Annotated in this window: 58 protein-coding genes and 1 pseudogene (2 of these 59 cut by a window edge); 27 read left to right on the forward strand and 32 right to left on the reverse strand. The window is 62.7% G+C overall.

Going from position 1 to position 56,120, the window contains the following annotated elements; genetic code table 11:
• From ACKAMS_RS16185 to ACKAMS_RS16205, 5 genes are all read right to left on the reverse strand, one after another.
• Nucleotides 1–617 carry the start of a hypothetical protein gene (locus ACKAMS_RS16185; protein ID WP_408989245.1) on the reverse strand. The gene continues 637 nt to the left of window position 1, outside the view, so only the first 617 of its 1,254 coding nucleotides appear in the window; it begins with the start codon at nt 615–617; the stop codon falls past the left edge of the window.
• A gap of 34 nt (nt 618–651) precedes the next feature.
• Nucleotides 652–2,676: an ArnT family glycosyltransferase gene (locus ACKAMS_RS16190; RefSeq protein WP_408989246.1), complete on the reverse strand. Its 2,025-nt coding sequence runs from the start codon at nt 2,674–2,676 to the stop codon at nt 652–654.
• A gap of 93 nt (nt 2,677–2,769) precedes the next feature.
• Complete coding sequence (locus ACKAMS_RS16195; protein ID WP_041815026.1) at nt 2,770–3,282, reverse strand: GNAT family N-acetyltransferase; 513 nt, start codon at nt 3,280–3,282, stop codon at nt 2,770–2,772.
• A gap of 122 nt (nt 3,283–3,404) precedes the next feature.
• Nucleotides 3,405–4,709, reverse strand: a complete 1,305-nt coding sequence (locus tag ACKAMS_RS16200) for a DUF222 domain-containing protein (protein ID WP_408989247.1) — start codon at nt 4,707–4,709, stop codon at nt 3,405–3,407.
• 48 nt (nt 4,710–4,757) lie between these two features.
• The gene (locus ACKAMS_RS16205; RefSeq protein WP_408989248.1) at nt 4,758–5,651 is read right to left on the reverse strand and encodes a dihydrodipicolinate synthase family protein; all 894 of its coding nucleotides are present in this window, start codon (nt 5,649–5,651) and stop codon (nt 4,758–4,760) included.
• 71 nt (nt 5,652–5,722) lie between these two features.
• Here ACKAMS_RS16205 and ACKAMS_RS16210 point away from each other — a divergent pair, with 71 nt between their 5' ends.
• Complete coding sequence (locus ACKAMS_RS16210) at nt 5,723–6,631, forward strand: LysR family transcriptional regulator (RefSeq protein ID WP_020908025.1); 909 nt, start codon at nt 5,723–5,725, stop codon at nt 6,629–6,631.
• 6 nt (nt 6,632–6,637) lie between these two features.
• Here ACKAMS_RS16210 and nadC read toward each other — a convergent pair whose 3' ends face one another.
• From nadC to nadA, 3 genes are read right to left on the reverse strand one after another with little or no spacing between them, the layout of a single operon-like run.
• A complete protein-coding gene (gene nadC / locus ACKAMS_RS16215) occupies nt 6,638–7,510 on the reverse strand; it encodes a carboxylating nicotinate-nucleotide diphosphorylase (RefSeq protein ID WP_182263064.1) in 873 nt (290 codons plus the stop codon).
• On the reverse strand, nt 7,510–9,081 hold the full coding sequence (locus tag ACKAMS_RS16220; RefSeq protein WP_408989249.1) for an L-aspartate oxidase: 1,572 nt from the start codon (nt 9,079–9,081) through the stop codon (nt 7,510–7,512). The genes nadC and ACKAMS_RS16220 overlap by 1 nt, the downstream gene beginning before the upstream one ends.
• Nucleotides 9,078–10,115, reverse strand: a complete 1,038-nt coding sequence (gene nadA, locus ACKAMS_RS16225; protein ID WP_408989250.1) for a quinolinate synthase NadA — start codon at nt 10,113–10,115, stop codon at nt 9,078–9,080. The genes ACKAMS_RS16220 and nadA overlap by 4 nt, the downstream gene beginning before the upstream one ends.
• A gap of 102 nt (nt 10,116–10,217) precedes the next feature.
• Here nadA and ACKAMS_RS16230 point away from each other — a divergent pair, with 102 nt between their 5' ends.
• Nucleotides 10,218–10,946 carry an NUDIX hydrolase gene (locus ACKAMS_RS16230; RefSeq protein ID WP_408989251.1) on the forward strand — a complete coding sequence of 243 codons (729 nt, stop codon included), beginning with the start codon at nt 10,218–10,220 and terminating at the stop codon, nt 10,944–10,946.
• 14 nt (nt 10,947–10,960) lie between these two features.
• Here the strand turns inward: ACKAMS_RS16230 and ACKAMS_RS16235 are convergent, their stop codons facing one another.
• Together ACKAMS_RS16235 and ACKAMS_RS16240 are read right to left on the reverse strand one after the other, a co-directional pair.
• Nucleotides 10,961–11,293 (reverse strand): SDR family NAD(P)-dependent oxidoreductase, encoded by a 333-nt coding sequence (locus ACKAMS_RS16235; protein ID WP_069146885.1) that lies wholly within the window; start codon nt 11,291–11,293, stop codon nt 10,961–10,963.
• 110 nt (nt 11,294–11,403) lie between these two features.
• On the reverse strand, nt 11,404–12,006 hold the full coding sequence (locus ACKAMS_RS16240) for a TetR/AcrR family transcriptional regulator (RefSeq protein WP_046378680.1): 603 nt from the start codon (nt 12,004–12,006) through the stop codon (nt 11,404–11,406).
• Between the two features lie 83 nt (nt 12,007–12,089).
• On the opposite strand from ACKAMS_RS16240, the gene ACKAMS_RS16245 reads away from it, so the two are divergent.
• Entirely contained in the window at nt 12,090–12,920 is an 831-nt protein-coding gene (locus ACKAMS_RS16245) for an SDR family oxidoreductase (protein WP_020908030.1), read from the forward strand.
• Nucleotides 12,921–12,965: 45 nt separating this feature from the next.
• Here the strand turns inward: ACKAMS_RS16245 and ACKAMS_RS16250 are convergent, their stop codons facing one another.
• Genes ACKAMS_RS16250 through bioB form a run of 3 tightly spaced genes read right to left on the reverse strand, consistent with a single transcriptional unit; the run spans nt 12,966 to nt 14,802 of the window.
• Nucleotides 12,966–13,556, reverse strand: coding sequence for a DUF2567 domain-containing protein (locus ACKAMS_RS16250; protein ID WP_408989252.1), 591 nt, complete (start codon nt 13,554–13,556; stop codon nt 12,966–12,968).
• Nucleotides 13,557–13,567: 11 nt separating this feature from the next.
• Nucleotides 13,568–13,792 (reverse strand): hypothetical protein, encoded by a 225-nt coding sequence (locus ACKAMS_RS16255; protein ID WP_019748812.1) that lies wholly within the window; start codon nt 13,790–13,792, stop codon nt 13,568–13,570.
• Entirely contained in the window at nt 13,789–14,802 is a 1,014-nt protein-coding gene (gene bioB / locus ACKAMS_RS16260) for a biotin synthase BioB (RefSeq protein ID WP_024487821.1), read from the reverse strand. The genes ACKAMS_RS16255 and bioB overlap by 4 nt, the downstream gene beginning before the upstream one ends.
• Nucleotides 14,803–14,966: 164 nt before the next feature.
• On the opposite strand from bioB, the gene ACKAMS_RS16265 reads away from it, so the two are divergent.
• Nucleotides 14,967–15,623, forward strand: coding sequence for a TetR/AcrR family transcriptional regulator C-terminal domain-containing protein (locus ACKAMS_RS16265; RefSeq protein WP_080910807.1), 657 nt, complete (start codon nt 14,967–14,969; stop codon nt 15,621–15,623).
• Here ACKAMS_RS16265 and ACKAMS_RS16270 read toward each other — a convergent pair.
• Both ACKAMS_RS16270 and ACKAMS_RS16275 read right to left on the reverse strand, forming a co-directional pair.
• On the reverse strand, nt 15,609–15,929 hold the full coding sequence (locus ACKAMS_RS16270; RefSeq protein ID WP_408989253.1) for an AzlD domain-containing protein: 321 nt from the start codon (nt 15,927–15,929) through the stop codon (nt 15,609–15,611). The two genes, ACKAMS_RS16265 and ACKAMS_RS16270, sit on opposite strands and share 15 nt — an antisense overlap.
• Complete coding sequence (locus ACKAMS_RS16275; RefSeq protein WP_408989254.1) at nt 15,926–16,621, reverse strand: AzlC family ABC transporter permease; 696 nt, start codon at nt 16,619–16,621, stop codon at nt 15,926–15,928. Before ACKAMS_RS16275 ends, ACKAMS_RS16270 begins: the two co-directional genes overlap by 4 nt.
• A gap of 64 nt (nt 16,622–16,685) precedes the next feature.
• On the opposite strand from ACKAMS_RS16275, the gene ACKAMS_RS16280 reads away from it, so the two are divergent.
• From ACKAMS_RS16280 to ACKAMS_RS16290, 3 genes are all read left to right on the forward strand, one after another.
• Nucleotides 16,686–17,258 (forward strand): helix-turn-helix domain-containing protein, encoded by a 573-nt coding sequence (locus ACKAMS_RS16280; protein ID WP_021344529.1) that lies wholly within the window; start codon nt 16,686–16,688, stop codon nt 17,256–17,258.
• A gap of 101 nt (nt 17,259–17,359) precedes the next feature.
• A complete protein-coding gene (locus ACKAMS_RS16285) occupies nt 17,360–17,773 on the forward strand; it encodes a VOC family protein (protein ID WP_021344530.1) in 414 nt (137 codons plus the stop codon).
• A gap of 29 nt (nt 17,774–17,802) precedes the next feature.
• The gene (locus ACKAMS_RS16290) at nt 17,803–18,177 is read left to right on the forward strand and encodes a VOC family protein (RefSeq protein ID WP_172932062.1); all 375 of its coding nucleotides are present in this window, start codon (nt 17,803–17,805) and stop codon (nt 18,175–18,177) included.
• A 5-nt stretch (nt 18,178–18,182) separates the two neighbouring features.
• Here ACKAMS_RS16290 and ACKAMS_RS16295 read toward each other — a convergent pair whose 3' ends face one another.
• On the reverse strand, nt 18,183–18,347 hold the full coding sequence (locus ACKAMS_RS16295) for a hypothetical protein (protein ID WP_019748819.1): 165 nt from the start codon (nt 18,345–18,347) through the stop codon (nt 18,183–18,185).
• A 288-nt stretch (nt 18,348–18,635) separates the two neighbouring features.
• Here ACKAMS_RS16295 and ACKAMS_RS16300 point away from each other — a divergent pair, with 288 nt between their 5' ends.
• From ACKAMS_RS16300 to ACKAMS_RS16330, 7 genes and pseudogenes are all read left to right on the forward strand, one after another.
• Nucleotides 18,636–18,764 (forward strand): hypothetical protein, encoded by a 129-nt coding sequence (locus ACKAMS_RS16300; protein ID WP_021333694.1) that lies wholly within the window; start codon nt 18,636–18,638, stop codon nt 18,762–18,764.
• A complete protein-coding gene (locus ACKAMS_RS16305) occupies nt 18,748–19,251 on the forward strand; it encodes a tail fiber domain-containing protein (RefSeq protein WP_408989255.1) in 504 nt (167 codons plus the stop codon). The genes ACKAMS_RS16300 and ACKAMS_RS16305 overlap by 17 nt, the downstream gene beginning before the upstream one ends.
• A gap of 10 nt (nt 19,252–19,261) precedes the next feature.
• Nucleotides 19,262–21,235: a helix-turn-helix domain-containing protein gene (locus ACKAMS_RS16310; RefSeq protein WP_408989256.1), complete on the forward strand. Its 1,974-nt coding sequence runs from the start codon at nt 19,262–19,264 to the stop codon at nt 21,233–21,235.
• A 102-nt stretch (nt 21,236–21,337) separates the two neighbouring features.
• Nucleotides 21,338–22,630 (forward strand): annotated as a pseudogene (locus ACKAMS_RS16315) (hydroxymethylglutaryl-CoA reductase, degradative); the annotation flags it as partial.
• A 5-nt stretch (nt 22,631–22,635) separates the two neighbouring features.
• On the forward strand, nt 22,636–23,604 hold the full coding sequence (locus ACKAMS_RS16320) for a hydroxymethylglutaryl-CoA lyase (protein WP_080910802.1): 969 nt from the start codon (nt 22,636–22,638) through the stop codon (nt 23,602–23,604).
• A 61-nt stretch (nt 23,605–23,665) separates the two neighbouring features.
• Nucleotides 23,666–24,172, forward strand: coding sequence for a hypothetical protein (locus tag ACKAMS_RS16325; protein ID WP_060938925.1), 507 nt, complete (start codon nt 23,666–23,668; stop codon nt 24,170–24,172).
• Nucleotides 24,169–25,551 (forward strand): tripartite tricarboxylate transporter permease, encoded by a 1,383-nt coding sequence (locus ACKAMS_RS16330; protein WP_003941745.1) that lies wholly within the window; start codon nt 24,169–24,171, stop codon nt 25,549–25,551. The genes ACKAMS_RS16325 and ACKAMS_RS16330 overlap by 4 nt, the downstream gene beginning before the upstream one ends.
• Nucleotides 25,552–25,610: 59 nt before the next feature.
• On the opposite strand, the gene ACKAMS_RS16335 is transcribed toward ACKAMS_RS16330, so the two are convergent.
• The 3 genes from ACKAMS_RS16335 to ACKAMS_RS16345 all read right to left on the reverse strand — a co-directional run bounded on the left by ACKAMS_RS16335 (nt 25,611) and on the right by ACKAMS_RS16345 (nt 28,929).
• Nucleotides 25,611–27,023, reverse strand: a complete 1,413-nt coding sequence (locus ACKAMS_RS16335; RefSeq protein WP_408989257.1) for a diguanylate cyclase — start codon at nt 27,021–27,023, stop codon at nt 25,611–25,613.
• Between the two features lie 80 nt (nt 27,024–27,103).
• Nucleotides 27,104–27,787, reverse strand: coding sequence for a dethiobiotin synthase (gene bioD / locus ACKAMS_RS16340; RefSeq protein WP_408989258.1), 684 nt, complete (start codon nt 27,785–27,787; stop codon nt 27,104–27,106).
• Nucleotides 27,784–28,929, reverse strand: a complete 1,146-nt coding sequence (locus ACKAMS_RS16345) for an 8-amino-7-oxononanoate synthase (protein WP_019748828.1) — start codon at nt 28,927–28,929, stop codon at nt 27,784–27,786. Before ACKAMS_RS16345 ends, bioD begins: the two co-directional genes overlap by 4 nt.
• Before the next feature lie 38 nt (nt 28,930–28,967).
• Between ACKAMS_RS16345 and ACKAMS_RS16350 the strand changes: the two genes are divergently transcribed.
• From ACKAMS_RS16350 to ACKAMS_RS16370, 5 genes are all read left to right on the forward strand, one after another.
• Nucleotides 28,968–30,260 (forward strand): adenosylmethionine--8-amino-7-oxononanoate transaminase, encoded by a 1,293-nt coding sequence (locus ACKAMS_RS16350; protein WP_020908047.1) that lies wholly within the window; start codon nt 28,968–28,970, stop codon nt 30,258–30,260.
• Nucleotides 30,261–30,317: 57 nt separating this feature from the next.
• Nucleotides 30,318–32,657 carry a glycogen debranching protein GlgX gene (gene glgX, locus ACKAMS_RS16355; protein WP_020908048.1) on the forward strand — a complete coding sequence of 780 codons (2,340 nt, stop codon included), beginning with the start codon at nt 30,318–30,320 and terminating at the stop codon, nt 32,655–32,657.
• A gap of 13 nt (nt 32,658–32,670) precedes the next feature.
• A complete protein-coding gene (treY, locus tag ACKAMS_RS16360; protein WP_070386476.1) occupies nt 32,671–35,028 on the forward strand; it encodes a malto-oligosyltrehalose synthase in 2,358 nt (785 codons plus the stop codon).
• A 94-nt stretch (nt 35,029–35,122) separates the two neighbouring features.
• Nucleotides 35,123–35,935 (forward strand): mycofactocin-coupled SDR family oxidoreductase, encoded by an 813-nt coding sequence (locus ACKAMS_RS16365; protein ID WP_046378692.1) that lies wholly within the window; start codon nt 35,123–35,125, stop codon nt 35,933–35,935.
• A gap of 66 nt (nt 35,936–36,001) precedes the next feature.
• Nucleotides 36,002–36,931, forward strand: a complete 930-nt coding sequence (locus ACKAMS_RS16370; protein ID WP_046378693.1) for an NADP-dependent oxidoreductase — start codon at nt 36,002–36,004, stop codon at nt 36,929–36,931.
• A gap of 6 nt (nt 36,932–36,937) precedes the next feature.
• Here ACKAMS_RS16370 and ACKAMS_RS16375 read toward each other — a convergent pair whose 3' ends face one another.
• Nucleotides 36,938–37,357, reverse strand: coding sequence for a PaaI family thioesterase (locus ACKAMS_RS16375; RefSeq protein WP_020908051.1), 420 nt, complete (start codon nt 37,355–37,357; stop codon nt 36,938–36,940).
• Between the two features lie 55 nt (nt 37,358–37,412).
• On the opposite strand from ACKAMS_RS16375, the gene ACKAMS_RS16380 reads away from it, so the two are divergent.
• Complete coding sequence (locus tag ACKAMS_RS16380; RefSeq protein WP_019748835.1) at nt 37,413–38,006, forward strand: TetR/AcrR family transcriptional regulator; 594 nt, start codon at nt 37,413–37,415, stop codon at nt 38,004–38,006.
• 34 nt (nt 38,007–38,040) lie between these two features.
• Here ACKAMS_RS16380 and ACKAMS_RS16385 read toward each other — a convergent pair whose 3' ends face one another.
• Entirely contained in the window at nt 38,041–38,937 is an 897-nt protein-coding gene (locus ACKAMS_RS16385) for a DMT family transporter (RefSeq protein ID WP_133727483.1), read from the reverse strand.
• Nucleotides 38,938–39,020: 83 nt separating this feature from the next.
• On the opposite strand from ACKAMS_RS16385, the gene ACKAMS_RS16390 reads away from it, so the two are divergent.
• Nucleotides 39,021–39,911: a LysR family transcriptional regulator gene (locus ACKAMS_RS16390; RefSeq protein WP_097387289.1), complete on the forward strand. Its 891-nt coding sequence runs from the start codon at nt 39,021–39,023 to the stop codon at nt 39,909–39,911.
• Nucleotide 39,912: 1 nt separating this feature from the next.
• Here the strand turns inward: ACKAMS_RS16390 and ACKAMS_RS16395 are convergent, their stop codons facing one another.
• Genes ACKAMS_RS16395 through ACKAMS_RS16405 form a run of 3 tightly spaced genes read right to left on the reverse strand, consistent with a single transcriptional unit; the run spans nt 39,913 to nt 41,202 of the window.
• Nucleotides 39,913–40,269, reverse strand: coding sequence for a PLD nuclease N-terminal domain-containing protein (locus ACKAMS_RS16395; RefSeq protein ID WP_019748838.1), 357 nt, complete (start codon nt 40,267–40,269; stop codon nt 39,913–39,915).
• Nucleotides 40,270–40,326: 57 nt separating this feature from the next.
• Complete coding sequence (locus ACKAMS_RS16400) at nt 40,327–40,950, reverse strand: TetR/AcrR family transcriptional regulator (protein ID WP_019748839.1); 624 nt, start codon at nt 40,948–40,950, stop codon at nt 40,327–40,329.
• A 57-nt stretch (nt 40,951–41,007) separates the two neighbouring features.
• A complete protein-coding gene (locus tag ACKAMS_RS16405) occupies nt 41,008–41,202 on the reverse strand; it encodes a DUF1918 domain-containing protein (RefSeq protein ID WP_003941743.1) in 195 nt (64 codons plus the stop codon).
• A 178-nt stretch (nt 41,203–41,380) separates the two neighbouring features.
• Between ACKAMS_RS16405 and ACKAMS_RS16410 the strand changes: the two genes are divergently transcribed.
• From ACKAMS_RS16410 to ACKAMS_RS16420, 3 genes are read left to right on the forward strand one after another with little or no spacing between them, the layout of a single operon-like run.
• The gene (locus tag ACKAMS_RS16410) at nt 41,381–43,393 is read left to right on the forward strand and encodes an MFS transporter (RefSeq protein WP_024487828.1); all 2,013 of its coding nucleotides are present in this window, start codon (nt 41,381–41,383) and stop codon (nt 43,391–43,393) included.
• Nucleotides 43,394–43,433: 40 nt separating this feature from the next.
• Nucleotides 43,434–44,024 carry a TetR/AcrR family transcriptional regulator gene (locus ACKAMS_RS16415; protein ID WP_019748842.1) on the forward strand — a complete coding sequence of 197 codons (591 nt, stop codon included), beginning with the start codon at nt 43,434–43,436 and terminating at the stop codon, nt 44,022–44,024.
• Nucleotides 44,021–44,152, forward strand: a complete 132-nt coding sequence (locus tag ACKAMS_RS16420; protein WP_007733137.1) for a hypothetical protein — start codon at nt 44,021–44,023, stop codon at nt 44,150–44,152. The genes ACKAMS_RS16415 and ACKAMS_RS16420 overlap by 4 nt, the downstream gene beginning before the upstream one ends.
• A gap of 21 nt (nt 44,153–44,173) precedes the next feature.
• Here the strand turns inward: ACKAMS_RS16420 and ACKAMS_RS16425 are convergent, their stop codons facing one another.
• The 4 genes from ACKAMS_RS16425 to ACKAMS_RS16440 form a co-directional block, all read right to left on the reverse strand.
• A complete protein-coding gene (locus ACKAMS_RS16425) occupies nt 44,174–44,587 on the reverse strand; it encodes an arsenate reductase ArsC (protein WP_021333708.1) in 414 nt (137 codons plus the stop codon).
• Nucleotides 44,584–45,687 (reverse strand): ACR3 family arsenite efflux transporter, encoded by a 1,104-nt coding sequence (gene arsB, locus ACKAMS_RS16430; RefSeq protein ID WP_020969838.1) that lies wholly within the window; start codon nt 45,685–45,687, stop codon nt 44,584–44,586. Before arsB ends, ACKAMS_RS16425 begins: the two co-directional genes overlap by 4 nt.
• On the reverse strand, nt 45,684–46,070 hold the full coding sequence (locus ACKAMS_RS16435; protein ID WP_020969839.1) for a helix-turn-helix transcriptional regulator: 387 nt from the start codon (nt 46,068–46,070) through the stop codon (nt 45,684–45,686). Before ACKAMS_RS16435 ends, arsB begins: the two co-directional genes overlap by 4 nt.
• Before the next feature lie 64 nt (nt 46,071–46,134).
• Entirely contained in the window at nt 46,135–47,019 is an 885-nt protein-coding gene (locus ACKAMS_RS16440; RefSeq protein ID WP_408989259.1) for a helix-turn-helix domain-containing GNAT family N-acetyltransferase, read from the reverse strand.
• A gap of 95 nt (nt 47,020–47,114) precedes the next feature.
• Here ACKAMS_RS16440 and ACKAMS_RS16445 point away from each other — a divergent pair, with 95 nt between their 5' ends.
• The gene (locus tag ACKAMS_RS16445) at nt 47,115–48,476 is read left to right on the forward strand and encodes an NAD(P)-binding domain-containing protein (protein ID WP_408989260.1); all 1,362 of its coding nucleotides are present in this window, start codon (nt 47,115–47,117) and stop codon (nt 48,474–48,476) included.
• A gap of 69 nt (nt 48,477–48,545) precedes the next feature.
• Nucleotides 48,546–50,267: a malto-oligosyltrehalose trehalohydrolase gene (gene treZ / locus ACKAMS_RS16450; protein ID WP_408989261.1), complete on the forward strand. Its 1,722-nt coding sequence runs from the start codon at nt 48,546–48,548 to the stop codon at nt 50,265–50,267.
• 50 nt (nt 50,268–50,317) lie between these two features.
• On the opposite strand, the gene ACKAMS_RS16455 is transcribed toward treZ, so the two are convergent.
• On the reverse strand, nt 50,318–51,862 hold the full coding sequence (locus ACKAMS_RS16455) for an MFS transporter (RefSeq protein ID WP_019748849.1): 1,545 nt from the start codon (nt 51,860–51,862) through the stop codon (nt 50,318–50,320).
• A 128-nt stretch (nt 51,863–51,990) separates the two neighbouring features.
• On the opposite strand from ACKAMS_RS16455, the gene ACKAMS_RS16460 reads away from it, so the two are divergent.
• A complete protein-coding gene (locus tag ACKAMS_RS16460; protein ID WP_019748850.1) occupies nt 51,991–52,512 on the forward strand; it encodes a TetR/AcrR family transcriptional regulator in 522 nt (173 codons plus the stop codon).
• Between the two features lie 13 nt (nt 52,513–52,525).
• On the opposite strand, the gene ilvA is transcribed toward ACKAMS_RS16460, so the two are convergent.
• The 3 genes from ilvA to ACKAMS_RS16475 all read right to left on the reverse strand — a co-directional run.
• The gene (gene ilvA, locus ACKAMS_RS16465; protein ID WP_019748851.1) at nt 52,526–53,881 is read right to left on the reverse strand and encodes a threonine ammonia-lyase IlvA; all 1,356 of its coding nucleotides are present in this window, start codon (nt 53,879–53,881) and stop codon (nt 52,526–52,528) included.
• A 79-nt stretch (nt 53,882–53,960) separates the two neighbouring features.
• Nucleotides 53,961–55,736: a pyruvate dehydrogenase gene (locus tag ACKAMS_RS16470; protein ID WP_020969844.1), complete on the reverse strand. Its 1,776-nt coding sequence runs from the start codon at nt 55,734–55,736 to the stop codon at nt 53,961–53,963.
• 116 nt (nt 55,737–55,852) lie between these two features.
• A protein-coding gene (locus ACKAMS_RS16475) for a nitroreductase family deazaflavin-dependent oxidoreductase (RefSeq protein WP_019748853.1) crosses the window boundary here: on the reverse strand, nt 55,853–56,120 show its 3' portion. 167 nt of this gene lie beyond the right edge of the window; the window shows 268 of its 435 coding nt (coding positions 168–435); the start codon falls outside the window, past its right edge — the gene reads right to left on this strand; it ends in the stop codon at nt 55,853–55,855.

Here is a 56,120-nt window from a genome sequence, read left to right on the forward strand (position 1 = left end):
CCGCGCTCGCCCCCGACTTCCGAACCGTCTTTGTCTTCGAAATCTGCTCTGTCCTCGAAATCTGAGATATCGAGCACTGTTCCGTTCGCGAGATACTCCCGCCGATCCACCAGCCCCTCCAGGCACGGTGGCACCGGCTGATCCCATGCACGAACCTGAACCGAGATATCCGCAGTCCGCCCGACGCGAGTCAAGGTTCCCTTCGCCGACGTCGAACCGCTGAACTCGATCGGGTCGACCCCGTCGGGAAACGAAACGCCCCGGTAATTCTGGATCGGCGCAAACTCGAGCGATTTCGATGGACTCGCAAATGCAACGTCGACATCGGAAGGCAACGATTCGAGTAGTGCGTCGCTCATGGCGGTGGCCTTCGGTCCCGAGAACCATGGATAGTCCGGGTCGTCATAACCGGGCTCACCGGTAAAACCGTAGTTGATACGCACCGGCGGACCCGGCGATGCCACCGAATCGCAGCCAGGAATCGACGTGCCCGTGTCTTCGTTCGTCACCGCCGCGACAACAGTTCCCAATGCGACGATTGAGACGATCACCAGCCCGTCGCGCCAGGTCCATTGCTCGCGGCGACGGTTCGACTCGTGTGCGGTGCGCCCAGACATTTCTCGATCATTGCCTATGACAACAACTACGTCGCTATCCGACATACCCGCTGAGGTCGTAGATCGTAGAATTTCCCACCGTTGTCGACGTGAAATTCGCTTCGACCCATTCCTGAATAGCATTCGACGTACTCTCCCCGCCTTGGCTAGCTCTCGGGCTTCCGCCCTGGCCACTGGCGATGTAGTAGTGGACCTCGCCGTCTGCCACGTACTCGATGAACTGGTCCAGCGTCGGTGCGGGATCAGAACTCCAACCGCCGATCGCCATCACCGCAGTATCGCTGGCCAACTCGTAGGTTGCTGCGCTTTGCGATCCGTTGGTCGCGGCCGACCACGTGGTGCCCGCATTGACCAACATTGCCGTCAACTCGGAAGTACTTTCGCTACCACTGCTTGTTCCTGGCCCACTCGTTGTTCCTGGCCCACTCGCCGTCGGATTACTGCTCGCGTCATCAGAGTTCGGCAGAGCCCCACCGTCTCCCTGCCCTTGGCCCCCACCCATGCCTCCTCCCCCACCCATTCCGGAGTCGGACACGGCGCCGGTTGGTCCTGCCGTCGGGATGGACCCACCATGCGCTGTTGCGGCAGTGGCAATCGCGTAAGACGCCGAACCGGTTATCCCTGCCAACGAACCGATGATCAATCCAGCGGCAGCGAGCTTGCGAAATCGACCCTTGGCTCCCACCAGAACCAGGATCGCGCCGACGACATTGCCCGCCAACAGAATCCACTTCAGCATCGGCAGCCATTCGGCATTGCGGTGCAACAACACCCAGCTCCAAATTCCTGCGGACAGCATCATCGCCGCCAAGCCGCAGCGTCCGATCCAGCGGGCACGCACCAACCACAGGGCGTATCCACCGACGCCGATCATCCCCGCAACAGCAGGCGCCAGCGCAACTGTGTAATAGGGGTGGATCGTTCCGGACATGTAGCTGAAGATCAGGCCGGTAGCGAGAAACCAACCACCCCACAGGATCAACGACGCACGGAGAAGATCTGTGCGCGGTGCACGCCCACGGGCGAGGAGTCCGAACACCAACGCGATCAGTGCCGCAGGAATCAGCCAGGAAATCTGGATACCCATCTCGCTGCCGAACAGCCGATCGAGTCCGGCACTTCCCCCAAAGCTGGAACCTGCACTGCCACCGGCCATTCCACTACTACCACCGGACATTCCGCCACCGGTGCTCCCGAAAAGTCGACCCAATCCGTTGTATCCCAGCACCAAGTCCATGACGCTGTTGTTGATCGATCCGCCGATGTACGGGCGAGAATCAGCGGGCCACAGCCACACTGCCAACACCCACCACCCAGCCGATATGACAACGGACGCAGCACCGATCACCAGGTGGAACAGGCGAGTCCGCAAGCGCACCTGTCCGGCAATCAAATACGCGGCACCAAATGCAGGCAACACCATCAGCCCTTGCAACATCTTGGTGAGAAAAGCGAAGCCCAGCGCGACTCCTGCGAGCGCCACCCACATTGCGGCTCGTCGACCCACCGCCGTGCACATGGCGCGAATCACGAAGTAGCCGGCGAGAGTCATGAGCAGAACAAGCAATGCATCGGGATTGTCGAACTTGAACATCAGGGCGGCAGCGGGCGTAGCTGCCAACACAGCTCCCGCCACAAGACCCGCAGCCGGCGTCGCCACTCGTTTGACGGCCGCATACACGAGCGCAACCGATCCGACGCCCATCAACGCCTGCGGAACAAGAAGGCTGGCACTCGAAAATCCGAAGATTCGTCCGGACAGACCCATGACCCACAATGAAGCGGGCGGTTTGTCGACAGTGATGAAATTCGAGGTATCGAGGGAGCCGAAGAACCACGCTTTCCAATTCTGGGAGCCGGCCTGCGCCGCCGCAGCGTAGAAGGTATTGGCGTAGCCACTCGCGGTCAGATTCCACAAATACAAGACCGCCGTTGCTGCCAACAGAATCGTCAGCGCCAATCCTGTACGACGAGTGCGGAACCACGACGGCGAGGGCTCGGCTCGATGGGCAGTTGGTGTCGGCCGCTGAGGCGGGGCCGGATGCAGAACGGCGGTCATCAGGAAGTCCCTTCGCGAGTTACTGTCCTGCCAACGATCGCGCGTTCAACCCCGGCGGCACTGGGAGCCGGCTGGAAAGTTGCTGTGAATGAATCAGGTCAGGGAACGCTCGAACAGCACGACGCTGAACCAACCGTTGTCGACAACATCTCCGAAGTCACGACGCCCTACCTCGGCGAAACCCGCGTCTCGGTAATAGCGGCGCAACCGCACGTTCGTTTCGACACAATCGAGCCGCAAGTACTGCGCGCCCTCCTCCGCGGACCGTCGATGGGCCCAGACGAGTAAGCGTTCGCCCAACGAGGTGCCCGAGAATTCTCGATCGATAACCAATCCGTGCACGTAGCCGGCAGGCTCGTTCGAATCGGGCCAGACCACGGGGTCTGACCAGATCAACCGCAGGGCGCCGACAATCCTCGACTGCGCCCGATCTCGCGCAACAAAGAACTCCCCTCTCGAAATCTGCTGCCCGACCTGCTCGACAGACACTTCACGTGGGCGCCACTGGATGATTCCGCGTTCTGCCAACCAGTCTTCTGCCGCGTGCCGCAGCGCCAGAATCTCCGGCCCATCGCTCTCGACCGCTTGCACAACGTCCACAACCATATGACCTCCCCCATATCTGCAGCCGTTCACAACACACGGCCTCCAGGCCCCAACCCGGGTGTATCTACGAGTTGAAGCCTATCGACGTGAAGTTGTGTATCTGAACGGGTCTCACCGCTCAGTCAGGTTTTGAAGGTGGTGTTGGCCGGTCGCGGGTGCTGCTGCGGGTCGATCGAGGGCGGTGGGATGAACCACGGTTTGTTGTCGACCCCGATCCGGATTTCCCATTTCCCGACGAACCCCGTTTTTCGGTGCATCAATCGATGATGTGAACGGCACAGCAGGACAAGGTTGTTCATCACCGTCGGGCCGCCGTTGGCCCAGTGCCGGATGTGGTGCGCATCGGTCCAGGCGGGCACGCATGTGCAGCCCGGGAATGCGCAGCCTTTGTCTCGGGCGATCAGCGCCACTCGCTGCTCCGCGGACACTAATCGTTTCCCGGGTTTCGCATCGAGCGGCGCCCCGTGATCATCGAGCAGAACAGTCGACAGGAAACAGTCGCAGCCGAGAAGCCTGGTCTGCGAGACCGACAGTGGCCCGAGCCACGGCATATGCCCGACATCAAGATCCGACACAGCCACAGCACCACCATCGGGCGAGGGTGCGGCGGCGCAGTCCCGATGCTCCGCCAGATCACGGGCGTTGATGTGCACATTCACATGCGGACGCTGACCACCGTCCGTGCCAGTCTTGGCGCAGTCCAGGTAGCGGCGAATCAGTTCGGTGAACCCGTCCGCGGTCCGCTTCGCCGCCGACCGAGAATCCGGGGTTCCATCGGGTGCCGGGGTGGGCATCGTCAGATTCGACAACGCCGACAACAACATTTCACCGGTGAGAGCATCGAAATCACCGCGCACCACCACCCGACCGTTCAACGTCGACGCGATCCGCAACTCGTTCCGATCCACATCTTCGGCGGGTGGAATCTCATCCGATTCGAAAATGCGCTCCAAGGTCGCGATGACGTTCCGTACCTTCGTGGTCGTGGCCTCCACTCCGGAAGCGGCAGCCAGCAACAAGTCGATACAGCGAGGGAGCGCTTCGTCCGGCATGCCCTTCGGTGGTGATTCGCAGAACGCCACGATCAACACGGCATGATCGAAGGAGCAATCCCCGACATCGAACCGAGCAGCCACCGCCGGAAACGGCCGAAGCGCCGCACCCAACGCGGCGATCTTCTTCCCATCCCGAACCTGCAGCATCGTGTTCGCCGCCAACCAGCAACCCACCCCGCGGCTCGCAATCACCTGATCATCCGGCCGCAACGACAACTCGTCCACCACCGCCACACGAACAGCCTCGAGACGAAGAATCTCCGCACTCGCCTCGATAGCAGCAGCACGCAACTCAGAAGCAGACAACCGCCACAGTCGTCCGCGCAACCCCACCGCAGAACCCGAAACCACATCCGACAGATAGACACTCATTGAATCCCCCGATCCCCACCCCCAACAATACTCGAACACCCGTTCGAGTCAAGAGTGGTAGACCTCGAGCGCCCGCGCTACCGATTCGTCACTCGCAGGTAGCAACGGCAGTCGCACATGGGGAGTCGGAATCTGCCCCAAGGCATGCAACACTCCCTTGATGACAGTCGGGTTCGATTCGGAAAAGAGAGCTCCTGACAGCGTCGACAACCGTCGCCCAAGATCGCGAACACTGTCCACATCTCCACTGTCCCAAGCCTTCACCAGGCGCACGAACTCGGCGGTCGAGAGATGAGCGGACGCCAAGATTCCGCCTGACGCACCCAAGGCCAGAAGCGGCGCGAGAAACAGATCATCCCCCGCCAGTACGGCGAAGTCGTCCGGAAGATCCGCGAAGAGTTCGACGGCAGCTACGTCGATACCGCCCGCGGCATACTTCACACCAACAACCCCGGGCAAAGCACCCAGCTCCCGCAAAGTGCCGCTGTCCAGATCGCACGCAGTTCGGTACGGCACGTGATAGACGATCAGCGGCACGCGGCTCGACGACTGCAGATGCGCGAAATGCGCCACCACACCGGCTTTCGACGGCCTCGTGAAGGAGGGAACCGGCACCAAGGCCGCCGAGACGTCAGGCCACCGAGTCAGCCTCCCGAGCGCCTGCGCACTGCCCGCCGTGTCGTTGCTACCCGCGCCCACGATCAACGTCGCACCTCTCGCACGGCACACGCTCGCACAGATATCCAGAACGGTCACTCTCTCTTGCTCGGTGAGGGTTGCGGTTTCCGCTGTAGTCCCCAGTGCAACGAGTCCGACCGCACCTTCGGAGAGGACCTGGTGCGCAAGCTGTTCGAGTGCGTCGGTTGCAACACGACCGTCGCTCTCGAAGGGCGTGATCAGTGGTGCATGGATTCCGGCCAGGTCAACTCGAGTCGTAGTCATAGAACTCAGCCTCACCGAACAGACCTTGTAGGTCTAGTTCGCATTTCCATCGTCGAGCGTAAGCTGAGCTGATGCTCGATGTTCGTCGACTGAAGCTATTGCGCGAACTAGCGCTGCGCGGAACCATCGTTGCCGTTGCCGAGGCGCTGTCGTTCAGTCCCTCCGCGGTGTCGCAGCAATTGGCCGTCCTCGAACGTGAAGCCGGCGTGCCGCTGCTGGAACGAACAGGCCGTCGCGTCCGCCTCACACCGGCCGGTGAGAACCTCGCACGTCATGCCGAAGTCATCCTGCAACGCCTGGAGCAGGCGTCGGGTGAATTGGTCGACGCGCGTCGTGGACTGGCGGGGCCGCTGCGCATCGGAACGTTCCCGACCGCCGCACGGGCGATCCTCCCGCCGGCATTGATCGCCCTCTCTCGCGAGCATCCCGGGTTGGAACCGATGGTTTCGGAGATCGACCCAGCGGACGTCGCCGACGCCCTACGAGCTGGGAATCTGGACTTGGCGTTGATTCACGACTACGACTTCGTCCCTCGTCCCAGCGAACCGGGCCTGACAGCGTTGCCTCTGTGCAGCGAATCGGTCTATCTGGCGTCGAACGACACCGCTACAGATCCCGACAGCACCATTACCGCGCTGACCGACTGCGTGGAGCAGCACTGGATTACTGCGATCCCCGGAACTGCTTGTCATGCAATGACCATTCGCGCGTGCCAAGCGGCCGGGTTCACCCCGAAAGTGCGACACCACATCGACGAGTTCGCCACCGTTCTCGCCCTCGTCGCTGCAGGGCAGGGCGTTTCGCTGGTCCCGGAACTCGGAGCAATCCATCCGCCACTCGGAGTGCGCCTGACGCCGATGCCCATTCGACGAAGGACCAAGATCGCACACCGAGCCGGCTCCGACGCTCACCCGGCGGTCGCAACCGTGACAAGCGCGCTTCGCTCGGCCGTCCCGCAAATGCTGGACGCCGAGCAATAGCGGCACCTACATGTCGAGCCCGAGGTCGAGCACTGTCACCGAGTGCGTCAAGGCACCTACAGCGAGGTAGTCGACGCCGGTTCGGGCGTACTCTGCGGCAACGTCGATGGTGAGACCACCGGATGACTCGAGCTTGGTTTCGGGGGCAACAGCGTCTCGGCGTTGGACCGCGATCTGCGTCTGCCACAGCGGGAAGTTGTCCAGCAGAATAAGTTCCACGTTCTCCGCCAGCACCTGGTCGAGCTGAGTGAGGTTGTCGACCTCGACTTCGCACTCGATGTCCGGCGCGAGCTCACGGACCGCACGAAGTGCTGCGACCACCGAACCGGCAGCGGCAACGTGGTTGTCCTTGATCAACGCCGCGTCACCCAATCCCATACGGTGGTTGACGCCTCCGCCCACGTGGACTGCATATTTCTGCAGAGAACGTAGTCCGGGCAGTGTCTTTCGGCTGTCCCGCACTTTGGCATGAGTGCCGGCGATGGCGTCGACCCACTGCGACGTCGCCGTGGCGATTCCCGAGAGATGGCAGACGAGGTTGAGCATCGTCCGCTCTGCGGTAAGAAGGCCGCGGGTGGGCGCGACGACGGTGAGCACCGATTGACCTGGCGCAACCCGAGTTCCATCGGCCACCCGATCAACGACCTCGTAGTTACCCGCGCCGATCACCTCGTCGAGAACAAGCAGTCCGACGTCGATGCCGGCGACAGTACCCGAGGAGCGTGATGCGACCGAGGCCTTCGCGACTGCATCGGCGGGAACCGTTGCGGTAGAAGTGATATCGGGGCCATAGCGCAGATCCTCGTCCAGAGCGAGCCTGACCAACGTGAGCAGTTCGTCACGGTCGAGCGGCGCGGGCAGGATCTTCTGCTCGGTCATCAATGAACTCCTGTCAACAACATGTCTGGTATTTCGAGCGCTCCATCGGCACTCATCTTGATCCGAGTGCTGCGACGCTGATTCGGATCTGTTTCAGGATAGTCGGTGCGGGTGTGACAGCCTCGGCTCTCGGTTCGTGCCACGGCTACATCGACCAACGCTGTCGCGGTCAGTGTGAGCGCCGCGTCTTCGAGGTCCCCAGCAGCCACCGCCACTGTCTGATCGGCGTCGGCAAGCGCGGCTCGCGCAGTCTGGAGACCGCCTCCGTCGCGAACCACCGACGCGTGTGCTGTCATGACGGACTGCACAGTCTCTCGTGGGAGGATCGGCATCGGCTTGCGCACCACGTTGACCACTTCGGCATGAACCTCGCGACGCTCGGCAGCTGCGATTCCGGCACGCTCCCCGACCACCAAACCCTCGAGAAGGCTGTTGGACGCAAGACGATTCGCGCCGTGCAATCCCGTGCGAGCCACTTCGCCCGCTGCGTAGAGTCCAGGCACTCCCGTTCGTCCATGGACGTCGGTGGCGACTCCACCGCACGAGTAGTGCGCGGCCGGAGCGACGGGAATGAGTTGGGTGCGTGGATCGATGCCCGCTTCGAGACAGGATGCGGTGATGGTCGGGAACCGCGAATCGAAGCCGTCGAGCTTGCGGGCGTCCAGGTAGACGTGATCGGTGCCGAGATCTCGTAGGCGTGCTGCGATTGCGCGCGAGACCACGTCACGCGGGGCGAGATCACCCAGCGGATGAACACCTGCGGTGACCGAATCGCCGTTGGCGTCGACAAGAATCGCACCTTCGCCGCGGACCGCCTCACTGATCAAGGGCCGGCGACCTACTCCACCCGGAGTGAAGAGGACCGTCGGATGGAACTGAACGAATTCCAGATCCGCAATTGCCGCACCTGCTTCGAGCGCCAACGCGATTCCGTCGGCAGTTGCACCGGGCGGATTTGTACTGCAGGCATACAGCTGACCGAGTCCACCGGTAGCGAGCAGTACCGCGGGCGCATGGATCACTCCGAGCCCTTCCGGCGAGGAGACAATGAGTCCACACACCCCGCGCCGGTTGGTCACCACCTGGACTGCCGCTGCACCGAACAGAACGGGGAGGCCGGCAGCGTTGAGAGCCCGCTGCACTTCCGCACCCGTGGCGTCGCCGCCCGCATGGATGATCCGACGCGTGCTGTGCCCACCCTCGCGGGTGCGCGACACCTCGCCGTCTCGCCCGCGATCGAAGACCGCGCCCAACGCGGCCAGCGCCGCAACTGCGTCGTGACCAGCTTCGACGATGGAATAGACGGCTTCCTCGTCGCACAAGCCGACGCCGGCCTCACACGTATCCGCAACGTGCGACTCGACGGAATCCGTATTCAGATCGTCGACGACTGCGATGCCGCCCTGCGCGTACTGAGTCGAGGTGTCCGTCGGACCACCCTTGCTGACCGTGAGTACTTTCAGCCCCCGCAGAGAAGCGGTGCGCGCAGCGGTGAGGCCCGCGACACCGCCTCCCACGACGACCAGGTCGGCATGAGCCTCCCAGGCGAAACGCCCGGCAGGGCTGCTCACTCGCCGCCGCCCGGATTACCGATCTCGATCATGCGCTGCACCGATTTCTGCGCACGCTTGGCCATCTCGAGATCGACGTGGACCTCGTCCTTGCCCTCGAGAAGGCAGCGAAGCAACGCGGCAGGCGTGATCATCTTCATGTACGGGCACGACGCGCGGTCGTTGACGGCCTGGAAATCGACGTCGGGCGCTGCCTTGCGCAACTGGTGCAGCATCCCGATCTCGGTGGCGACCAGAACCTGCTTGCTCTTGGTGACGCGGGCAGCGTCGAGCATTCCGCCGGTGGAGAGGATCTTGACCTTGTCCGCGGGGACCGCGCCTTCACCGGCGAGGTACAGAGCCGAAGTAGCGCAACCACATTCAGGGTGCACAAAAAGCTCGGCATCGGGGTGAGCCTTGGACTTCGCCGACAACTCGTCACCGTTGATACCCGCGTGGACGTGGCATTCACCGGCCCAGATCTGCATGTTGGTGCGGCCTGTGACGCGCTTGACGTGAGCTCCGAGGAACTGGTCCGGGAGGAAGAGAACTTCCCGGTCGGGATCAATCGAGTTGACCACGTCGACGGCATTGGACGACGTGCAGCAGATGTCGGTGAGACCCTTGACCTCGGCCGTGGTGTTGACATAGGACACGACGAGGGCGTTCGGGTTGTCGGCCTTCCACTCACGAAGCTGCTCGGCATTGATCGAGTCGGCCAGAGAGCAGCCGGCACGCTCGTCCGGGATCAGCACCGTCTTGGACGGCGACAGGATCTTCGCGGTCTCGGCCATGAAGTGCACACCGCAGAAGACAATCGTGTCCTCGGGCGCCTCGGCAGCGATTCGCGAAAGCGCCAGGGAGTCGCCGACATGATCGGCGACGTCCTGAATCGCAGGCAGCTGGTAGTTGTGCGCAAGAATCGTCGCGCCGCGTTCGCGAGCCAGACGTTTGATCTCAGCGGCCCACTCGGGGGTCGCTTCGACTCCGTTGTATCCGCCGGGGCCGTCGTGAATCTGCGAGGCCGATCCCTCCCATAACGTCGTGGTCGTCATGGCGTTCTCCTTCACCGTGAACCCGGGCTCGTCACCCAGTTCAAATCCGGACGGGCTGGCCCGGATTTCCGTATTCGAGGTTTTCGACTTAGGATCGAAAACGTGCCCAATAGTAACACCACCCACGAAGTGCTTGCAGCGGTGTTCCAAGTTCGCACCTTCCCCGCAAGCATCGCCGCAGGTGACGGCGATCACTGCCCACAAGGGCGCGAAGAGTTGGCCGTGCTGCTGTGGCAGCGCGCACTCAACCCACAGAAAGGCACATGGTCCCTGCCCGGGGGCACTTTGCGCGACGACGAGGACCTGACGACCTCCGCTCGACGACTCCTCGCCGAGAAGGTCGACCTACGAAAGGTCGCCCACCTCGAGCAACTCTCCGTCTTCAGTGATCCACAACGAGTGCCGGGCCCGCGCCGCATCGCGTCGACCTTCCTCGGACTCGTTCCCCTCAGCGCCGACCCACAACTTCCGCCCGACACGGCCTGGCACCCTGTTTCGAAGTTGCCGGAGATGTCGTTCGACCACGGAACCGTCGTACGGCACGCGCGTAATCGACTGGCTGCAAAACTCTCCTACACCAACATCGCATTCGGGCTGGCTCCCGAAGAGTTCGCGATGTCGATACTGCGCGAAATCTACTGCGCCGCACTCGGTTACCAAGTCGACGCAACCAACTTGCAACGCGTACTGGGTCGCCGAGGCGTACTGACTCCCACCGGCAACACCGCACCGTCCGGCAAGTCGGGCGGACGCCCACCGGCCCTGTACCGCTTCACCGACTCCACCTTGCGAGTCACCGACGAGTTCGCGGCACTGCGTCCCCCGAGCTGACGTCGATCAGGTTCTCAGGCAACGGCTTCGAAACTTCCGCGTTGCAGCCACGCCGAGTTCACCGCGCCGGCCGGATCGATGACCCGATTGATTGCGCCGAACCGCGTCGTCACCCGATCGAGAATCCGATCGGCCTGCCAACGATCCGTCGGATCAGCGACTATCGCAAAGAAGCGATGGGTCGGTTTTCCCGCCATGATGCGCACCAATTCTGTCACCGTCCGCGCGGTGACCGCCACGCTCCAACCGGCGTCGAGAAACTCGGCGGCGATACGCGCACCGTGCTCGAATCCGATGTCCGTGACAAGTACAACTCCCCTGTTCGGGGCGATCTCAGAAACGCTCATTGCGAAACCTCCACTCGGAATCAAACTTCTTGACTCCCATGTAAGTCCGCAATCTTGTGGCTCCCTTGTGTTGGTTCTGTGAGAACTCTGGGGATTCCGCGCCCCACACATCAGGCAGATCGAGACAGCCCCGCCCAGAAGACCGTCGAGGCCGCGTTCACGACATCGCCGACCGGCACGTCGCCCAACATTCCGCCCGCGGCCAGCGTCGCGACGCCATGGAACGTCGCAAAGGCAACCAGCGCAATACTTTCCGGATCGCCGGCGGCAATGTCACCCGCAGCCTGCGCTTCCGATACGAGCCGAACGGTCAGGTCCATCGTCGCGTGCCCTGCGTTCACGACAGTCTCGGCCGCACCGGGTGCATGCTTGTTGCTGTACATCAGAGACAACAGGCCCGGATGCTCGAGCGCAAAATCCACATAGGCGTTGGCGAGCGAGGAGAACCGGGCTCTCGCGGTCGGCGGCGCCTCCGAAACTGCTCGCTCGAGTGCACCGGTCATCCGATGGAATCCGCTTTCAGCCAAGGCGTCGAGCAAAGCCTGACGGTCGCGAAAATGCTTGCCAGGGGCCGCGTGACTCACGCCCGCCTCGCGCGCAAGCTGCCGCAGCGACAACTTGTCGACGCCATCTCGCTCGAGGGTCGCTTCAGCCGACGCCAGGAGTTCCTGTCGCAGGCTGCCGTGGTGGTACGGCTGTTCGTGGGCGGGCATGGTGGCACCATATCAAAATGTTGCCATTGACAACTATGGTGTCAGTGCCTACATTTGGGATCACCCGAACCGAAGGAGCCACCATGGCCATCGACGTAGCCGGAACCACCGTCCTCATCACCGGAGCCAGCGCTGGGCTCGGAGTGGAATTCGCTCACCGCTTCGCCGCTCGCGGTGCAAATCTGGTTCTCGTCGCCAGGCGGGCAGATCGCCTCGAAGCCCTCGCTACCGAACTCCGCGTCGCCCACGGCATCACAGTCACAGTTCTGCCTGCCGACCTGGCGGCGCCCGGCGTCGGCGCAACACTGCACCAGGAGCTGACAAACCGTGGCATCACCGTCACCTCGCTGATCAACAACGCCGGTTTCGGAACACACGGAGCATTCGTGGACGAAGATCTCGAGCGCGTCACGTCCGAAATTCAGCTCAACATCGCCACACTGGTCGAACTGACGCACACCTTCCTGCCTGATCTCCTGGGCGGACGCGGAGCGCTCGTCAACATCGCGAGCACGGCGTCGTTCCAGCCGACCCCTGGCATGGCCGTCTACGGCGCGTCCAAGGCTTTTGTACTCAACTTCACCGAAGCACTCTGGGCAGAAGCTCGCGGCAGCGGATTGACCGTATTGGCGGTGTGCCCCGGCCCGACACGAACCGAGTTCTTCGACGTCGTCGGCTCCGAAGATGCTGCGGTCGGGCGCATGCAGACGGCAACTCAGGTGGTGGATACAGCTTTCCGGGCACTGGATCGACGCAACGCACCGCCGACAGTCGTATCAGGTTTGCCGAATTGGGTGTCCTCGATCAGCACTCGGTTCGCAACCCGCCGGTTGGGAGCGTTGATTTCGGGTCGACTGTTGGGTGACGTGCGAATGAAGTCCGCAGCGAACCGCCCGTCGACGTCGGCGGTATAGAGAAGCGTCGGCTGTATAGAAGCAACGGCTGTATAGAAGCAACGGCTACGGGAGTTTCGGCTGGACCTCGTCGTCGGTCTGTTCGGCCTCGGTGGCCGGATCCCCGGATTCCCGATCCCCAGATTCCGGGTGGTCCCCCACACCGAGGTCGTCGTACGGATTGAGCACTGCCAGAACCAAAGTCACGACGCACGCCGCGAGCGGCTGAAACAGAAGCACAAGCAAGGTGCCGATGTTCGGTGCACGCGCGATGATCTCCCCGACCGCCGGATTGTCGGCGGTGGGGAAACGCAGTTTTGTCACGCCCGAACCCACGAGTGCCATCAGTCCGGCACCTGCCGCCGAGCCGACTATCAACCCGCCCAGGGCATACGGGCCTCGACTCAGATGCGCCAACCACGCCGCTACTGCCGACAGCACACCGACGATCAGTGCCAGCCAGATGAACACAGCACTCGCGTCGAACTGATGGAGGCTCTCACCCGTCAACGCGACGCCGCGCCCCTCGGACACCACTAACAGATGCTCGGCCGGAGCCAAGAACGCCCACACCACACCGACGAGCACGCTCACGCCCGCAGTGGTTGCGGCGATCACGATCGCGGTGCGCAGACGAGTCTGCCGAAGAGAGATCACACAGAGTGACGCTACCTGCGGGCGGCGTCGATCGAGTCGACGACACCGTGTCGGGAGCATTTCGCCCACCATCCGTCAGGGCTGACCTGAACGATCATGCGGCGCCCGCACTGCTCGCAGAAGCGAGGCGGCTCTAGCCCCATCGACGCCGCAGTCGGCGTCGGATCGTCGACACCGTCGACGATCCGACGCCCGGTGAACGGGTTGTACCGCTCCTCGGTCACCGGAGTGCTCACAGAGTGTCGTTCAGTGCTTTGATCGGCATCTGCAGATCCACCAACAAATCCAGATCCTTCTCGGCGGGACGCCCGAGGGTGGTCAGGTAGTTGCCGACGATGACGGCGTTGATTCCGCCGAGGATGCCCTGCTTGGCACCCAGATCGCCGAGAGTGATCTCGCGTCCACCCGCGAAGCGCAGGATCGTGCGGGGCAGCGCGAGACGGAATGCCGCCACGGACTTGAGCGCCTCGCTGGCGGGCAGCACATCCAGATCCCCGAAGGGGGTGCCGGGACGCGGATTGAGGAAGTTGAGCGGGACCTCGTCCGGCTCGAGTTCAGCCAAGTTCGCGGCAAATTCTGCACGCTGCTCCAATGATTCACCCATACCGAGGATTCCGCCGCAGCACACTTCCATGCCTGCTTCGCGAACCATCCGAAGCGTGTTCCACCGCTCTTCCCACGAGTGTGTGGTCACGACGTTCGGGAAGTGCGACTTCGAGGTCTCCAAGTTGTGGTTGTACCGGTGCACACCCATGGCGGCCAGTTGGTCGACCTGTTCCTGGGTCAGCATGCCGAGCGAGCAGGCGATCTGGATGTCGACCTCATTGCGGATCGCCTCGATACCTGCGGCCACCTGAGCGAGCAACCGTGCGTCAGGTCCGCGGACGGCGGCCACGATGCAGAACTCGGTGGCGCCCGACTTCGCAGTCTGCTTGGCAGCTTCCACCAGGCTCGGGATGTCCAACCAGGCCGCGCGAACCGGCGACTGGAAGAGTCCGGACTGCGAGCAGAAATGGCAGTCCTCGGGGCAACCGCCCGTCTTGAGGCTGATGATGCCCTCGACCTCGACCTCCGGTCCACACCATTTCATACGCACATCGTGGGCGAGAGCCAGCAGGTCTTCGAGCCTGTCGTCGTCGAGTCGGAGTACGTCGAGCACCTGGCTTTCGGTCAGGCCAACTCCTCTTTCGAGAACTTGCTCGCGCGCCTGGTCGAGGATGTCGACCGTCGCAGGGGCCGTGCTAATCGGGGGCGGGGTCACAGACGTCTCCTTCGAAACCAGCAAAATTGAACACCGTACAAGTTGAACGGTGTTCACGTTAGAGACGTGGTGGAATACTGTCAAAGGCGGGTCCGATCGACATCCGATCGCGAGCGGTCCACAGCGGGACGAAACGAGGGGAACAACAAGTGCAGTTGCGACGCGGCGACGTGCTGGACGGCGCCATGGCGATACTCGACGAGTTCGGACTTGCCGACCTCACGATGCGCAGGCTCGCAACGTCACTGGGTGTCCAACCCGGCGCCCTGTACTGGCACTTCCCGAACAAGCAGACCTTGCTCGGTGCGGTCGTCGACAAGATCCTCGAAGACCTCGACACTCCCGTAGACGCAGAGACATGGCAAGACGCGTATTCCGAACTGGCACACAGACTTCGGTCTGCCCTGCTGGCGCACCGCGACGGCGCCGAGTTGGTCAGTGCCACCTTCGCCTCGCGGATGACAAGCAGCAAGGTGCGCGAGCACTTCGTACACGCCGGCGAAGAATCCGGGCTATCACGCGAGCATGCCCAACTCGCGGCGTACGCCCTGCTGTACTACGTGCTCGGCCACACCGTCGACGAGCAGTCCCGAGCGCAGATGGAAGAAATGGGGGCACTTACCCGAGCACCCATTTCCCCCGACTCCCCCGAGGTGATCGGCGGCGGTTCCGACGAGGACCTCCTCGACGGCGATCCGACAGTGCGCTTCCAGTTCGGCCTGGACCTGTTCATCGACGGCATCCGCACTCGCCTGAATTCGACCACACATTCAACGCGCACAGAATCGGCTCTACGACACTCCTGACAGCCGTAGTAGTGCAGTAGTGCCGGCCGCGACAATCACCACTAGTGCCAATGGCGCCTTGAACCAGGCGCAGATGCCTCCAGCCACCACGCCAAGCATCCGCGCCGGCCCCGCAACGTCATGCCCGGTGAAGATCGTCGATGTCGCAACCACTGCAAGCAGCAGCACCACGACAGCACGATCGAGGGTTTTCTCGGCAAAGCTCGAAAGCTTCACCCGAGAGCGGAGCAGAACGCCACTTGCCCGCAAAGCGTAAGAGCCGCAAGCGAACACGACAATACCGATCCAGACCGACGCGGCATTCATCGAACCTTCTCCCGGAACGGTATCGTCACCGCGATACTCAGCAGCGCTACGAGCGGCGCGGTACCGGGCGGCAGGAACGGCGACGTGGCCACCGCGACTGCTGCACCGATCAGGGCGGCAAGCAGCGTCACCTTTTCCTTCAGCGCAGGCAGGACAAGGGCCAGAATGACAGCCGGAAACGCGGCATCCAATCCCAACGCGCCGGGGTCTCGGACGACGCTGCCGAGCAACCCGCCCAGCAGCGCTCCGATCGGCCACGACACCGCGATCCCGATTCCACAGAACCAGAAAGCCGCACGCTTGCGCTCCACCGATTCCTGCGCCATGGCGACCGCGACGCTTTCGTCGTTGACCAGGTGCGCGCCGACCATACTGCGCCAGCCTGAATCTTTGTAGCGACCCCTGCCGAGAAATGATCCTGCCGACATCCCGTAGGCGAAGTTACGTGAGTTGATCAACAAGCCCGCCACAACAGCAGCGGTGGTACTGCCTCCGGCTGCGATGATTCCGATGAACAAGAACTCCGAAGACGCTCCCAGAACGAGTACAGCCAACGCCGAAAGCTGCCACAACGAGAATCCAGCCGATCCTGCCGTCACACCGTAGGACACACCGACGATGGCCACGGAGAGCCAGATCAGCACGCTCACCCGAACCGTGTCTCGATCAACTGTTCGCCATAAAGAACGCATGTATTCTATGTTGAACGAAGTGACACCGTTCGTCAAGTAGAACGACCGATCGGAGAATCGAACGATGACCAGTAATGAAACGGATACAGCGGAGACTCCTCAGAAACTGGTCGCCGTCGCACTCAAACGCGAACGTGCCCGAGCAGGCTTGAGCCTCTCGGAGGTGGCGCGGCGCGCCGACATCGCCAAATCCACACTCTCCCAACTCGAATCCGGCCTCGGGAACCCGAGCCTCGAAACACTGTGGGCACTCGGCAACGCGTTGGGTGTGCCGTTCTCACAACTCGTCGACTCGCAGGCACAGACCGTTCAATTGATTCGAGCCGGAGAAGGTCCCGCAATTGCTTCGGCAAACGCGTCGTACATCGCGACGCTCTTGGCGCCGAGCCCACCGAACGCACGACGCGATCTGTATCGCATAGTCGCCGAACCGGGCGAGCCGCGTATTTCGACTCCGCATGCGCGCGGCACCACCGAACACGTTGTGATCGGCACCGGGCGAGCGGAGGTCGGGCCCACCGCAGATCCGATCGAGCTCGGCCCGGGCGACTATCTCGCTTATCCCGGCGACGAGGAGCATATCTTTCGGGCGCTCGAACCAGGGACGACGGCGATCATGGTGTCGGAACACAGCTGAGCCGCGATGAGTTTCGCCGCTGCGGGAAGTCTGTATCTGGGAGGTGATGTGGCCAGAGCCTCGATTGCCGACGACAGTAACGACCGACAGCAGGAGGACCCATGTCCGGATCCAGCATCAGCAGCATTTTGCTCTCGAGCACCAACCCCGAACGATTGCGCGACTGGTACGCCGAGGCGTTCGCCCCGAAGGTCGACCGGACTCCCGGTGAACCTGGCTACGACGTCCTCGACTTCAACGGTTTCTACGTAATGCTCGACAGACGCGACGACGTCGGTGAGACCAACCCCCAGCCGGGTCGCATGTTCCTCAACGTCGAGACCGACGACGCCCGGTCGATCGCACAGCGCATCGACGCACTCGGCGGAAACTGGCACGCTCCGCTCGAAGTCCGCGGGGGCAGTTTGTTCGCCACCGCGATCGACCCCGACGGAAACTACGTTCAGATCATCGAGTTCAGCGAGGAGGCCAGGGCCGACATGGAATCCGGAATGACGGATTCCCAACCCACCTAGTCCGACAACAGCTAGGAACGGAGATAGCCATGCTTGCGGACACCAAAGCATTCAGCGGATTTTCGGTGACAGACATCGATGCTGCACAGAAGTTCTACGGCGAAATACTCGGGCTGAAAGTGACCGATGAAGACATGGGGCTGATTCGGCTACATCTTGCCGGCGGAACCGAAATCCTCGTCTATCCCAAACCGAATCACGAAGCGGCGACGTACACGATTCTCAACTTCGTCGTCGACGACATCGACACAACCGTCGATCAACTGACCGCACGTGGCGTGGAGTTTCTGAAATACGACGGATTCCCCCAGGATGCGCGAGGCATCATGCGTGGCAACGGCCCCGACATCGCGTGGTTCACCGATCCAGCCGGCAATGTTCTGTCGGTAATCAAGGAGTCCTGACGCGCTTAACCGCTGAACAGCTGTGACTGCCGCTGTTCAGCGGTGTCGGTGTTCGAGCGTTCTGCTGCCGCAGTTTCACGCTCGGCCGCCAGTTGCTCGGCGCTTTTTGCGTCGACAACGGGCTCCGACGCGCTGAGGTCGGAAAACAAGCCATTGCTCGATTCGTTCACATGCCACCCTTTTGCCTGGTCATCGTTGCCGCGCGCAGATAAACCTGCGTTAGAGATCGGTCGATGGCTACTTGATTACTGCCGCCCGTACGGCGCCGACAAGGCGCCGATGACCCAGCAGTTCTTGACCCAGTGTTGCACGCCTGTGTTTTCCACGAGAAATTCGGTCCAGACGGGTTGTCATCGCCCGCACGGCGGAGCAATGTGAAAGATGAGCGCGGAGCAGGTCGGCAGCACTTTCGTCGGACACCTGGCCCCTCAATTCACCGCACAATTTTTGGAGGAATCATGTTGGGAATTGCTTTGGGCCTCGGCAGCGCTGCTGTCGGAATCGGCCTCGGACTACTGGGCGCGGGAGCGGGAATTCTGCTGAGCGACAAGACCGTCAAAACTGCGCGACGTGACCTCACCGCCTGACGAGGGCGAGCGCACTGACTATTTGGGCACTCGGGTCAACGCGGCGATGCGCCACCCAGCGCAGTGGGTGCTCTCGCACGCCACACGTCGCCGCGGCGTGGACACAGACGCAGCCGTTCCCACCAGCGCCCAGGACGTGCTCGACCGGTTGACGGCTCTCCGAATCAGCACGTGGAGTTACGGTTTCGACCACAAGTCGATCCGTCATCTCGGACCGATGGCACAGGATTTTGCCGCAGTCTTCGGCCTGGGATCCAACACCCGTCGGATCTCGGCCGTCGATGCAAACGGCGTCTGCATGGCGAGCATCCAAGCATTGAACCGCAAAGTTCTCGCCCTCGAGACAAAGGTCAGCGCGCTCGAGAAGGACATGGACAGACTGCACGAAGAACTGGGAGGCACGGGCACGGATCGAAATGCATTAAAGGTCAACAACAGTCACACACCCCCGCCGCTCGACGAGTTCGGTAGGTCCGCAGGTCTGTAGTTTGTTCGGTGTGACCGCCCCTGATTCAGACTCCGACTCAGAACCCAACGAGATTGCCGCGCTGTTCGACGTGACGTCCGACTCCGTCGGTGACGAACATGTCGAACAGGTACTTTCCGAATTCGGCCTCGGCGCAACGGAGATCACGCAGACCGCGGCCCGCATCCGGGCCAGTCGGTCGGAATTTCGCCGACTACGCCGTCGCGAGAACGAATTGGCGGTCCTCTACTCGAGTGCGCGTGAACTCGCGCAAGTTCGCGACGTGGACACTCTGCTCCAGCGACTCGTCAACCGAGCACACGACATCATGGGCACCGACGTCACGTACCTCTCCGAGTTCGATGTGGTCACCCGAGATCTGAATGTTCGAAAGACAGCAGGCGCCGTCTCGCCGGAACTACAGCATCTACAGGTTCCCGCCGGCGCGGGACTGGTCAGTGCGATTGCCGAATCTCGAGCAGCCCAATGGGTTCAGAACTACAGCGACTACACGCAGTCGCGTCACGACGAGGTGGTCGACGCCGCGATAGTCGCCGAAGGTCTGGTAGCGATTCTCGGCGTGCCGATGCTCTCGGACGGCCAGATCCTCGGAGTCCTGTTTGCCGCCGACCGCCGGGAACGACGATTTACTGCCGATCAGATAGCCCTGCTCTCGGCGCTGGCGGATCATGCCTCGGTGGTCCTGCAAACCGCGCGGGCGCTCGATCGCGCCGAGGAATCCGCCGCCGAGACCGGGCGAGCACTCGACGAACTGCGGGAGCACGTGTCCGCGCGCGACAAATCGAACATCGTCCACCAGGATCTGATCCACGCCGTTCTCCGCGGCGGTGGCTATGCCCAGGTTGCACGAACCCTCAGCAACTCTCTCGATCGCGGCACCGTCGTGGTCGACAGTGAGCTACGCCCTCTGGTCAAATCCTCGGGCGAGCAGATCACGACGGTGCCGTTGTCTCTACCTCGCGCCGTGTCCGAGGCCATCGACCAGAGTCGCCGAAGCGGCCGATGCACGTTTGTCGCCGATGACGGTGAAACCGTGATCCAACTCGTCAGCGCCATCACCGCCGGCGAATCATTCCTCGGGGCCATCTTGCTGAATCGTTCGGACGCGCCGATCGGACCTGTCGAACTCAGGACCGTGGAACGGGCCGCTCAGGTTACTGCGATCCTCGTGTTGCAACACACGGCGGCGGCAGCAGCGGATCGGCGCGCACGTGACGAACTGGTCGCCGATCTGTTGAGCACTGCGCCCGAGCGCAGGCGCGATCTCGAACGTCGGACCCGCAACCTCGGCATCTCCCTCGGCGAACTCGATACCGTCCTCGTGGTGTCGGTTGCTCCGGAACTCCGCACCGCTGCGCTCCGCGCAATCGGCCAGAGTTTGCCGGTCGGGGCTTTGGCGTCGCAGCACGCCGGATTGATCGCGGTGGTCTCGCGCTCGGGGAACCCGGCAGCCGCGGCAACCGTCGTTCACCGCCAGATCACCGGTTCGGTGGGACCTCACGCCGTGGTGATTGCGCCGGCAACGGCGGAGCGTCCCGAAGACCTCCCGGCGCGCTTCACCTCTGCCCTGCGTACTGCTCGCCTGCTCTCGGCGTTGGGCAAGACCGACGGCGCGGTCACGACGGCGTCGTATCTGCCGTACACCGTTCTGTTCGGCGAAAATCCGGAATCACTTCATCAGTTCATCGATGACGTGATCGGCCCGGTACTCGCCTACGATCGCGACAAGGACACCGATCTCACTGCGACCCTGCGCGCCCTCGTGCGCAACGAAGGAAGCCCGACCAAGGCTGCCCGCGCCCTCAACTATCACCCGAACACCGTCATTCAGCGTCTCGAGCGCATCCGCACGCTCCTCGGTCACTCGTGGCGTGAAGACGAGAACTTCTTTCGGGTGTCCATGGCGACGAGGCTCGACGAGCTTCGGCAAGTGGGCGCCGAAGAGGCCGGGGGTGAGACCGTCGACAAAGACGGTGGTGCATGACACTACAATTTCGACCAATCGATGTGCCCTGAGCACGTGGCCTGGCAGCCATCACCCTCCCTACTGTGAAGCGGAGCACAGAATCACTTCAGGAGGACCACCCCCGTGTCAATCAACAGCCGGTCTATCAATAGCCGTATCGCCAATTTCCGGTCCTACGATGTCGCCGCACGGCGCGCCGAGATCGTCCGCCAGACGGACCTGACCGAAGCAGACATCGCGGTCTACGACGCTGCCGACGGTCTCACCATCGATCAGGCCGATCGCATGGTCGAGAACGTAGTCGGCGTCATCGGCATCCCGGTCGGCGTCGCCACCAACTTCACGATCAACGGCACGGACTACCTGATCCCTCTCGCCACCGAGGAGCCGTCGGTAGTCGCAGCCGCGAGTAACGCTGCCCGCATCGCACGCGGACTCGGCGGCTTTCACGTCTCGAGCACCCCGCCGATCATGCAGGCCCAGATACAACTCGTCGACGTCGTGGATCCGGCGGCCGCCCGAATCCGACTCCTCGAGGCTCGCGAGGAAATCATTGCACTCGCCAACGAGCAGGACCCGAAGTTGGTCAGCGTCGGCGGTGGTGTGAAGGACATTTCGGTTCGCATCGTCCCTTCGGACAAGGCCACCTACGTGGTCCTCCATCTTCATGTCGACGTACGAGATGCCATGGGCGCCAACGCCGTCAACACGATGGCCGAGGCAATCGCGGATCGAGTCGCCGAGATCGGCGGCGGACACGTCGTCCTGCGCATTCTCACCAACAAGGCCGATCTGCGGCTGACGCGCGTTCGCGCCGTGTTCGACGCCGAATTGATCGGCGGCGCAGAGGTTGTGGACAACCTGATCCATGCCGCGCGCTTGGCCGAGCTGGATCCCTACCGCGCCGCGACGCACAATAAGGGCATCATGAACGGCATCAGCGCCGTAGTGCTGGCTACCGGAAATGACACGCGCGCAGTCGAAGCCGGATGCCACTCCCATGCAGTCAACGCCGACGGAATCTACTCCTCGCTCTCGCATTTCGAGAAGAATGCCGACGGAAACATCGTCGGCACCCTCGAGCTGCCCATGCCGGTCGGCCTCGTCGGCGGGGCCACCAAAGTGCACCCCGTAGCGCAGGCCGCAATCAAGATGCTCGGCGTCGAGAGCGCCGAGGAACTCGCCGGCATCATCCTGGCAGTCGGTCTGGCGCAGAACCTGGCCGCTGTCCGCGTTCTGGCCAGTGAAGGTGTCCAACGCGGACACATGGGACTGCACGCCCGCAACATCGCTGCCACCGCCGGAGCGCAGAAGAGCGAGATCGACGCCGTGGTCGCACGCCTGATCGCGGACAAGAGCATTCGCGTCGAACATGCCGAGAAGGTTCTCGCCGAGATCCGCGGCGGAAACTGACGACAATGACCGAAACAGTTGCAGGATCACCAGTGTGGAAGCCGGCGCCTCATCGAGTGCCGGCGCCGGGACTACCGACCTCGGTCCGGATCTACGAAGTCGGGCCACGCGACGGACTTCAAGCAGAGACGGCGGTGATCCCGACCGAGACGAAAGCCCAGTTCATCGAACGCCTCGTCGCGGCCGGTTCCCGCACTGTCGAATTGACGAGCTTCGTCTCACCTCGATGGATCCCGCAACTCGCGGACGCGGAAGAATTGATGGATCGGCTGCACCTGCCGGACTCGGTACGTACGGTCGTTCTTGTCCCGAACCGCAAGGGTCTCGAGCGGGCCGTTGCCGCCGGAGCGCGCGAAGTTGCAGTATTCGTCAGCGCTACAGAGGAATTCGCTAAACGAAACCTCAACTCGACGGTAGACGGCGCTATAGCCGCGGCCACCGAGGTCACTGCCGCCGCAAGAGCTCTGGGACTTCCCGTCCGCGGCTACATCTCGATGTGCTTCGGCGACCCTTGGGAAGGCACTGTGCCCGTCGAACGTGTCGCCGACATCGCGAAGACCCTGGTCGACAGCGGTGTCACGTCACTCTCACTCGGCGACACCATCGGCGTCGGCACACCTGGCCATGTGCTCGCCTTACTCGACGCCCTCCGAGAACGCGGCATCCCCACATCGCAGATCGCCATGCACTTTCACGACACCTACGGCCAGGCGCTGTCGAACGTCTATGCGTCATTGACCGCTGGAGTATCCGAATTCGACAGTTCAGCAGGTGGTCTCGGACGGTGCCCGTACGCCAAGGGCGCGACCGGGAATCTCGCCACCGAGGACCTGGTGTGGATGCTCCACGGCCTCGGGATCGACACCGGCATCGACCTGGATTCCCTTACCGACACAAGTAGTTGGATGGCCGAACAGATCGGACACTCGAGTCCGTCCCGAGTCGTCACCGCCCTCCGCGCAGCACGTACCTGACACTCGCAAGCAAGCCCCTCCCTGTACGACCCCCTGCCATGCATGACACTGGAGAAGACTGATGTCACCACCGCAGTCGGCAACGACGCCGACCACCACAACCGCGCCGACCGATCAGCAGACATACCTCGAAGTCTGGGGCGACACTGTCAACGGTCGACACCTCGCGATCTCCGTCGCAGTCGGCAGTGTCGTGGGCGCCTCGGCTCTGCTTGCGGCCCAGTCTCTGTTCGAACGGGTCGTCAACGAACCGTCGTTGGCCCAGGCGTACAGCCTGCTGGTCGGTATCGCTGCCTGCCTGCTCGCCGGCGTCGTCTGCGGAATCTTCATCAAGCCGAAGCGGATAGTCGCCTTGGCCGCCGCCGACGCGGAGTCGATCGACGGTGTCATCACGACGATGAGTGAGCAGCGTCAGGGTCTGGGCACTCTCGCCGACATTCCGGAGCAGAGCCGACAGGAACTTCGCGAACTCGGTCTGTACGACCACTTCGCCGCTGCCGAGGCCGAGCACGCACAGGCCTCGAAGACATCGCCCTCGAACCCGCCGAAGGGCGGTGGGCGCGCATGAGTTCGGTTCTGACCAACGAAATTCTCATCGCCGTTCTCTTCGGCATCATCGGTGCTGTCGCGTTCACGTTCATCGGATTGATCTCCGGCACAGACGAGACCGCCACCATCGCACCGCTGACTCTGCTCGTGATTCTGCTCGGCGCTCCCCCGGCGGCAGTCTTCACGTTCTTCCTCTCCGGTGCGATCGCCAAACACATGACGCATGCGGTGCCGACGATGCTGCTGGGCATTCCCGGCGACACGATGGCGATTCCGCTCTTGCCGGAAGCGCAGATGATGCGCTCACTCGGCATCCCGCACATCGCACTCCGCAAGGCGATCTCGGGAGCAGTGATCTCGGCGTTCGTCGCCGTGCCGGTTGCCGTTCTGTTCGCGACCATCCTCGCGCCGTTCGCCGACACCGTTCAGTCGATCGCACCGTGGCTGTTCCTGGTCGCCGCCATCGGCATCGCCTACGCCTCACCAGGCCGCTGGGCCGGGGTGGTCGCCCTCGTTCCGTTTGTCATCTTGATCCTCGGTGCCCGCGCGTTGACGTCGAATTACGACGTGTCGCTGAACATCAGCTACTTCCTGGCCATTGCGGTCGGGCCGCTGATCGCCGACCTCGCGCTGACCCTGGGGCCGTCGAGCCGCAAGGACATGGAACGCAGCGAACCCAAGACCGTGGCACTGGCCCCGGACATCAAAGGATGGAAGGGATACTTCCCCAATCCTCTGAAGGTCCTCGATCGCAAGCAGATCGGTTACACCGCAGCCGCTTCCACGGTGTCGAGCGCAACGTTCGTTTTCAGCCCCGTCGCCATGACAGTTCTGATGGGTGAGCTGGTAGGTGCGCGGATCAAGAACGGCTATCACCGACTGACCACCATGGTCTCGGCAAAGAACGGTACGACGGAATCCACCTACATCGCGGAAACCCTCATCCCTCTCGTGGCCTTCGGCCTTCCGCTCAGCCCGCTGGCAGCAGGTCCCGCGGCCCCTCTGTTCAACGCTCCGCCGGTCTTCGAGACCAATCAAGAAACCGGAGTGATCAACAATCTCTCCACGTACCTGACGCAGTGGGAGTTCCTGCTCTACGGACTGCTCGCAGTGGTCACGGCAACGGTCATCGCGTACCCGTTTGCCATGAACTACGCCTACCGCGCTGCGTCAGCGGTGGTCAAGCACATCAGTCACGAAGCTGTGATCGCGGTGTTCACGGGACTGGTTGTGGTCATCAGTATCTGGGAGGGCGGCATCCTCGGGCTTCTGATCACCGTGACGGTCGGCCTGGTCGGTGGCCTTCTCGGGCGCCTGTTCAAGATTCACGGCGGTGTTCTGTTCATGGGTTACTACGTGGCGCTGTTCAGCGTTCCTGCCCTGATCAATCTGTTCTGAATCGCTGGATTCCACCAACACGTGCGGACCCGCAAGAATGCGGGTCCGCACGTGTTTCTTCAGCTACCGACCGTGAGCGCCACGGTTCGATTCCGGTCCAGCTTCTTCGCTCGGTACAACGCCTCGTCAGCGCAATCGACCAATTGCGTCAGGTCTGCGTCGCCGTGGGGTGAACATGCGACGCCGATGCTGACCGTCGGCCCGAGTTCACCCAATACCGCCGACGAATTCTCCGCTTGTGCGCGTCGAATCATCTCGGCCGTTTCGGTCGCACCCTCGAGATCGACGCCGGCCATCAGTACGACGAACTCCTCGCCGCCCAATCGGGCGAAGAGATGCTTGTCATCGAGGTTCCGCCGCACCTGATCGGCAAAACTCACCAACGCGGTATCACCGGCGCGATGGCCGACGTTGTCGTTCACCATCTTGAAGTGATCCAGATCCATCATCAGGACGCTCACCGGACGACCAGAGTGGCGCCGCGGATCGGGCGCACCCGTCACGCTGCCGCCTCGCCGCAGGAACTCGTCCCGGCGCAACGCACCGGTGAGATCGTCGTGGGTGACGGCCTGTGTGAGTGCCTCGAGCGCGCGGCGGCGCTCGAGGATCACACACGCCACCGCGATCGGCGCTACCGCCAGCAACGACAATCCGATCTGGACGGACGCACTGACGGGCGAGACGCCTTCGCTGGACAATCCGAGATGCCCGTCGGCCGTCAGTACCAACGTCCAGGCAGTTGATGCGGCGGTGAGCACCGACGTGACAAAGACATTGGTGAGCAAAGCGGCAGTCACCAGCGCCGGCATGGCAAACGCGATCGCTCCGGCGCCGCCGATCACCCACTCCAAGATGATGCAGATGGCCAGCAGCGCTGTCGGAACAACTGATCGACGCAGAAGTGTGGCAACAGCTTTCGGGTCTCGATCCACCCGCCGAAGCGAAGGGAAAGTCAGCACCAACGGGACGATGGTCATGTAGTTGACGAACTCACTCGAGAACCAGAGCAACCAGCCGTCCCACCACTGCCCGCCGAACAGCACGCGGTTCGCGATTCCGCCCACGAGCGCCGCCATCGACGCGGCCACGACAGTCATCGACACGAGATAGCCGACGGACTGAATACTGGTCAGTCGACGATCGTCGCCGCCCACCCAGCGGAAGGCGTAAAAGCCACTCGCAACCCCGACGATGTTGGCCGCGTTGAGCCACACCGTGGACTCCCACGCCCCGCCCGTGATGAGGTCGGCTCCAACGTAGCCGGCTGCAGCGCAGATCCAGGTGAGCGGTGTGGCCGAGCGCGGCGATCGAAAGAGAATCCCGAGAAGCAGCGCATTGGCCGGCCAGAAGACAGCAAGCGTGCCCGGTAGGCGGCTCAGAATTCCGACCAGGCACGAGACGAAGACGACTACGCCGATAAGCAGTGCGCGACGTACGGCCGATGACGCCAACGACTTTTCGACCGTGCTCACCACCTACATTCGGCTGACCTACTCACAATTCGCCCTACTGTGCCTTGGCTATCGATGCAGACAAATCGGATGTTACGGCGTCAGTTGGCCAAAGGAGATTTACCGAGCGCGCCCAAAGCGGTCTGAGCAAACTCTTGGACACTCTCGCTGCCACTTCCCGCAGGCATCAACCCGAGAAGGGGAACACCACTGACCGAGACAAGATCCTCGCGATTGCATCTCTCGGCGAGGTCCGGTTCCTGCGGCCACGAACCGATCACCAACCCGGCGCATTCCACACTGGATGCACCCAGCGCTTCCACGGTCAGAGCGGTGTGATTTAGCGTGCCCAGGCCGGACGCAACCACCAGCACTACCGGTGCTGCCAGAGCTGCGGCGAGATCGCGCGCGGTGAACCCGTCCACCCCCAACCGAACCAACAAGCCGCCGGCACCTTCGATCAGGGTCAAGTCGTGGGTGGTGTCCAGGTCGCGAGCGACTCGGACTACGTCGTCGAGCGCCAACAACGGGAGACCACTTCGACGGGCAGCAGTATCCGGCGCCAAAGGTTCGGGATACCGCGCCAACTCGACCAGCGTCACGCCGCCACCGGTCAGACGCTCGATCTCGGCCAGATCACCCGCACCGTCCACGTCGACGCCGGTCTGGGCCGGTTTGAGCACTGCAACCGACTTGCCCGACTGCAAGGCCACCGATGCCAATGCGGCTGTCACCACTGTTTTTCCGACGTCCGTCGACGTTCCGGTCACCAGGAAAATGCTCATGCTCGGGCACCGGCCAAGACGTCGCGCAGTACGAGAGCGATCTGCTCCATCTCGGATGCGGACAGCGTCGCTCGTGCGGTCAGACGCAGCCGTGACGTTCCTTCCGGAACCGACGGCGGGCGGAAGCAACCGACATGCAACCCCTGATCCCGGCACGCCGACGCGGCATCGAACGCCCGTTGCGGATCGCCGAGAACGACCGAGACGACAGCAGATTCAGGCGACGGTGCACCGGTGACGTCGGCGAGTTCGGATGCCCGGGCCAGGACGTCGAGCGCTCGCGTCGGCTCGCGCTGGAGTACGGCGAGTGCAGCTCTGGCCGCGCCGACAGCGGCGGGAGCGAGACCGGTGTCGAAGATGAACGTTCTTGCCGCGTCGATGAGATGCGCGCGAATCTTGTTGTCGCCGAGTACAACTCCGCCCTGACTGGCGAGCGACTTGGACAGCGTTGCCGTCACGACGACGTCAGGTTCACCCGCCAGGCCCGACTCGTGGACGAGTCCACGTCCACCGGCACCGCGCACACCGATGCCATGCGCCTCGTCGACCAGCAGGATCGCCCCGTACTCGCGGCACACCTGATGCATCTCCCGCAGCGGCGCGAGGTCTCCGTCGGCGCTGAAGACCGAATCCGTGACGACCAGCGCTCTCTCTTCCACTCTGCTGCGCAACGTGTCGGCGAGAAAGCTCACGTCCGAATGCGGAGCTACCGCAACCCGGGCACGTGACAGGCGGCAGGCATCCACGAGTGAGGCATGCGATCCCGCATCGGAGACGATCAACGATCCGGGACCCGAGAGCGCCGTCACCGCGCCGAGATTGGCTGTGTAGCCGGAAGAGAAGACCAGTCCGGAGTCCGCCCCGACGAACTCGGCCAGTTCGACTTCGAGCAGTTCGTGTTCGGTGGTGGTGCCGGTGACCAGACGCGAACCCGTGGCGCCCGCGCCCCAACGGCGCAGAGCCGCCGTTGCACCCTCGATCACGTCGGGGTGCCGCACGAGTCCGAGGTAATCGTTCGACGCCAGGTCGATCAACGGGGAGTCGACCGTGCGAGGACGGAGTTCGCGGCGCAGTCCAGCGGCCCTACGGTCCGCTTCGACGGCAGTGAGCCAATTCAGCGAGGTGTTCACTTTTCCGACCATACTTGAACACCGTTCAACTCAATGGTTAGGGTGCATCCGTGCTCACAACTGGACTTGATCCCCATGACGTCTCCGCCATCGATGCCGATGTCCTCTGGCATCCGTACGGATCATTTCCCGCGTCGACTCGTCCGCTGATCGTCGACTCTGCCCAGGGGGCTACCCTCACGCTCTCCGACGGCCGCCGATTGGTCGACGGAATGAGCTCGTGGTGGGCCGCCATTCACGGCTACCGCAATCCCGTGCTCGACACTGCTGCTGCACGGCAGCTGGGCAAGATGAGTCATGTCATGTTTGGCGGACTGACGCACGAACCCGCCGCTCGCCTCGGGCGACTGCTCGTCGACATCACACCACCTCACCTCGACAAGGTGTTCCTCTCCGACTCCGGTTCGGTGGCCGTCGAAGTAGCAGTCAAGATGTGCCTGCAGTACTGGCGGAGCCTCGGAAAACCGTCGAAGAATCGTTTGATGACCTGGCGCGGTGGATATCACGGCGACACATTCACCCCCATGAGCGTCTGCGACCCCGACGGCGGCATGCACTCTCTCTGGACCGACGTCCTTCGCCCTCAGGTCTTCGCGCAGACTCCCCCGGCGGACTATCTCCCCGAATACGTGCAGGAGTTGGAAACGCTGCTGGCCGAGCATCACGAGGACCTCGCCGCGGTGATCGTCGAACCCGTAGTCCAAGGCGCCGGCGGAATGCGTTTCCACGACCCCGCGTACCTGATCGACCTACGTAACCTCTGCGACAAATACCAAGTCCTCCTGGTCTTCGACGAGATCGCGACCGGATTCGGACGCACCGGTGAACTGTTCGCCGCCGATCATGCCGGCGTCAGTCCCGACGTCATGTGCGTCGGCAAGGCACTGACCGGCGGGTACATGAGTCTGGCGGCAACGCTGTGCACCACGGAGATCGCAGAGACCATCACTGCCGGCGAGGGCGGCGGACTGATGCACGGCCCCACCTTCATGGGCAATCCACTCGCGTGCGCTGTCGCGGTCGCGTCGACCGAACTTCTGCTCGCAATGGACTGGCGGCGTGACGTCGCAACCCTCGAACGTGGCCTCACTCGCGGCCTCGCCGAAGCCGTCACAATTCCCGGGGTGGTGGACGTTCGAGTCAAAGGCGGAATCGGGGTGATCGAACTCGAGCAGCCGGTCGAGATGCAGAGCGCCACCGATGCGGCCGTCGACGCCGGGGTCTGGCTTCGACCGTTCCGCAACCTCGTGTACGCGATGCCTCCGTACCTGTGTTCGGACGCGGAGGTGGAACAGATCACAGCCGGAATGCTTGCAACCGCCCGCAGCCAGGCGAAACGGTGATCAGCGGCGTAGACAGTCGACAAGATTCGATCGGCTGCACCCGATAGGGTCTGATTCATGGATCAACCGCCGAGCGCGCCCTCAGCCACTCCCATCCCGGTATGGCCTGGCAGTGCGTACCCACTCGGTGCCACCTACGACGGCGCGGGGACCAATTTCTCGCTCTTCTCCGAGGTCGCCGAAGCCGTCGAACTGTGCCTGATCGCCAAGGACGGCACCGAAACCCGCATTCGGATGGACGAGGTCGACGGTTACGTCTGGCATGCGTACCTTCCGTCCGTGTCCCCCGGCCAGCGATACGGCTACCGCGTGCACGGGCCGTACGATCCGGCTGCAGGTCTGCGCTGCGATCCGAGCAAACTCCTGCTGGACCCGTACGGAAAAGCGTTCGACGGAGACTTCGACGGAGACCGTTCACTGTTCTCGTACGACGTCGAGTCGGCGGCGGACCCCGAACCTGCTGGAGACGACGAAACTCCTGCCGTGGAGCCGGAAGAAGCCACCGACGAAACGAGTTCGGAAGCCGAATCGGGCGAGGTGGGCCTCGAAGACGAGTCACCCACGGACGATCAGGAATCGGACGAGAGCCTCGACCCAGAACCCTTCGATCCCGAACCGCTCGTCGACGAACCCGCTACCATCCCTTTCCCCCAACATGATTCGCTCGGTCACACGATGTCGACCGTCGTCATCAATCCGTTCTTCGACTGGGCATCCGACCGCTCGCCGAAGCGTCCGTACCACGAGACGGTCATCTACGAAGCGCACGTCAAGGGTATGACCGCGACGCACCCCGGAGTTCCGGAGGAATTGCGCGGCACTTACGCCGGACTCGCGCATCCGGTGATCATCGAGCACCTCACCAATCTGGGTGTCACGGCGATCGAACTGATGCCGGTCCATCAGTTCATGCACGACCAGGTGCTGCTCGATCAGGGACTGCGAAACTACTGGGGCTACAACACCTTCGGCTTTCTTGCTCCGCACACCGACTACTCCTCGGCCGCCAAACCCGATGCGGCCGTGGCGGAATTCAAGGCAATGGTGCGCAGTTTCCACCAGGCGGGTATCGAGGTGATCCTCGACGTGGTCTACAACCACACCGCCGAGGGCAACCACATGGGGCCGACCATCAGCTTCCGCGGAATCGACAACGCCGCCTACTACCGACTGGTAGACGGCGACGAAGCGCACTACATGGACTACACCGGAACGGGCAACAGCCTCAATGCCCGTCATCCGCACACCCTGCAATTGATCATGGACTCGCTGCGGTACTGGGTCACCGAAATGCATGTCGACGGTTTCCGCTTCGACCTGGCCTCGACACTCGCCCGTGAACTGCACGACGTGGACCGCCTTTCCGCCTTCTTCGATCTGGTGCAACAGGATCCGATCGTCAGTCAGGTGAAACTGATCGCCGAACCGTGGGACGTCGGCGAAGGCGGTTACCAGGTCGGCAACTTCCCAGGCCTGTGGACCGAATGGAACGGCAAGTACCGCGATACCGTCCGCGACTACTGGCGTGGTGAGCCGGCAACGCTGGGCGAGTTCGCTTCCCGCCTCACCGGATCCTCGGATCTCTACGAGGCGACCGGACGTCGCCCCGGCGCGAGCATCAATTTTGTCATCGCTCACGACGGTTTCACCCTGCACGACCTCGTCTCGTACAACGAGAAGCACAACGAAGCCAACGGCGAGAACAACAACGACGGCGAATCGCACAACCGATCCTGGAACTGCGGCGTCGAAGGCCCCACAGACGACCCCGAAATCCTCGAACTGCGTGGACGTCAGAGCCGAAACATCCTGGCTACGCTGATGCTCAGCCAGGGCACCCCGATGCTTGCTCACGGCGACGAGATGGGCCGAACTCAGCAGGGTAACAACAACGTTTACTGCCAGGATTCGGAACTGTCATGGATGGATTGGACTCTCGCGGAAACCAATGCGGACCTCGTCGAGTTCACCAAGCGCGCAATTGCCTTGCGCGCCAAGAACCCGGTCTTCCGGCGTCGTCGATTCTTCGAGGGCCGACCCATTCGAAGTGGCGATCAGGGCCGAGACATCGCCTGGCTCACGCCGTCGGGCGAGGAGATGACTCCGGCCGACTGGGACAGCGGTTTCGGTAAGTCGTTGGCCGTCTTTCTCAACGGCGACGCGATCCCGGAACCGAACTACCGCGGCGAGCGTGTCACGGGAGATTCGTTCCTCCTGTGTTTCAACGCTCACTACGAAGATCTCGAATTCTCCACCCCCAACGCGGACTACGCGTCGGAGTGGACCGTCGTACTCGACACCTCGGTCCCCACTGGTGAGAGCGATACCGTGATCAAGGCCGGAACAACATTGGATGTAAAAGCGCGAGCATTGACGGTACTTCGCAGAACCGCCTGAGGGAGACGTGCACATGGCCCCGATAACCAGCACCTACCGACTGCAGTTGCGACCGGATGCATTCACTCTTCGTGATGCGGCCGCACAGGTGGACTACTTCGAGGCATTGGGGGTCTCACATCTTTATCTCTCCCCCATCCTCACTGCGACGTCCGGGTCGACGCACGGCTACGACGTCACCGATCCGACGACCGTGTCCGAAGGACTTGGTGGCCGCGAGGCTTTGGTGGAGCTATCGCGCGCGGTTCGATCACGTGGGATGGGCCTGATCGTCGATCTGGTCCCCAACCATGTCGGTGTCGCCAAACCTCGCGAAAATGCTTGGTGGTGGGACGTTCTCACGCACGGGCAGTCGTCGGAGTACGCGGACTTCTTCGACATCGACTGGGCAGACGACAACGGGGCCAACGGCAAACTCTCGCTCCCGGTGCTGGGCAGCCAGGACGATCTCGACGCACTGACTGTCGAGAAGGATGGTGAGGAAACACTTCTCGCGTTCTACGAGCACCGCTTCCCTGTCGCCTCCGGCACCGAATTCGGATCTCCACAGGAGGTCCACTCCAGGCAGTCGTACCGACTCGTACCGTGGAACGCCGGAATCATCAACTACCGACGGTTCTTTGCCGTCAACGAACTCGCTGCACTGCGCCAAGAGGACCCCAAAGTCTTCGAACTCTGCCATCGGCAATTGAAGTCGTGGGTCGACGAAGGACTGATCGACGGCGTTCGCATCGATCACCCGGACGGACTCGCCGATCCGGCGGAGTACCTTTGTCGCCTGCGGGAACTGATCGGACCAGATCAGTGGCTCGTGATCGAAAAGATCCTCGGCCATACGGAACCACTCGATCCGCTGCTCCCGATCGACGGCACTACCGGATACGACGCACTCAATCAACTGGGCGGCATTTTCGTCGATCCCGCCGCCGAACTCGAATTGACCGAACTCTCGGCAGATCTGACCGGCGACGACGGGGACAGTACGTGGTTGCATCACACCGAACGTCAGTTCAAACGCGACACCGGGCGCGGTGACCTTGCACCCGAGGTTCGCAGACTCGTGCGCGCAATCCGACGCGAAACCGGAAGTCGTTGCAGCGAGACCGAACTGAACGACGCAGTCGTCGTCGCGATCGCTCGGATGCCGGTCTATCGATCCGACTACAGTCCCCTCGCCGGTTTGGCCGCTCGCATCGTCGGCGACATGCACGAATTGGCGCCCGGGCATGAAGCGGCGTTCAACGTGCTGGCGCAATCCTTGGTGAACGGCTGTGAAGCGGCGGTTCGCTTCCAGCAGGTGTGCGGCGCCGTCATGGCTAAGTCCGTCGAAGATCGACTCTTCTATCGGACGGCGCGACTGGTCTCACGTCAGGAAGTCGGCGGCAACCCGGCATCACTTGCCGTCTCCGTCGCCGAATTCCATCTCCACAACGCGGACCGAGCGAAGCGGTGGCCGCGGGCGATGACGAGTCTGTCCACTCACGACACCAAACGCGGCGAGGACGTGCGGGCACGGATCGGTGTTGTGTCTCAGGTGCCGACCCTGTGGTCCCGGCTGATTCGCGAGTGGGAAAACGTGTGCCCCAGCCCTGATCCGCTTACCGGATTGTTCCTGTGGCAGAACATCATCGGTGTGTGGCCGGCGGACAGCCGCTCGGCAGCCTCGGTTCCAGAGCTGCGCGAGCGTTTACACGCCTATGCGGAGAAAGCCGTCCGCGAGTCCGGCGCCAGGACTTCCTGGAACGATCCGGACGTCGGCTTCGAGTCGGCAGTGCACCGCTGGATCGACGAGGTGTTCGACGGACCTGTCGCTGATTCGGTCAGCGAATTCGTCGGCCGGATCGCGCGTCACGGCTGGGCGGACTCTCTGGGCCAAAAGCTGCTCCAACTCCTCGGGCCCGGAGTTCCCGACGTCTACCAGGGCACGGAGCTGTGGGAGGACTCGCTGGTCGACCCGGACAACCGGCGCGTTGTCGACTACGGAACGAGGCGATCACTGCTCGAATCCGGCGCCGCGCCGATCGACGCGACAGGAACCGCAAAGTTGCACCTCGTTCGCACGGCACTGACACTGCGGCGGGAGAACCCCTCGTGGTTCGATCACGGTGAGTACCGGCCCATCTTCGCTTCAGGTTCCGGATCCGGTCATCTGGTCGGCTTCTCGCGCGGCCCGGCAGGTGATCCGCCCATGGTCGTTGCTCTGGCGACGCGACATTCGCTCGGACTCTCGTCGCACGGCTGGCGAGACACACGAATCGACCTTCCCGAAGGCGAATGGCTCGACGCACTGAGCGGACAACCCGTCACGTCCGCAGATGCGCGCGATGTCTTCGCCGACGGACCATGTGCCCTGTTGACCAGGGTGTGCTGAGCGGTTTCCGCTGACTGGACATTCACCCCCGAAAAGAACTTCGTCGCGCTAACTTCCGAAGAGCAGATCGTCACCACTATTCGGAGGTTTGAGCATGACTGCCAATCGATACACCGGAAAAGTTGCCTTCATCACCGGAGCAGCCCGCGGTCAGGGGCGGGCGGAAGCTGTCCGGCTGGCAGAAGAGGGCGCAGACATCATCGCCGTCGACGCGTGTGTTCAATTCGAATCCACGTCTTACGCCGGCGCCACCGAAGACGACCTGGCCGAGACAGTCGAACTGGTCAAGGCTCTGGACCGACGAATTGTCGCTACCAAGACCGACGTCCGCGACTTCTCTGCGCTGACCGCGGCGCTCGATGCCGGCATCGACGAACTGGGGCGCCTCGACGTCGTCGTCGCGAACGCCGGAATCTGTTCTGCCAACATGTCCTGGGAAATCACGCCCGAGCAGTGGCAGGAAACGCTCGACGTCAACCTGACCGGCGTCTTTCACACCGCCAAGGCAGCGATCCCGCACCTGATCAAGCAAGGCACCGGTGGCTCGATCATCTTCACCAGCTCCGTCGCCGGCCTGCGTGGGCTCCCCTTCCTCGGCCACTACGTCGCGAGCAAACACGGCATCACCGGTCTGGCCAAGACGATGGCCTCGGAATTGGGGCAGTACAACATTCGGGTCAACACCATCCACCCGCACGGCGTGGAAACCGGAATGCAGATGACGGACATGCGGCCGCTCATCGACGCCAACGCTCACACCCTCGGTCCGATCTTCATGCAGACCTTGCCAGACCCGGTCAGCCAGCCGGAGGACATCGCCGCAGCCGTCGCGTTCCTCGGTTCCGACGAGGCCCATCACATCACCGGCATCGCGATGCCGCTCGATCTGGGCACCCTGATCCGCTGATCGAATCTTCTCGAGTTTTTCCCGTCCTCGGGGAATATCGCTTCCCCGAGGACGGTTGCGCGAGACATGACCAAAACTGTTGTAGCGCAGACGTACGGCACGCCCGAGGTCCTGGAGCTGGTGGACATCGATTTACCGGCACCGAAATCAGGCGAAGTCCTGGTCGACGTGAAGGCGATCGGCGTCAATCCCTTCGACTTCAAGCTCTACAGCGGTGCTTTCGGCACTGATCCCGAGAAACTTCCGATCCGCCTCGGCGGCGAGGCAGCGGGCGTCGTCTCGGCGGTCGGCGACGGCGTTACCGGTGTTGCAGTCGGCGACGAAGTGATCGTCAGCCCCGGCAACGGTCTTTACGCCGAACAGGTAGTCGTGCCGGTCTCCTCGATCACCGCGAAGCCCGCCGGCATCAGCTGGGAACAGGCGGCCGGACTCCTTCTCGTCGGCGGAACTGCAGTCGACGCCCTCGACACTATTCGCGTCGGCTCCGGGGACACCGTCCTCATCCACGGCGCGTCCGGTGGCGTCGGCGCTATTGCGGTTCAGCTCGCCGCAGCACGCGGTGCCACCGTGATCGGCACTGCGGGAGCATCGAATCAGGACTACGTGCGCTCGCTCGGCGCCACGCCGGTGCTCTACGGCGAGGGCCTCGAAGCCCGCGTTCGTGAACTCGCACCGAACGGTGTCGACGCCGCTTTCGACACCGCCGGAACTGACGAAGCCGTCGATACATCTCTGGCGTTGGTCACCGACAAGAGCCGTATCGTCACCATCGTCGCGTTCGGACGCGCCCAGACCGACGGCTTCGAGTCTGTCGGCGGAGGCAATCCGGCAAGTGCCGAAGCACGTTTGAAGGCTCGCTCCGAACTGGTCGAACAAGCCGGGTCCGGACACCTCACCGTGAAGATCGCCAAGACCTTCCCGCTCGCAGACGTCGCACTCGCTCACACCGAGTTGCAGAGTTCTCATCCCGCCGGGAAGTTCATCCTCATTCCCTGAGGTTCCCTAAGCCTGAACGGCGAGTGGAACCAAGAGGGTAGTGCCGAACGCGACGAGCACGGATTCGCCTTCGCGTTCGGCATGTACCTCGGCAGTGACGAACACCTGCTTGCGCCCAGCCTTGACCGAGCGTGCCGTGGCGACGAATGCCGTTCCGACTCCCGGGCTCACGAAATTGACCGCGCAGTTGGACGCCGCCACGACACCTACCTGTGTAAAGGCAGCAAATCCGCACGCAGTGTCGATAAGTCCCGCCACAAGCGCAGCGTGCAAGTGTCCCGAGTACTGGCCGAGATCCTCACGCCATTCGAGCCGCAGGCAGACACGTCCTGGTTCGGCCTCCGTCACTTCGAATCCGGCCCACCGGTTGAAGGCCGCCGAGGCGTTGACTGCGCGCAACTGTTCCAGCATTTCCGAATTTTCCATGTAGACCAGTCTACATAGATTGTGGTGGATCGCTGGGGTGTTTAAGCTCCAACTCGTGGCGACTCCCCCGAAACACCGCGAAGCACTGGTACGAGCTGCAGCCGATCTGTTTCGCCGCCAGGGGTATGCGGCTACGGGGCTCAACGAGATCCTCAAGTCGAGTGGCGCCCCGAAAGGTTCGCTCTACCACTACTTTCCCGGCGGCAAAGAGCAGATCGGTGAAGAGGTCGTCCGCGTCGGCGGGCAGTTGGTCACCGACACTCTGACCGAACTCGCCGACAACCACCCGGACGCCGGAGCACTGCTGCGCGAGTATGCGCGGCTGCTCGCTGGATGGGTGAGCGATTCGGACTTCCACGAAGGCTCGCCGATCACGACGGTGTTGTTGGAACTTGCCCCCGATTCGGAGAGCGTGACAGCCGCAGGACAGGCGGTCTACCGACAGTGGACTTCGCTACTGCGCGACTCACTGATCGAGTCCGGTGTCGCACGCACTCGAGCGGAACGGCTTGCCGTCCTGGCAGTGTCCGCACTCGAGGGTTCGCTGGTGCGGGCTCGCGTCGAACGATCAGGTCAACCGATCCTCGATTCCCTCGGCGAGGTCGCCGACGTGTTCGCCGGAGCAATCGCTGCGGCAGCCGTGCACTGAGCTGACATGCCCTGAGCGAACGGCACTCTCGGTCTCATGAAGGCGCCGAAAGGTACGTTCGCTCGGAATCGGAGGGTGGGCCTGCCGGCTTCCCGCCACCACCCCGAGTGCCACCGCGGGCCGCGCCGATCCCCGCGACGACGACGCACGCGATACCTGCCACCGCCAGCAAACTCGGAACCTGTTGCAGCACAACAAGACCGATGAGCTGCGCGAAAGCGGGCTCGAGACTCATCAGCGTGCCGAATGCTGCCGTCGACAGCCGCCGCAGTGAGACCATCTCCAGAACGAACGGCACGACGGGCAGCAAGATCGCAAGTCCGAGGCCCACGAGAACCAGGTGCGGGGTCAGCCGCCCAATGGCCGAGTGGCCCACGGCAATTGTCGCGGCCAACCCGGCAACCGCCATCGACACCGCCAGCCCGTTGATACCGGCAACCTCGTCGCCGACCCGCTGGGTGAGCAGTATGTACATCGCCCAGCAGAGCGCCGCGCCAAGTGCGTACGCCACACCGACCAGATCGACTGTCCCTGCCCACGGTTCAGTGAGAAGGACTACGCCCACGCCTGCCAGAACCGGCCACAGAACGCGGCCACGCCCCCGGAGCAAAGCAACCGTAAGCGGACCCAAGAACTCCAGCGCGCTTGCCGTTCCCAGAGGAAGACGCTCGACGGCCGCCATGAACAACAGCGTCATGCCGGCGGTGACCACACCCAGGACCACGCAGGCCAGAAACGCTTTGCGAGTGAACGCGGAGGGACGGGGCCTGACGATGATCAGAAGAATGATGCCCGCCCAGGCGAGACGTATCCACGCTGCTCCGTCTGCTCCGAGCTGATCGATCAGACCCACCGACACGGCGAGCCCGAGCTGCACGCACAACATCGCCAGAACAGCCAGGCCCACTCCGGCCCGCGCTTTCGTATCCATAGCTGAATTGAACGGGACGCCAACCGTTCGTGTCCACGCGATTTTGACCTACATTATGTTCACGATTAGTGAATGATCGAACGATGGAAACCCGTCGACTCCATCTCCTCCTCGAACTCTCCCGCTTGGGTTCCATGCGCGCGGTCGCCGAAGCTCACAACCTCACGACATCGACAGTGTCCCAACAGCTCGCGGCTTTGACCGCGGAAACCGGTACTGCATTGATCGAACCGGAAGGCCGACGCGTTCGCCTCACACCTGCCGGTCAACGACTCGCCGATCATGCCGTCACCATCCTGGCAGCCGTGGATGCAGCTCGCCTGGACCTCGATCCGACCGCCGAACCGGAGGGGACATTGAGAGTCGGCGGATTCGCTACTGCCGTCAGAACCGCGATGCTCCCCGTCGCCCTGAGCCTGCAACACAGCCATCCACAGGTAGACGTGGTGATCTGCGAGTACGAACCGGCCGAGGCTTTTGCCCTACTCGAACGAGATGACCTGGACCTCGCGCTGACGTACGACTACAACCTCGCCCCCGCATCCCCGAGCTCGTTACTCGAAGCACTACCGCTCTGGTCGACGCCGTGGGGATTATGCGTTCCCGACAACGCCCGCACACCCGACGAGTCCACGAAATCCGGGATCGATCTCCGCGCCTTCGCAGACACACCATGGATAGTGAACTCACGAAACACAGCCGACGAGCGCGCTGTGCGAACCCTCGCGTCACTGGCTGGATTCACCCCTCGGATCACTCACCAGATCGACAGTCTCGACTTGGTCGAACTCTTGATCCTCAGTGGTTACGGCGTGGGGCTGATGCCACTCGAACGCACGACCCGCGAAGGCGTACGCGTCGTGCCGCTGACCGATCCGCCTGTCATCCTCACCGCCCATGCGGTGACGCGTCGCGGCCGATCGTCGTGGCCGCCGCTTCGGCTCGTGCTGGACCGTCTCACGGCCTACCGATAACTCAAATCCGATCAGCGTCGCCGTCGCGGCGCTGCTGCTTTGCAATTCGACGCTGCTCTTCCGCCCGCTCGCGGCACTGACGCAAGAATGCTTCGTCCGCCGCCGGATCCTGCGCAACGGCGCGTCCCGGACGCTCGTATTCGCCGTAACCGGTTGGACCGACGTAACCGCGGGGCGCGTTCTGTCCGCGCCCGACCACCAGCCACAGAACGGACCCCAAGGTGGGAAGGAAGATGATGATCAGAATCCAGACGACCTTGGGTAGGTACTGGATGTAGGCGTCATCTCTCGTGATGGCGTCGACGATGCAGAAAATCCACAGCAACATCGTGATGAGGCCGAACAAGGCATAGGGCACGCTGGCGATTCCTCCCGAGAATAAAAAACCCTCGCCATGCTAACGAAAACAGACCGATTAGTACATTAGATTCTGGCGAATGTTGAACTCGAGCCATCCTCGGTATGCATCGACATCCCATCCACTGACCCGACGCAATTGCTGATGAAGCTGAGGCGAGACGAAAGCGGCAAGTATGCCCGCGGCTTTCTCGAGCGAAATCTCGGGCCTCAACAATCCGTGCTCGGACAGACCCTCGGCTATCGACATCGCATTGACGGCCGACTGATCCGACGATTCCTCGGACAGTCGCCGCATGTCGGCATCCGCACCTGACGATTCGACCGCGACCATCATCAGAGCGCCGGCACGTTCGAGTAGTCCGATGCCCTGTGCCACGATCTGGGAGACGATCCGGCGAACGTCATCGGGGTCCGAGGCCAGGTTCGGCGCGCCGAGTGGAACCTCGTCGGCATCGAGCGCCGCGGCGAGGGCCGCTTCGAAGATCTCGAGCTTCCCGCCCGGGAAGGCTGTGAACACCGTCCGATTGGCGACGCCGGCCGAGTCGGCAATCTGTTTGACGGTGGCACTGACGTATCCGTCTCGGACAAACAAGGTCGTCGCCGCATCACGAATGAGTTCACGCGTTCGCTGTGCGGAAGCTTCACGCACGCGGGAGTGGTACTGGCGTCTGCCCTCCATTGCGCACACTTTAGCCGCATTCGATGCAACGGCCATGCATGGAAAGAATCGTGCAGTTCAAGAGCCTTTTCCGGGGTGATCTATCCAGCCGTCGCTACCGGGAAACACCAACGCCTCGTGCCCGTTGTCGTACCTGACCAGATAGGGCGGCCCTCCGTCCTCCCCGTGGACTTCGAGGACCTCGGCAGTTACCTCCGCCTGCCCAACCACGCGCCCCTGGACATGGAGACGGTCACCCACTTCGGCATGCATCACTCCTCCTCGCTGCCCGCTCGCGCGGGCGCAGACCAACCACTGACGTTGTTCCCGCGATACCGACTTGGAAACCCTGGACGGGTTGCCGTCGTGAGGAATCGCATATTCACCGAAGGTGACAGCGAGGGGTGAACAGTGGTTCACTCATGGGTGAATTCCCGTTCACCACCGCCGCGTGAAGGACCGTCTCTTGGCATTGCACTCGTCTCCGACCACTCGCCGTTCAAGTCGGCTCATCACCGCAATTCTCTGTCTTTCCGGCACCGTGGTCGCGCTGCAGCAAACGATGGTCATTCCGTTGTTGCCAGATTTCCCGAAAATCCTCGGCGTCAGCGCTGACGACGCCTCCTGGCTCGTCACCGTCACACTCCTCACGAGCGCCGTCGCCACTCCGATCGTCTCCCGCCTGGCAGACATGTTCGGAAAACGACGCATGATGCTGATCTCGATGACGATGATCGTGGTCGGATCACTGGTCGCGGCGATCGGCGGCAACTTTGTCGCCCTGCTGATCGGACGTGGCCTCCAGGGCTTCGCGATCTCGATGATCCCCGTCGGAATCAGCATCATGCGCGACGAACTGCCCAAGGAGAAGGTGGCGTCGGCAACAGCCTTGATGAGTGCCACTCTCGGAATCGGCAGCGCACTCGGGCTCCCCCTGTCCGGGTTGATCTTCGAGCATCTAGGCTGGCCCGCCATCTTCTGGCTCTCGGCAATCGTGGGCGTCCTGTTGATCATCGCGGTAGCCGCCGTCGTCCCGGAATCGAGTGTTCGCACCCGCGGCAAATTCGACTTCCTCGGCGCGGTCATGCTCTCGACAGCACTCACGGCGATCCTCCTCGCCATCTCCAAGGGCGCCCGTTGGGGATGGACGAGCGAACTGACATTGCTCATGTTCGTCATCGGAATCGTGACGCTCGCACTGTGGTTCCCGTACGAACTTCGCGTCACCCAGCCGATGGTCGACTTGCGAACGTCGGCCAAGCGGCCCGTTCTCCTGACCAACGTCGCCTCGATCCTCGTCGGCTTCTCGATGTATGCGAACAACCTCTCCACCACTCAACAACTCCAGATGCCGAAGATCTCCGGCTACGGCTTCGAACTGGGAGTGATGGCGGCCGGACTGTGCATGATTCCGGCAGGCCTCGCGATGGTCTTCTTCGCTCCCGTCTCCGCGAACATCACGAAACGATTCGGAGCCAAGATCACCCTGATCGTCGGCGGCACTGTGCTCGCGCTCGCCTACATCGCGCGCGTGTTCCTGACCGGCTCGATAGCACTGATCATCATCAGCGCGGCGGTGGTCAGCATCGGAACTGCAATCGCCTACTCCGCGATGCCGATGCTGATCATGCGATCGGTTCCGATCACCGAAACCGCGTCGGCAAACGGCCTCAATTCGCTGCTCCGCTCAGTCGGTACGTCCACATCCAGTGCAGTGGTTGCCGCCATGCTCACCTCGATGGTCATCCCGTCCGGGCCGGGCGAGGGCCTTCCGTCGATCGACGCCTTCAAGAACATCTTCTGGCTGGCCGCCCTCGCCGCCGTGGCTGCTGCCGCTGCCGCTGCGTTCATTCCTCGCCGCGGCGCAAAACCGGAAACGGCGCTTCGCCCGGTGACCCCGGAAGGGTTCGAGCTTCCCGATGCCGCCGTGTCCGAAACGGAAATTGTGGTTGCCGGTCGTGTGGTCCGAGCCGACAGCCGACCGATCCGGCAGGCTGTTGTCACCGTGATGGATATGGAGGGGCGACCGATCGACTGGAGTCGCGCCGACAACGAGGGCAACTTCTCCCTCGCACTACCCCGGCCCGGACGGTATTTGGTAGTGACGAGTGCCGACGGCTGGTCCCCTCGGTCGCAGGTGATCGCTTTCGACAGCGCGCAATCGACGCACACCGTCGAACTCGGTGACCGCCTCACCATCTCCGGCAAGGTCGGAGTCGACGGCCGAACAACCTCGGGAACCGTCGTCACACTCACGAAACCGACCGGCGAATTCGTCGCATCCACCGTCACCGACGGAACCGGGCACTACGGAATCGCACTCCCGACATCCGGCCGGTACATCCTGACCGCGCTGACCGAGAGTGGACACGGCACATTGGCTCGTCAGATAGCGGTCATCGCGCAGTCCACCGTCGTCGACTTCGACGTACCCGTCGATGCCGAGCCGTTGACGACAGTATGAGCAACCAAACGCATGGCGATCGGGTACCGAGGCGAGCGGCATGAGCAGCGGTGAAGCCAGCATCCTCACAGCAGCAAAAGCCTTGTTCGCGGAACGAGGTTACGCATCGACGACCATCAAGGACATCGCGGTCGCGGCCGGTTACTCCCCTGCCCTGGTCATGAAGATCTACGGCAGCAAAGCTCGGTTGTATTCGGCTGCGATCCCGTCCGCACCTCCGATGGACGAGGATCCGAATGCCGACGCCACCGGAAACATCGGCTGTCAACTGGTCGAGAAACTTGTCGCTCGTAGAGAATCCGACGAAACCGATCCGTGGGCAATGCTCGCAGTACACGTTCACGAGGCGCCAGATCCGGACGCCGCCCGGGCAGAGATCAAGGAACGATACGTTCACGGGATCGCGCGACGCATCGGCGACACCGAGCCCGGTTTGGTTCGCAGTCAGGTCGTCGTCTCACTGTTGCTCGGACTTGCCACCGGCATGCGGACGCTCGAACTCCTCGGTGAGGATTCGTTGTCGTCGAAGGACCTGATCCGGCGCTACGGAAGTCTGATTCAAACAGTCGTCGACGAAATCGAACCGGTATCCGAGCACGAATCGGACATCAGTGGCACGGTGGAGGAATGACTACCTACCGATACCTCGACGCCGATCGAAACCTCCTCGAAGAGAAAGATTTCGAAACCGAGCAGGACGCACAGGAATACCGACTCTCGGTCCTCGGTGCCGAACACATCGAGCCCGCGGGCGAATGATCCTCTCGATTCCCCGATCGGTCAGGGAGACTTCGCGGCAGTGGTGAGTTCAGCGATCAAGGCTTGAACGCGACGCTCGATTTCGTCACGGATCGGGCGAACCGCTTCGAGGCCCTGTCCCGCCGGATCGTCGAGAACCCAGTCTCGGTAGCTCTTGCCGGGGAAGATCGGGCACGTGTCGCCGCAGCCCATGGTGATGACGACATCCGAATCCTGGACGGCGTCAACGGTGAGGATCTTCGGAGACTGAGCTGAGATATCGATACCGTGCTCTGCCATCGCCTCGACCGCTGCCGAATTGACGGTCTCGGCGGGTGCGGATCCGGCGGAACGGACCTCGATGGCGTCGCCTGCGAGATGGCTCAGGAATCCCGCGGCCATCTGAGATCGGCCGGCATTGTGGACGCAGACGAACAACACCGATGGTTTGCTCATGACCTCGCTCTTTCTCGACTGGATGAAACCTCTTTGACTGCAAAGCGTTTGCGTAGAGCAAGGGAGACATAGACCAGCCCGACGAGCACCGGTACCTCGATCAGCGGGCCGACAACACCGGCAAGAGCTTGCCCCGAGGTGGCGCCGTAGGTGGCGATGGCTACGGCGATCGCGAGTTCGAAGTTGTTGCCCGCTGCGGTGAACGCCAGGGTCGTCGTGCGTTCATAGCCCAATCCGATTGCGGCGCCGAGGATGTAGCCTCCGCCCCACATGAGCGCGAAGTACGCGAGCAAGGGCAGCGCGATCCGGACGACATCCCAAGGCTGGGAGGTGATCTGTTCGCCCTGCATCGAGAAGAGCACGACGATGGTGAACAGCAGACCGTAGAGCGCCCAGGGGCTGATCTTGGGGATGAACTTGTTGTCGTACCAGTCGCGGCCTTTGGCGCGTTCACCGAAGAAGCGGGACAGAAAACCTGCCAGCAGCGGGATACCGAGGAAGATCAGGACCGATTTCGCGATCTGCCAGGGCGAGGTGTCGATGGTGGTCTGTTCGAGGCCGAGCCACCCGGGCAGGACCGAGAGGTAGAACCAACCGAGCACGGCGAACATGATCACCTGGAACACCGAATTGATGGCGACCAGCACCGCGGCGGCTTCGCGGTCTCCGCAGGCCAGGTCGTTCCAGATGATCACCATCGCGATGCAGCGAGCGAGACCGACGATGATCAAACCGGTTCGGTATTCCGGCAGGTCAGGCAGAAACAGCCAGGCGAGGGCGAACATCAGCGCCGGGCCGAGAACCCAGTTCAGGAACAGGGAGCCTGCGAGGAGTTTCTTGTCCCCGGTGACAGTGTCGAGGCGGTCGTAGCGGACCTTCGCCAGGACCGGGTACATCATGATCAGCAGGCCGAGGGCGATCGGCAACGAGATGCCGTCGATCTGCACCTTGTCCAGGGCAGTGTTCACACCGGGGATCCAGCGTCCAACCAGCAGGCCGACGACCATGGCCACGCCGATCCAGACCGCAAGATAGCGGTCGAGGGTGGAGAGTTTTCCGACGACTTCGGGGTGTTCGGTGGTGGCAGCGGTGTTGCTCATGCGGTGACCTCTGCGCACGCGTCCGCGACACTCACGCTCGTACCTTCAACCAGTAGAACGGCGGAAAGCTGTTGCAGTGCAGTAGGAATCACCCAGTAGTACACCCAGGTCCCGCGACGTTCACAGTCGAGCAGCCCGGCCTGGCGCAACACCTTGAGATGATGCGAGATCGTCGGCTGAGACAGATCGAACGAGTCGGAGATGTCGCAGACGCAGGCTTCACCACCCTCGTGACTTGCCACCAAGCTCAGCAAGCGGAGACGAACCGGATCGCCGAGGGCTTTGAACATCCGCGACAAATCGCCGGCCCAATCCTCGGTCAGCGGTTCACGGACGAGCGGGGTGCAGCAAGGCTCGGACTCCGGTGACTCTTGATTCGACATTCTTCGATATTGACAGATATCGAATCAACGCGCAATCGAGTGCCCGGTCGGCCGGATCCCGGACTCACCCCTCGGCGGTCACCGCACGTCGTTCGAGCAGAACGGTGTCACGCCACACACCGTCAAGCTCGGCAATCCTCTCGCGGAGACCGATAGTTCTGAACCCGGCCGAATGATGCAGCGAGATGGAGGCGCGATTCTCGGGAAATATCGACGTCTGCAGTGTCCAGAGGTCGTCGACATCAGCGGCCATGACTTGCTTGCGCAACAACGCCTTTCCGACACCCCGACCACGCATTCCGCCCGCGACGTACACGGAGTTTTCCGCCACCCCGCGGTAGCAGTCACGCTCGGAAACTGGACTCAACGCAGCCCAACCGACAACAACACCCTCGATAGTCGCGACCCACCGATGCTTCGACAGCCACCGTTCGTGGAGATGCTCACGCGAGGGGACCTCAGTAGCAAAGGTGGCATTTCGGGTGTCGATACCCTCGCCGTAAATACGGCGAACCGCATCCCAGTCGTCGTCGATCATGGCCCGGACAGAGACATCGTCGGGCAGATCACTCGGGCAGCAAGGACGCGGAGCGAGGACTCCCATCACCACGTCCGCCGCCTGCGGCAAGGCAACGCAACACGTCGGATTCACCGCGACGACCGTGCTCGTCCCCTCCTTACGCATGGTCACAAAACCCACATCGGCGAGCTTGCGCAGGTGGTGCGACACCGTCGGTTGTCCGATCCCCAACGCTTCCGCGAGCGCTCCGACGGTAATACCACCGACCGCGCTCGCCACCCGGTGAAGCAATCGGACGCGCATCGGCTCGGCAAGGCAGGCGAACCACTGCGCGTAGGTATCGGCATCGCCCTGCGCGAGGACGGAAGAACCAATCTGATCCGGGTCCGAATCACCGACGCGCACCGTCGGAGTCTGCAGCGATGTCATCTCTCCACTATATCGACAGCTGTCGATGGTTGCCTACATTGATGATTGTCGATACAGTTCCACTAAGATCGATAATCGTCGATGAAAGGTACGAGATGAACCCCCTACCCGTTGTCGTGATCGGGGCCGGCCCGATCGGCCTGGCAGCCGCAGCAGAACTGCGCGAACGCGGACTCACACCCCTTGTCTTCGAGCGCGGAAGCACAGCCGGTGCTGCGATCTCCGAGTGGAATCACGTTCGACTGTTCTCCCGGTGGTCCGAACTCGTCTCCCCCGCCGCGCAGCGACTCCTCGAGCAGAATGGATGGCGCTCTCCCGACGCTGAGACGTACCCGACCGGCCGGCAATGGCGCGACCTCTACCTCGGGCCACTCGCCTCAACACTCGGCGACGCCAACCAGTTCGACACCGAAGTGATCGGCGTAGCCCGACGCGGACGTGACCTGGTCGTCGACGCCGGCCGCGATACCGAACCCCTCTCGATTCATCTGCGCCGCCGTGACGGAACCGAGGACCGCGTGTTCGCCCAGGCGGTTGTCGACGCATCCGGCACCTGGGGTACTCCCAACCCGCTCGGCGGTGAAGGTCTTCCCGCCCTCGGCGAGGGCGCTGTGGGCACTGCGATCAGGTACCGGGTTCCTGATCTCGACGATCCGGCGGTGCGTGCACAGTTTGCCGGAAAACACACGGTCATCGCGGGGAGCGGCCACTCTGCGCTGACGGCGATCGTTGCGCTGTCGGGGTTGGCGGAGCAGGCTACGAGCACCCGCATCATCTGGGCGGTCCGCCGAGGAAACGTCGGCTCAGCGTTCGGTGGCGGCGAAGCTGACGAACTGCCCGCGCGCGGCGCCCTGGGACTGCGCGCAAAGAAGGCCGTCGAGGACGGACTACTGAGAGTGGTCACCGGCTTCCGCACCGCAGAGGTGACAACAACCCCTTCGGGACAACTCGTACTTGCCTCCGATGCCGGTGATCGCATCGAGAACGTGGACAACGTCATAACGCTGACCGGATTCCGCCCCGATCTTTCCTGGCTTTCGGAAATTCGACTCGGCCTCGACCCGGTCTTACAAGCACCGGTCGAGTTGGCTCCACTGATCGACCCGAACGTCCACTCGTGCGGCACGGTGTACCCGCATGGCGCGAAGGAGCTTCGCCATCCGGAGCCAGGCGTGTACTTGGCAGGAATGAAAAGCTACGGCCGGGCACCCACCTTCCTGGCGATGACCGGCTACGAGCAGGTTCGCAGCATCGCCGCCGAACTCGCCGGCGATCACGAAGCGGCAGCCCGGGTCGAGTTGATCCTTCCGGAGACCGGAGTCTGCGGCGGTGCAGGTGTTTTCGACGAAGCTGACGCAGCGGAAGCCGAAGGCGGGGAAGCCGAGGGCGGATGCTGCGGCGCACCCACTCCGGAACTGATCACGTTGTCCGCTCCGTCTGGCAACACCCGCGGCTAGAAACAGTCCATGACGACGGATCCACCCCGCCGGGCTGCCACATCCGACCGAACAAGGCATGCTGATCGTGTGCATACTTTCGAGGTCTGGGCGCCAACGCCGGAATCGGTCCGGGTCGAAGTCGATGGCATCACGCACGACATGGAGCGGACCGACGACGGGTGGTGGCGAGGCGAGGTCGACTGCGACAACGAAGCTCGCTACGGCTTTGTCGTCGACGGTCAAATACTCCCGGATCCGCGGTCACCACGCCAGCCCGAAGGCGTGCATCTCCGCTCCCAACTGCACCAACTCGACGAGTCCTCCTGGACCGACTCTCAGTGGACCGGACGGCAACTCCCAGGATCGTCGGTCTACGAACTGCACATCGGAACGTTCACCCCCGAAGGAACTTTCGACGCCGCGATCGAGCGTCTCGATCACCTCGTCGACCTCGGTGTCGGGTTCGTCGAGATCATGCCGGTCAACGGTTTCAACGGAACTCACAACTGGGGCTACGACGGTGTGCTCTGGTACACGGTCCACGAGATCTACGGTGGCCCGGACGGGTTACAGCGCTTGGTGAATGCAGCCCACGAACGTGGACTCGGCGTGATCCTGGACGTGGTCTACAACCACCTGGGCCCGTCGGGCAACTACCTCGAAAAGTTCGGCCCCTACATTGCCGATGGCGCGAACACCTGGGGCCGAACGATCAACATCGGAGGCCCGCAGTCGGGCGAGGTTCGCGAATACATCATCGGGAATGCCCTGCGATGGATGCGTGATTTCCACATCGACGGCCTACGCCTCGACGCCGTCCACGCGTTGGTCGATCACACCGGAACGCACATCCTCGAGGAACTCGCCGTCCGAACGGAAACACTGTCGGCCCATCTGGGCCGACCGCTCACGTTGATTGCCGAAAGTGATCTCAACGACGCCACTCTGATCACGCCACGAGCGGCCGGCGGGTTCGGCTTGGACGCGCAGTGGGACGACGACATCCACCACACCATTCACACAGCCGTCTCCGGCGAACGTCAGGGTTATTACGCCGACTTCGGATCCTTGGAATCCCTTGCAAGTACATTGCGGCGCGGGTTCTTCCACGCCGGAACGTATTCCTCGTTCCGTGGGCGGGTTCACGGCCGGCCGATCGACATCACGCATCAGCCCGCCAGTGCTCTGCTCGCATACACGTGCACCCACGATCAGATCGGCAACCGAGCGATCGGCGACCGCCCGAGCGCCTATCTGACGCCAGGACAATTGGCGATCAAGGCAGCACTGGTCCTGCTCTCGCCGTACACGCCGATGCTGTTCATGGGCGAAGAATGGGGAGCCACCACTCCGTTCCAGTTCTTCACCTCGCATCCGGAACGGGAACTCGGCGAGGCCACCGCCAAGGGCCGTAAGGCGGAGTTCGCGGTACACGGCTGGAACAGCGACGACATTCCGGATCCGCAAGATCCACAGACATTTCTGCGATCGAAACTGGACTGGGACGAGCGAACCGACCAGACACATGCTCGCGTCCTGGCGTGCTATCGCGATCTCCTTGCCCTGCGCAAGAAGCGAATCGAGATCACCGACCCCTGGCTGGGGCACCTGCACGTCGACTACGACGAGGACGACCAGTGGATCACCCTGCGCCGCGGCGCATTACAGATCGTGTGCAATCTGGGAACGGACGCGGCCTCGGTCCCAGCCGGCGGAACCCCCATCCTCTGGTGGGATCCGCCGACACAGGACGAGACCGCGTCCGCAACAGTCGTGCCTGGGCACTCGTTCGTCGTACTCGAAAGCTGACTACCCGGATTCTGCAGGAGCTAGCGCTTCGCGTTCTACTGTTACACGCATCAACGCTTCGCGTTCTCTGGTGTACTCCGCAGCATCCGCAATACCAATGCGGCACTGACGAACAGAACCAAAGCGGTTGCGCCGGCGGCAACGTGCATACCGTCGACAAACGCCGCCTTCGCGGAATCGGCAAGCACCGAACCGAGTTCACCAGGTAGGTACGTCGCTTCCTGCAGCGCACCGCCGAGGGTGCCCTGCGCAGCGTGCGCCTGATCTGCTTCGAGCATGGACGTGTCGATTCCCTTGCGGAAGATCGCCATCACCACGCTGCCCAGGATCGCCACACCGAGCGCGATACCGAGTTCGTACGCAGTCTCCGACACCGCGGACGCAGCGCCGGCACGCTCGGGTTCCACCGAACTGACCACAAGATCCGACGTCAGGGTCAGTGCGACACCGACACCTGCACCGGCCAGACCGAAGCCGATCACGAACATCAACGGGCCGCTGTCCACCCCGAGGGCGAGCAGCATCGCAGCACCGATACCGGCAACCGCGAGGCCTGCGCTGAGCACGTGAGACACCGACCACCGGCGAATCAACCAGGCCGCCGCAACCGCGGTGAATGCGCTGAGCAACATACCCGGGAGCATCAGCAGGCCGGCGTCGAGCGCCGAGTTACCCAGCACCAACTGCAGGTACTGCGAGCCGAAGAACAGGACACCGGCGAGTGCGAAGATCGAGAGCAGGTTGGTGATGACGGCGGTGGAAAACGACGCATTGGCAAACAGTTTCAGATCCAACATCGGATCCTTCAGCATCCGCTGACGACGCACGAACACGTAGCCGGCGGCGAGACCCACAAGGCCGATCACCAGCAACGTGATGCTGACGCCGTGCACCACGGATTCCTTGACCGCGTACACCAACGGCAACATGGTCGCCATCGACAGACCAGCGCTGATGAGGTCGAATCGCCCCGGGTTGGGGTCTTTCGACTCCGGGATAAGGATCGGGCCGAGTACTACCAGCGCGATCATGACCGGGATGTTGATCAAGAAGACCGAACCCCACCAGAAGTGCTCGAGCAACCAACCACCGACCAAAGGGCCTGCCGCTGTACCGCCACCGGCCATCGCGCCCCAGACACCGATTGCCTCGGTGCGCTGACGCGGGTTGACGAAGATCGTGCGGATCAGACCGAGGGTGGCCGGCATCAGCGTTGCACCGGAAATACCCTGCAGCACGCGGGCGGCAATGAGCATCTCGGGACTGACAGCAAGAGCGGCGATGATCGAGGCGAGACCGAAGCCGACTGCGCCGATCAGGAGCAGTTTTCGCCTACCGATCCGGTCACCGAGCGTACCCATGGTGATGAGCAGACCGGCGAGCACGAACGAATAGACGTCGATGATCCACAGCAACTGCGTGCTGCTCGGCTCGAGATCGGCGCTGATGAACGGAAGCGCAAGATCGAGCACCGTGCCGTCGACTGCGATGAGCAACACAGCAAAGGCAAGGACTATCAAGCCCGCCCAGTCACGCTTTGTCGCCCGAACCTCGTCGGGATTGATTGCAGACGTCTGATCTGCCGACACTGACATTGCTCCCCTGCGACTTTCTCTGAGTTCTTTCGAAAAAATTTCACTGAACCGTCCAGCCGGTACAGTAGGTCTACGGTAACAGTGAACCGTCCAAGCGGTAAAGTTATTTCCGGGTAGGGTCACATCACATGGCTGCCGACACTCGCGATCGAATTCTCGACGCACTGGAGAAGCTGCTGCTGGTCAGCGGCGTTGCCCAAGTCACGCTCGAAGGCGTTGCCGCCGAAGCCGGGGTTTCCAAGGGCGGACTTCTCTATCACTTCCCCAGCAAGGAAGCACTCCTCGCGGCGATGGTCCGCAGACTCGGAGAACGCTCGGATCAACAACTCGAAGACGCCGTAGCAGGCGGTACGACGGTCACCGAGTTCTATCTGCAGATCCCCGATGCGAACGAAAGCGAAGAACTCTCACTCTTCCGGTCGATCATCGCGGCACTGAGAACAGTCGACGGACAACACGACGAGATCCAGAAAGCCGTTACCCACGTGATGCGCAGCTGGGACAAGGGCCTTCAGACCGAGATCGCCGATCCCATACAAGCCGAGATCATCCGACTCGTCGGCGACGGTCTATACCTGGCGGCCATGCTCGGGCTCCCCCAGCCAGATCCCGAATTGCATCGACAGGTGGTCGAGCGACTGCGGCCCTGACCGGGGGCGTCCCTTACGTCAGATAGCGGTACGCCGGGCTTCCCGGCTCGAGCCTCTCGGACTGCATCGGCGCGCGCTCCATCCGCTCGAGCAACGCCGCCAACCCGTCGGCGGAACCGAGTTCGATACCCACCAACGCGGCACCCGTCTCGCGATTGTTTCGCTTGACGTACTCGAACAGCGCGATGTCGTCGTCCGGCCCGAGCACGTCCGAGAGGAAGCGACGGAGCGCTCCCGGTTCCTGCGGAAAGTCCACCAGGAAGTAGTGCTTGAGCCCGAGGTGAACGAGCGAGCGCTCGAGGATTTCGCCGTAACGGGAGACGTCGTTGTTGCCACCGGAAATCAGGCACACGACGGTCGAACCCGGCTCGAACGTCAAATTCTGAAGTGCCGCAACGGAAAGCGCTCCCGCGGGTTCGGCGATGATGCCCTCGCTCTGATACAGCTCGAGCATCGCCGTGCAGATAGCGCCCTCGTCGATCTGATTGACGACAAACGATCCCGAACCGGACCGTGTCTGAAGTTGACGAGCCACGAGCGGCAACGACGCGTGCGACACCACGGCGGCACCCAGACGTGAGACGACCTCGTAGGGAACATCGCCGATCCTCTTGACCGCTGCCCCGTCGACAAATGGATCGACGTCGGGAAGAGTCACCGGGCCCCCGGCAACGAGAGCGGCCGTCATGGACGCCGCGCCGGACGGCTCGATCCCGACGATCGACGTCTTGGGCGATCGCTCGTGCAGATAGGTGGCTATGCCCGCGATGCAACCGCCGCCGCCGACCGGCACGACGATCGTGTCGAGAGGTGCGTCCAGTTGCGTGAGAATCTCCGCTGCGATGGTTCCTTGCCCCGCAGCGGTGCGCACGTCGTCGAACGGGGGAACCATGGTTGCGCCGGTTTCGGCTACGTCCTCCGCGGCCGCAGCAGCGGCGGCGTCATAGGTCTCACCGATCATGAACAGTTCGACAAACGCTCCACCGTGGGCGCGGATGCGATCACGCTTCTGCTTGGGGGTATTTGCCGGAACGTAGATCCGACCCTTGATCTGCATCGTTCGGCACGCGAAGGCAACACCCTGCGCATGGTTACCGGCACTGGCAGTCACCACGCCGGCCGCGCGTTCGGCCTCGTTGAGCTGAGCGATCAGGTTGTACGCGCCACGAATCTTGTACGAACGAACGCCCTGGAGGTCCTCGCGCTTGAGGTACACGTGCGCGCCGGTCAACGCCGAAAGACGGTCGCTGTACTGCAGGGGTGTCGCCGCAATGACGTGCTGAATTCGCTCGATGGCCGCGTCGATCTCCTGCGCGTCGAGCGCGGGGACGGTGGACTTCGTTACTACGACATCGGGCGAGTTAGACACTCCGCCATTTTCGCACGTCGGGGATCAACCTTCCCACCACCCCGCCCCACATGGTCTGCGAGGCAGGGCGGCGGGTAGGTCAGCCGCGAGGATCCAACTGTGAGGGACGTGGCACGTTCCGCAGATTCGACTTGGCCATCTGCACAGCCTCGCCGACGCCGCCGTTCATCACCATCTTCGACATCGCCAAAGCGAAGCCCTTCATCTGACCACCGGTGATGGTGGGCGGCAACGACAATGCCAGCGGATCGGTCACCAGATCAACCAAGGCCGGACCGTCGTGATCGAGCGCGGCGCGTAGGCCCGCTTCGATGTCCGCGGGATTCTCGATTCGGCGCGAGAAGATACCGAGCGCAGCAGCAACCGCCGCGTAGTCGACCGCGGGCACGTCGACCCCGAAATCCGGAAGGCCGTCGACCAGCATCTCGAGCTTGACCATTCCGAGCGTCGAGTTGTTGAACACCACGATCTTGACCGGCAACTTGTACATCGCGACGGTGACCAACTCACCGAGCAGCATCGACAATCCACCGTCGCCCGACACCGAGATGACCTGACGCCCCGGACTCGACCATGCCGCACCCATCGCATGTGGGAGCGCATTGGACATGGATCCGTGCAGCGCCGAGGAGATGAAGCGTCTCGATCCGTTCGGATTGAGATAGCGCGCCGTCCACACGTTGCACATCCCGGTGTCGGCGGTGAAGATCGCGTCGTCGGCCGCCAGATCGTCGAGGATCGAGGCCGCATACTCGGGATGAATGGGTGTGCGCTGCTTGACCGGATCCGTGTACGCACCAACCACTTTGGTCATCAGAGTGTTGTGCTTTGCGAGCGTATCCTCCAGGAACCCGCGGTCGGTCTTTCGATCGAGTTGCGGAATCAGTGCGCTCAAGGTGCTCGCGACGTCACCGTGCACCGCCAGGTCCAGGCTGGTTCGACGCCCCAACCGCTCGGCCGCGATGTCGATCTGAGCGGTACGAACGTCATCGGGCAAGAACTGGTCGTAAGGAAAGTCCGTACCGATGAGGAGCAGAAGATCGGCGCCGTGGATACCGTCGTGCGCCGCACCGTAACCGAGCAATCCCGTCATCCCGACGTCGTACGGGTTGTCGTACTGGATCCATTCCTTGCCGCGCAGCGAATGCCCGATGGGAGCCCCGACGGTTTCGGCCAGCGCCAACACCTCGGCGCGTGCGTCTCGCACGCCTGCGCCGGCGAAGATCGCAACCTTACGCGAGCCGTTGATCACATCTGCCAACGCCTTGACGTCACCGGCATCCGGAACGACTGTCGGCCTTCGGGTTTCGACGAGCGTCGGCGGGGTGCCTTCTGCCGGACAATCGGCGATGTCCCCGGGAAGCACGATCACCGAGACGCCGTTTCGAGCCACCGAATGCTGAATCGCCGACTGCACCACGCGAGGTGATTGGACTGCCGTGCTGACGAGTTCGGTGTAACTCGAACATTCGATGAAGATCCGCTCGGGATGCGTTTCCTGAAAGTAGCCCATTCCGATCTGGGCGCTGGGGATGTGTGAGGCGATCGCGAGGACCGGCGCGCCCGAACGATGAGCGTCGTACAGGCCGTTGATCAGGTGAAGGTTTCCGGGACCGCAGGATCCGGCACACACTGCGAGTTTTCCGGTGATCTGGGCATCCGCTGCGGCCGCAAACGCAGCTGCTTCCTCATGACGGACGTGTATCCAGTCGATTCCGCCCTTTTCGGAACCACCGGTGCGACGTACCGCATCGACGATGGGATTGAGACTGTCACCGACAATTCCGTAGATCCGACTGACACCCGCGTCAACGAGCTGCTGAACCAATTGATCTGCAACGGTTTTCGGACTCATCAGACCTCCATGACACACTCACGGGAGTCGGGATCGCCGACCCCCGCGAGTGACGATTTGCTTGTGGTTTATGCAGTGCTTCTTGTGGACTGCCGTTTCGTGAGGACTGCAGTGCGTTACTTGGGTTCGAGCACGAACACCGGGATCTCACGATCGGTCTTCGTCTGATAATCGGCGTAGTCGGGGTACGCAGCGACAGCGCGCTCCCACCAGATCGCCTTCTCGTCTCCGGTGACTTCACGAGCAACCAGGTCGAAGACCTGCGTCGCGTCACGCAGCGTGACGTGCGGATCGGCCTTGACGTTGTAGTACCAAACCGGATTCTTCGGAGCGCCACCAAGCGAAGCCACAACGGCATACGAGCCGTCGTGCTCGACGCGCATC

It is taken from the genome of Rhodococcus sp. 5A-K4 (assembly GCF_046097995.1).
In the GTDB taxonomy this organism is placed as follows: Bacteria; Actinomycetota; Actinomycetes; order Mycobacteriales; family Mycobacteriaceae; genus Rhodococcus_F; species Rhodococcus_F erythropolis.

What these genes read in the sequence shown, in the direction of transcription:
- ACKAMS_RS16190 (WP_408989246.1), bottom strand. Translation starts at nt 2,676, where the DNA reads ATGACCGCCGTTCTGCATCCGGCCCCGCCTCAGCGGCCGACACCAACT.
- ACKAMS_RS16195 (WP_041815026.1), bottom strand. Translation starts at nt 3,282, where the DNA reads ATGGTTGTGGACGTTGTGCAAGCGGTCGAGAGCGATGGGCCGGAGATT.
- ACKAMS_RS16200 (WP_408989247.1), bottom strand. Translation starts at nt 4,709, where the DNA reads ATGAGTGTCTATCTGTCGGATGTGGTTTCGGGTTCTGCGGTGGGGTTG.
- ACKAMS_RS16205 (WP_408989248.1), bottom strand. Translation starts at nt 5,651, where the DNA reads ATGACTACGACTCGAGTTGACCTGGCCGGAATCCATGCACCACTGATC.
- ACKAMS_RS16210 (WP_020908025.1), top strand. Translation starts at nt 5,723, where the DNA reads ATGCTCGATGTTCGTCGACTGAAGCTATTGCGCGAACTAGCGCTGCGC.
- nadC (WP_182263064.1), bottom strand. Translation starts at nt 7,510, where the DNA reads ATGACCGAGCAGAAGATCCTGCCCGCGCCGCTCGACCGTGACGAACTG.
- nadA (WP_408989250.1), bottom strand. Translation starts at nt 10,115, where the DNA reads ATGACGACCACGACGTTATGGGAGGGATCGGCCTCGCAGATTCACGAC.
- ACKAMS_RS16235 (WP_069146885.1), bottom strand. Translation starts at nt 11,293, where the DNA reads ATGAGCGTTTCTGAGATCGCCCCGAACAGGGGAGTTGTACTTGTCACG.
- ACKAMS_RS16240 (WP_046378680.1), bottom strand. Translation starts at nt 12,006, where the DNA reads ATGCCCGCCCACGAACAGCCGTACCACCACGGCAGCCTGCGACAGGAA.
- ACKAMS_RS16245 (WP_020908030.1), top strand. Translation starts at nt 12,090, where the DNA reads ATGGCCATCGACGTAGCCGGAACCACCGTCCTCATCACCGGAGCCAGC.
- ACKAMS_RS16270 (WP_408989253.1), bottom strand. Translation starts at nt 15,929, where the DNA reads ATGAATGCCGCGTCGGTCTGGATCGGTATTGTCGTGTTCGCTTGCGGC.
- ACKAMS_RS16275 (WP_408989254.1), bottom strand. Translation starts at nt 16,621, where the DNA reads ATGCGTTCTTTATGGCGAACAGTTGATCGAGACACGGTTCGGGTGAGC.
- ACKAMS_RS16280 (WP_021344529.1), top strand. Translation starts at nt 16,686, where the DNA reads ATGACCAGTAATGAAACGGATACAGCGGAGACTCCTCAGAAACTGGTC.
- ACKAMS_RS16285 (WP_021344530.1), top strand. Translation starts at nt 17,360, where the DNA reads ATGTCCGGATCCAGCATCAGCAGCATTTTGCTCTCGAGCACCAACCCC.
- ACKAMS_RS16290 (WP_172932062.1), top strand. Translation starts at nt 17,803, where the DNA reads ATGCTTGCGGACACCAAAGCATTCAGCGGATTTTCGGTGACAGACATC.
- ACKAMS_RS16300 (WP_021333694.1), top strand. Translation starts at nt 18,636, where the DNA reads ATGTTGGGAATTGCTTTGGGCCTCGGCAGCGCTGCTGTCGGAATCGGC.
- ACKAMS_RS16320 (WP_080910802.1), top strand. Translation starts at nt 22,636, where the DNA reads ATGACCGAAACAGTTGCAGGATCACCAGTGTGGAAGCCGGCGCCTCAT.
- ACKAMS_RS16325 (WP_060938925.1), top strand. Translation starts at nt 23,666, where the DNA reads ATGTCACCACCGCAGTCGGCAACGACGCCGACCACCACAACCGCGCCG.
- ACKAMS_RS16330 (WP_003941745.1), top strand. Translation starts at nt 24,169, where the DNA reads ATGAGTTCGGTTCTGACCAACGAAATTCTCATCGCCGTTCTCTTCGGC.
- bioD (WP_408989258.1), bottom strand. Translation starts at nt 27,787, where the DNA reads ATGAGCATTTTCCTGGTGACCGGAACGTCGACGGACGTCGGAAAAACA.
- ACKAMS_RS16345 (WP_019748828.1), bottom strand. Translation starts at nt 28,929, where the DNA reads ATGGTCGGAAAAGTGAACACCTCGCTGAATTGGCTCACTGCCGTCGAA.
- glgX (WP_020908048.1), top strand. Translation starts at nt 30,318, where the DNA reads ATGGATCAACCGCCGAGCGCGCCCTCAGCCACTCCCATCCCGGTATGG.
- treY (WP_070386476.1), top strand. Translation starts at nt 32,671, where the DNA reads ATGGCCCCGATAACCAGCACCTACCGACTGCAGTTGCGACCGGATGCA.
- ACKAMS_RS16365 (WP_046378692.1), top strand. Translation starts at nt 35,123, where the DNA reads ATGACTGCCAATCGATACACCGGAAAAGTTGCCTTCATCACCGGAGCA.
- ACKAMS_RS16370 (WP_046378693.1), top strand. Translation starts at nt 36,002, where the DNA reads ATGACCAAAACTGTTGTAGCGCAGACGTACGGCACGCCCGAGGTCCTG.
- ACKAMS_RS16375 (WP_020908051.1), bottom strand. Translation starts at nt 37,357, where the DNA reads ATGGAAAATTCGGAAATGCTGGAACAGTTGCGCGCAGTCAACGCCTCG.
- ACKAMS_RS16385 (WP_133727483.1), bottom strand. Translation starts at nt 38,937, where the DNA reads ATGGATACGAAAGCGCGGGCCGGAGTGGGCCTGGCTGTTCTGGCGATG.
- ACKAMS_RS16390 (WP_097387289.1), top strand. Translation starts at nt 39,021, where the DNA reads ATGGAAACCCGTCGACTCCATCTCCTCCTCGAACTCTCCCGCTTGGGT.
- ACKAMS_RS16400 (WP_019748839.1), bottom strand. Translation starts at nt 40,950, where the DNA reads ATGGAGGGCAGACGCCAGTACCACTCCCGCGTGCGTGAAGCTTCCGCA.
- ACKAMS_RS16405 (WP_003941743.1), bottom strand. Translation starts at nt 41,202, where the DNA reads ATGCATGCCGAAGTGGGTGACCGTCTCCATGTCCAGGGGCGCGTGGTT.
- ACKAMS_RS16415 (WP_019748842.1), top strand. Translation starts at nt 43,434, where the DNA reads ATGAGCAGCGGTGAAGCCAGCATCCTCACAGCAGCAAAAGCCTTGTTC.
- ACKAMS_RS16420 (WP_007733137.1), top strand. Translation starts at nt 44,021, where the DNA reads ATGACTACCTACCGATACCTCGACGCCGATCGAAACCTCCTCGAAGAG.
- ACKAMS_RS16425 (WP_021333708.1), bottom strand. Translation starts at nt 44,587, where the DNA reads ATGAGCAAACCATCGGTGTTGTTCGTCTGCGTCCACAATGCCGGCCGA.
- arsB (WP_020969838.1), bottom strand. Translation starts at nt 45,687, where the DNA reads ATGAGCAACACCGCTGCCACCACCGAACACCCCGAAGTCGTCGGAAAA.
- ACKAMS_RS16435 (WP_020969839.1), bottom strand. Translation starts at nt 46,070, where the DNA reads ATGTCGAATCAAGAGTCACCGGAGTCCGAGCCTTGCTGCACCCCGCTC.
- ACKAMS_RS16440 (WP_408989259.1), bottom strand. Translation starts at nt 47,019, where the DNA reads ATGACATCGCTGCAGACTCCGACGGTGCGCGTCGGTGATTCGGACCCG.
- ACKAMS_RS16445 (WP_408989260.1), top strand. Translation starts at nt 47,115, where the DNA reads ATGAACCCCCTACCCGTTGTCGTGATCGGGGCCGGCCCGATCGGCCTG.
- ACKAMS_RS16455 (WP_019748849.1), bottom strand. Translation starts at nt 51,862, where the DNA reads ATGTCAGTGTCGGCAGATCAGACGTCTGCAATCAATCCCGACGAGGTT.
- ACKAMS_RS16460 (WP_019748850.1), top strand. Translation starts at nt 51,991, where the DNA reads ATGGCTGCCGACACTCGCGATCGAATTCTCGACGCACTGGAGAAGCTG.
- ACKAMS_RS16470 (WP_020969844.1), bottom strand. Translation starts at nt 55,736, where the DNA reads ATGAGTCCGAAAACCGTTGCAGATCAATTGGTTCAGCAGCTCGTTGAC.